Raw genomic sequence first — 55,873 nt, forward strand, 5'->3', positions numbered from 1 at the left:
CCCGCCTGAACCGAGCACCGCAGGTTGCCCGTAGCGCAGCGAAGGGACGCAGCAACCAGGGTCGCCTTTTCTTTTGCTTACTTTTCTTTTGGCGAAGCAAAAGAAAAGTGAGTAGCCGCCGGGCTACCCCCGGCCAGCAACCCTCAGCAAAGAGCACGTAGCAGGAACAAACCAAGAACCAGGCCTAGCCCTTGGGCTTGTAAGCCACCACATCAATCTCCACCCGCGCATCGACCATCAGGCGCGCTTCGGTCGTGGAGCGGGCCGGCTTGCCGTTCGCAAAGTAACTCATATAGACGCGGTTGAAGCTGCCGAAGTCGCGCGCGTCCTGCAGCCACACGGTGGTTTTGCAGACGTCGTCCAGCGTGCAGCCGGCCAGGGCCAGCGCGGCCTGGATGTTTTTCATGACCTGGCGGGTCTGCACCTCGATGCCGCCCTGCACGATTTCGCCTTTTTCGTCGCCCGGCACCTGGCCCGAGACATAAACGAAGTCACCGGCGCGCACGGCGGGCGAAAACGGGCGGGGCTGGTGGTCGGAGGCCAGCGGGGGATTTCCTAAATACTCCAGAGGCATAACAAACTCCTTTCAAAGTCTTTATTGACAGTAATTTTGAAAAATATTTTCAGAAATTCCCCCTTTATTCGGGTTTATCCTGAAAAATACCATTTATAGACCAATTAATCTTCGTTTGTGAAATTTAACTTCAATCAGGAGTTTTTTATGACCCGTGGAATTCGCATGCACCGCCGCACCGCCTTGTCTTCCCTGCTGGCCCTGGGCGCGGCCGGCGCCGGATTCGGCCCGGCCGCCGCGCAGGGCAACAAGTCGGCCTTGAACCTGGCCATGGTGGCCGAGCCGCCGACGCTGGACATCCAGTCCACGCCGGCCGACCTGGTCTGCATCATCATGCAGCACGTTTACGAGCCGCTGTTCACCTTCGACGCCAAGGCGGCGCTGGTGCCGATGCTGGCGGAGGCTATGCCCAAAATCTCGGCCGACGGCAAGCTCTACACCATCGCGCTTCGAAAAGGCGTCATGCTGCACAGCGGCCGCGAGCTCAACGCCGACGACGTGGTGGCCAGCCTCAAGCGCTGGATGGAAGTCTCGCCGCGCGGCAAGTCGGTGGCGGTGCAAGTGGCCGACCTGACGGCCAAGGGACCGCTCACGGTGGACATCACGCTGAAGAACGCCTATGCGCCGCTGCTCTCGCAGCTGGCCATGGCCTCGGGCATGGCGGCCATCATGGCCAAGGAATCGCTGGCCCAGCCGCTGCGCGAGTACGTGGGCACCGGGCCCTACAAGTTCAAGGAGCGCAAGCCCGACCAGTACGTGCTGCTCACCCGTTTTGACGGCTACGCTGCGCGCAAGGAAGCCGCCAGCGGCTACGGCGGCAAGCGGGTGGCCTCAGTGGAAGAGCTGCGCTTCGTGCCGGTGCCCAACGCCAACACGCGGGTGGAAGGCGCGCTGGCCGGCCAGTTTCACTACGCCGACCTGCTGCCGATCGAAGCCCTGCCGCGGCTGGAAAAAGCCGGCGGCAAGGTGGTGCCCATCATGACGCCGTCTTTCGGCTTTCCCTACCTGGTGTTCAACACCAAGGAAGGCTCGCTGGCGCACCAGCAGGTGCGCAAGGCGGTGCAGACCGCGCTCGGCGAAGGCGAGATGCTGGCGGCGGGTTTTGGCGACACGCGCTTTTTCATCGCCGAGGGCAACCACTTCCCCAAGGGCACGCCTTTCTATTCGACCGCCGGCACCGCCGCTTACAACGAGCGCGATGCGAAGAAGGCCAAGAGCCAGGCTGAACAGGCCGGTTACAAGGGCGAGCCGGTGCGCATCCTGACCAGCCGCCAATACGACTTTCACTACAACATGGCGCTCATCATGGCCGAGCAGCTCAAGCGTGCCGGCTTCAAGGCGGAGCTGAACGTGGTGGAATGGGCGACGCTGCTGCAGCGCCGCGCCGACCCCAAGCTGTGGGACATCTACATCACCCATTCCGGCCTGTTCCCCGAGCCCATGCTTTCGCCGCCGCAGCTGGGCGATGGTGCGCCGGGCTGGTGGAGTTCGCCGGCCAAGCTGGAGGCGCTGACCGCGCTGAACCAGGAACCCAACCCGGCCAAGCGCGGTGCGCTGTGGGGCAAGGTACAGCAAGTGGTTTACGACGAAGTGCCCTACATCCAGGTCGGAAAATTTGCCAGCCTGTCGGCGCGCGCACCGGCGCTGCAGGGCTATACGCCTTATACGTATCCGTTCTTCTGGAACACCAGCCTAAAGAGTTGAGCCCCCGCGCTCCCCCACTGCGAGCCTGCGGCGCGCTGCCCCTTTCCTCACGTATGGGGCCGCCCGCCTGCGGCCTGGCAAAGCCGGTTCCACGGCTTGACTGATTTGGTTCGCTTCGATTTTTGGCCGGGTGTAGCGGTTTCGAATGGATAAAGAGATTTCACCCTTTATGGATAGAGCAAAGTCATGACACGGTATCTATTGTCCCGGCTGGGCGGCATGCTGGTGGTCATGGCCATCGTGGCGGTGCTGGTGTTCATCCTCACGCGCGCCGCCCCGGGCGACCCGATCGCGGTGCTGCTGGGGGACCAGGCCACGGCCGAGGACATCGCCCGGGTGCAGAAGGTTTACGGGCTGGACAAGCCGCTGCCGGTGCAGTTCGCGCTGTGGATCCGCGAACTGGCGCACGGCAACCTGGGCGAATCGATCTTTTTGCAGCGACCCGTGACCCAGGCGCTCTGGGAGCGGGCCGAGCCCACCGCCTTGCTTTCGCTGATGGCGATCGCGATCGCGGCGCTGATCGGCGTGCCCTGCGGCATCGTCTCGGCGGTATTTCGCGGCAAGGCCATCGACCAGGCCTTTACCGGCTTCGCGATGCTGGGCGCCAGCATACCCAGCTTCTGGTTCGGCCTGGTGCTGATGCAGATCTTCGCGGTCTCGCTGGGCTGGTTCCCGGTTTCGGGCTATGGCGAACCGGGCGCCTCGCTGGCCGCCCGCATCCATTGTCTGGTGCTGCCTGCCGCGGTGCTGGGCGTGCTGAACTCCGCGCTCATCATCCGTTTCACGCGCGCCTCCATGCTGGACGTGCTCGGCGAGGACTACGTGCGCACCGCGCGGGCCAAGGGCTTGTCTGAGAACGTGGTGGTGCTCAAGCATGCGCTGCGCAACGCGCTGGTGCCCATCGTCACCGTCCTCGGCCTGACGGTGGCGCTGATGATAGGCGGCGCGGTGGTGACGGAGACCGTGTTCGGCTTGCCGGGCGTGGGCAACCTGGTGGTGAGCGCGGTGATACGGCGCGACTACCCGGTGATCCAGGGGGCGCTGCTGGTGGTGGCCGCGATCTATGTCGTCATCAACTTCGCCATTGACCTGCTCTACACCGTGGTCGACCCACGGGTGAAATACTGACATGCAGATGCCGCTGATTCTCCGCAAGCTGTTCCGCCGCCGCATCGTGCTGGCCGCGGCCGTCATTCTGGCGCTGGTCGTCCTGGTGTCGCTCTTCGCCGGCCCCTTGAGCGGCCTGGACCCGAACGAAACCGCCGTGAGCCAGCGGCTGTCCCAGCCGTCGCCCTCCCATTTGTTCGGCACCGACGAGCTGGGGCGCGACCTCTTTGCCCGTATCGCCTTCGGCGGCCGCTACTCGCTGACCATCGCCTTGCTGACCGCGCTGGGCTCGGTCGTGACCGGCACGCTGTTCGGCCTGGTCGCGGGCTTCTTTCGCAGGCTCGACGCGCCGGTGATGCGCGTGGTGGACGCCATGATGTCCTTTCCCGACATCCTGCTGGCGATCGCGCTGGTCGGCATCCTTGGGCCCTCGATGCTGAATGTGGTGCTGGCCCTGGTGCTGGTCTACACGCCGCGCGTGGCCCGCGTGGTGCGCGCCTCCACCCTGGTGGTGCGCGAGCTGCTGTTCGTGGAGGCCGCGCGCGCCGTCGGTGTCTCCACCGTGCGCATCCTGCTGCGCCACATCCTGCCCAACCTGATGTCGCCCATCCTGGTGCAGGCCTCCTTCATCTTTGCCTACGCCATCCTGGCCGAGGCCGCGTTGTCCTTCCTGGGCGTGGGCGTTCCGCCCGAAATTCCGACCTGGGGCACCATGGTGGCCGGCAGCCAGCAGTACGCCCACCAGGCGCTGTGGATCGTGCTGTTCCCCGGCTTGGCCATCATCCTCACCGCGCTTTCGCTGCAGCTGCTGGGCGACGGCATTCGCGACCTGCTGGATCCGCGCCTGAGGAAATCGATGTGAACCCGTCGATCAAAAAAACCACCCCATGAATTCCCCCACCCATCTTCCAACCGGCACGCGCCTTGATGTGCGCCACCTGAGCACCTTCTTCGACACCGATGAAGGCCTGATCCGCTCGGTCGCCGACGTGAGCTTCAGCATACGCCCCGGCAAGACCACCGCGCTGGTCGGCGAGTCCGGCTCCGGCAAGTCGGTGACCAGCCTCACGCTGATGCGCCTGCTGTCGCGCACGGCCTCCACGCAGGTCAGCGGCGAAGCGATATTCACCAACCGCGCCGGCCAGGCGCTGGACCTGCTGTCCTTGCCCGAAGCCGACATGCGGCGCATACGCGGCAATGAGATCGCGATGATCTTCCAGGAGCCCATGACCAGCCTGAACCCGGTCTTCACCGTGGGTGAGCAGATTGCCGAATCGGTGCGCCTGCACATGGGCCTGGACGGCAAGGCCGCACTGGCCCATGCGCTGCGCATGCTGGAGCTGGTCGAGATCCCGGCCGCCGCCCAGCGCCTGCATGAATACCCGCACCAGCTTTCGGGCGGCATGCGCCAGCGCGTGATGATCGCATTGGCCATGGCCTGCAACCCGACGCTGCTGATCGCCGACGAGCCCACCACCGCGCTCGATGTGACGATCCAGGCGCAAATCCTGGAACTCATGCGCCGGCTGCAGGCCGAGACCGGCATGAGCATTTTGTTCATCACCCACAACCTCGGCGTGGTGGCGCACCATGCCGACGACGTGGCGGTCATGTACGCCGGCCGCATTGTGGAAGCCGCACCGGTGCGTGAACTGTTTGCCCAGCCGCGCCATCCGTATACGCAAGGCCTGCTGGCCTGCCTGCCGGCGCAGCAGCGCAAGCGCGAAATCGCCACTGGCCAGAGCGGCGCCAAACGCCGGCTCTACGCGATTCGCGGCCAGGTTTCCAGCCCGCTGGCACCGCCGCCGGGATGTGCCTTCGAGCCGCGCTGCGACCTGGCGATCCCGCCTTGCCGCGACGCCATGCCCGCGCTGCTGGCCGCAGGCCCTACCCGCAGCGCGCGTTGCATACGCGTGGAAGAAACCGCCACAGCCACGGTGGAGGCCGCATGAGCGCCCCTTTGATTGAAGTCAAGAACCTGCAGCGTTATTTCGGCGCATCAACGAAACCGGTGCGTGCCGTTGACGACGTGTCCTTCAGCATCCAGCCCGGCGAAACGCTGGGCCTGGTCGGCGAGTCCGGCTCGGGCAAAAGCACGATTGGCCGCACCCTGCTGCGCCTGATCGAAGCCACCTCGGGCCAGGTGCTGTACCGCGGCGAAGACCTGGGCACAGCATCAGGAAGCCGCATGCGCGCATTGCGCAGCAAGCTGCAGATGATTTTCCAGGACCCATACGCCAGCCTGAACCCCAAGATGCGCGTCAAAGACATCCTGGGCGAGGCTTTGCAGGTGCACGGGCTGGCCAAGGGTAAGGAAGCACAGGCCAAACGCATCGCGGAACTGCTCGAACTGGTCGGCTTGCGCGCAGAACATGCCAGCCGCTACCCGCATGAGTTCTCCGGCGGCCAGCGCCAGCGCATAGGCGTGGCGCGGGCCCTGGCGGTCGAGCCCGAGTTCATCGTGGCCGACGAGCCGCTGTCGGCGCTCGACGTGTCCATCCAGGCGCAGGTGGTCAACCTGCTGTGCGACCTGCGCGACCGGTTGTCGCTGACCATGCTGTTCATCTCGCACGACCTCGACGTGGTCGAGTATTTGTGCGACCGCGTGGTCGTCCTCTACCTGGGCCGCGTGATGGAAGTCGCGCCCACGGCCCAACTGTTCGAACGCCCGCTGCATCCCTATACTCAGGCCCTGCTGGCCGCTTCGCCCAAGCCCGACCCCGAGCACAAAAGCGAACGCATCGCGCTCAAAGGCGACATCCCCAGCCCGGTCAACCCGCCTTCGGGCTGCGTGTTCCGCACGCGTTGCCCGCATGCGATAGCCGCCTGTTCGGTGGAGCGCCCCGAGCTGCGCGACATGGGCGACGGCCGCTTCAAGGCCTGCATACGCGACGACCTGGCAAACTCCGTGGCCGAGGCGCCCGCGATGGCCGCCGCCTGACCTTCAAGAAAAATCCATGAGCGCATTGCAAGACCTCCTCGACCCGCAACTCGACCGTTCCTTCAAGGGCTTCCCCCACAACAGCGGGCCGGTGCGCCGCTCCGACATGGGCAAGCAGGGCTGGAACGTGCTCAAGGGCGACCTGCCGCTGCCGCTGGCCGTCGTCAAGCAGTCGGCCATGAAACACAACCTGGGCTGGATGCAGCGCTTTGCCAAAGGCCAGGGCGTGGACATGGCGCCGCACGGCAAGACCACGATGTCGCCGCAACTGCTCAAGCGCCAGCTCGATGAAGGCGCCTGGGGCCTGACCTTCGCCACCGTCGCGCAGATGCGCGCCGGCATCACAGCGGGCGCCACGCGCCTCATCATCGCCAACCAGGTCGTGAACGCCATCGACCTGGCCGGCATCCAGGGCATGCTGCGCGAGTACCCCGGCCTGCGCATCGTCTTCCTGGTGGATTCAATCGCGCAGCTGGCGCTGATCGAAGCCTGGGCGCGCGCCAACGATGCCGCCATGGCCGCGCCCTTCGAGGTTCTGCTGGAAGTCGGCGTCATGGGCGCGCGCACCGGCGTGCGCAACGAGGCCGATGCCATGGCCCTGGCCGCCGCCATCCGCACCAGCCTGGCCTGCCGCCTGGTGGGCATCGAAACCTATGAAGGGCAGGGCGCCACCGGCGATTCGGCGGCGGACAAGGCCTATGCCGATGCGCTGATGCGGCGCACCTGCGACATCGCTCTGGCCTGCGACCAGCAAGGCCTGTTCGACAGCGACGAAATCCTGATGACGGCCGGCGGCTCGGCCATCTTCGACCTGGTCAGCGGCTGGCTCACGCCCAAGCTCTCGCGCCCGGTGCGCGGCCTGCTGCGTTCGGGCTGCTACATCACGCACGACCACGGTAACTACAAGCGCCTGGTCGGTTCTGTCAACGCCCGCCTGCACGACAGCGCCGGCAAAGATGGCCTCAGGCCGGCGATTGAAGTCTGGGCCACGGTGCAGTCCTGCCCCGAGCCGGGGCTGGCCATCCTGGCCGTGGGCCGGCGCGACCTGTCCTACGACCTGGAGATGCCGATACCGCTGTCCTCGGTCGGCGCGCCCGGCGCCGCGCCCGTGCCCGCGCCCGCGGACTGGAAGGTCACGGCCCTCAACGACCAGCACGCCTACCTGCGCGGCAGCGGCCCCGAACTGGCCGCGCTCAAGGTCGGTGACCTGGTGGCGCTGGGCATCTCCCATCCCTGCACGACTTTCGACAAATGGCGCTGGATGCCGGTTGTCGATGAGAATTACACGGTGTGCGATGCACTCGTCACCTGTTTCTAATCTGTTAGACCTCCTTGTTGTAATGGGCCGCGCAGCTTTGCGCGCGCCGCAACCAAAGTCCTCATGACCTCACAAGTTCTTGCCAAAATCGCCGACAACATCGCCAGCGCCCCCACGTCCAGGCGCAGCGTGCTGGAGTTGATCCTGCAGGACCCCCAGCGCGTGCTGGATGAAAGTTTTGAGCGGCTCGCGCAGCGCGCGGGCAGCTCGGTGCCCACCATCATGCGCACCTGCCGCGACCTGGGCTACCCGGGCCTGCGCGAGTTCAAGCTCGCGCTGGCGCAGGAAATGGCCGTGGGAGGCTCGCCGCTGAACCGGCGCGTGCGCATCGACGACGACACCCGCCAGATAATCACGAAGGTCACCCGCGGCGCCGCCATCGTGATCAACAGCGTGCAAGCCCAGCTCAGCGTGGAAGCCACACAGGCGGCGGCCGACGCCATCGTTGGCGGCAGCCGGGTGGACTGCTACGGCGTTGGCGTTACCTCCAACTTCATGGCCTCGGACTTGCAGGCGCGCTTGTTCCGCATGGGCCTGTCCGCCAGCAGCTACCTGGACCCGCACCTGCAACTGATCTCAGCCGCCACCATAGGCCCGCGCGGCGTGGTGATCGCCGTCACCCACGTCGGCGGCATGCCCTCCTTGCTGGAGGCGGTGGACGTGGCGCGCTCGCAGGGCGCCACCATCATCGCGCTGACGCAGCCCGGCTCCCAGCTGGCGGCGCTGGCCGACATCGTGCTGGGTGTGGAGGTTGCGCCCGACCCGGTGATGCCGGTGGGCCCGGAAGCCTACCTGGCGCACCTGACGGTGATTGAAATCCTCACCGTGCTCGTGGCGCAGCGGCTGGGCGACAAGGCGGTGGACCGGCTGGCGAACATCCAGCGCACGCTGGAGACGCGTGGTGTGGACATGCACCACCATCCCCGGCTGGACTGGGACGAAAGCGCCAAGCCCGCGATCGGAAAAACGCGATGACCCGCGCCACCCTTCTGGAAAACGGCCTGCTGGTGAACGGCACCGGCGCGCCCGCCCAAACCGGCGACCTGCTGCTGGTGGACGACCGCATTGCGGCCATCGGCCCGGGCCTTCGCCACCGCCTGCCGGACGGCCTGGCCATCGCCGAAGTCCAGGTGCACGACTGCACCGGCCTGGCCATCACGCCCGGCTTCATCGACGTGCACACGCACGATGACGCCATCGTGCTGAATGCGCCCGGGATGTTCCCCAAGCTGTCGCAGGGGATCACTACGGTGGTGACCGGCAACTGTGGCCTGTCGGTCGCGCCCTTCGTCGTCGACCAGCCCCAGGGCGCCCTGACCCTGCTGGGCAATTCGTTCAAGTACCCGTCGGTGGATGCGTATGCGCAGGCGGTCGCCGAGGCGCAGCCGGCCGTCAATGTGGCGCCACTGATCGGCCATACCACGCTGCGTTATGCCTGCGTCGGTGATCTCAGCCGGCCGGCCAGCGCTGATGAAGTCGCCGCCATGTGCGGCATGCTCGAGGCGTGCATGGCCCAGGGCGCGATCGGCCTGTCCTCGGGCTTGTTCTATGCCGAAGCCATGCCGGCGCCGGCGGCCGAGGTGACCGCGCTGGCGCGGGTGGTGGCTCGCTACGGCGGCATCTATGCCACCCACATGCGCTCGGAGATGGCCGACATCCTGGAGGCCATGCACGAGGCCGGCGATTGCGCCTTCGAGGCCGGCGTGCCGCTGGTGATCTCGCACCACAAATGCGCCGGCCCGGCCAATTGGGGCCGCACGCGCGAGACGCTGCCGCTGATCGACACCCTGGCGCAGCGCCAGGACATCGCGATGGACGTCTATCCCTATGTGGCCGGCTCGACCGTGCTGCGGGAAGACCTGGTGGACGGCGTGATCGATGTCCTCTTGAGCTGGTCCACGCCCCACCCCGAAATGATGGGCCGTACGCTGGCCTCGATTGCCGAGGAGTGGGGCGTTGACCAGAAGGCCGCCTGCCGCCGCCTGCAGCCCGGCGGCGCCTGTTATTTCCAGATGCACGAGGACGACGTCAAGCGCGTCATCGCGCATCCCCGGACCATGATCGGCTCCGACGGCTTGCCGCACGACCGGCATCCGCACCCGCGCCTCTGGGGTGCTTTTCCGCGCGTGCTGGCGCGCTACTGGCGCGAGCAAAACCTCTTTTCACTCGAAACCGCGATCCATAAGATGACCGGCCTGTCGGCGCGCAACTTCCGCCTGCACCAGCGCGGCCAGCTGCAGCCCGGCTGGCACGCCGACGTCGTGGTGCTGGACCCGGCCCGCGTGCGCGACGTGGCGACCTACCAGGAGCCGATCGCGGTGTCGGAAGGCATCGAGAAAGTGTTTGTGAACGGCGAGCTGGCCTATGTGGCCGGTGATGCCGACGCGGCGAACGCCAAGGTGCAGGCGAGGGCAGGGCGGCTGCTGAAACGCGGCGCGGCCTGATACCCGCTTCCATTCCCTCTCCTCTGGGAGAGGGAGTTAGGACAGGCTAGTCCAGGGAATCTACTGTGTCCGGATCAGGTACATCCCCAATCGCCTCGCGCGTCAGCGCGGCCTGGCTTTTGAGCCAGTCGCAAAAGGCCACCACCTCGGGCCTGGCCACGTTGCGCGGCCCGACGATCAGCCAGTAGCTCATGGGCGACTCCATGCGCGTCTGCGGCAGGGGCTCGACCAGGTCGCCCGAGGCCAGGCTCTCGGCGATCAGTGGCAGCCGCGCCAGCACCACGCCCTGGCCCGTCAGCGTCGCCTGCACCATCTGGTAGGCGTAATTGAAGTACAGCCAGCGCTTGGCCTCGAGCTTGGGGCTGGCGTGCTCGTCCAGCCAGCGCCGCCAGGTCAGCCATTCGAGGTGGGTCTGGTGGGCGTCGCCGGCCTCGATCAAGGTGAACTGCGCCAGGTCGTCGGGTTTTTTCAGGCGTGGCCCGCTTTTGAGCAGCCAGGGGCTGATGACGGGCGTGATCTGCTCGCCGAAAAGCCGTATCGCGTTAGGTGGCATGTGGCTGGCCGGGGCGTAGCGCAGGGCCAGGTCCAGGTCCGAAATGTCCAGGTCCACCGCGACGTCCGACGCATCAATCCGGATGTCGATGTCGGGGTTGTCGCGCTGGAATCCCTCGAGCCGCGGAATCAGCCACATCGACGCGAACGAGGCGAAGGTGGTCAGCGACACGCTCTTGCGCCCTGCTGTCTGGCGTATCTGCCGCACCGCGTTGTCGATGCGCTCCAGCGAGGGCGTGACGGCCCGCAGCAGGATGCCGCCGGCGGTGGTCAGCTCCACGGCCCGGGTGTGGCGGTGGAAGAGGCTCACGCCCACGTCCTCCTCCAGGCCCTGGATCTGCCGGCTCACGGCCGACTGGGTGAGGGCCAGTTCTTCCGATGCGGCACGGAAGTTGAGGTGGCGGGCCACCGCCTCGAAGGCCCGCAGCTGACCGGCGGAAATCGGCCGGGAACGCAGGTGTGTTTGTGAATGCAGCATGACAGTTCCAGGTAATCAGGGCAATTTGAGCCTGATTGATTGATGCGATTATGGAATGAATAGCTTACCGCGATTTCATTGGACCGCGCAAGTCCGCCGCGAGATGATTCAACCCTCATCACTCACTTTGTGCCTTTTTTGGAGAACACCATGGAACACTCAGCTTCTCACGCAGGCGACCGCTTTTTGCAACAGGCTACCGATGCCACCACCGGCCAGGTTGACGGGTTGGCGGGCTTCTGGAAGCTGGGTGCGGGACGGGCCCTGACCTTGCACGCCGCCCAGGCCGGTGTGTTGCGAATTGCGCATGGCCGGGTCTGGGCCACCTTCGATTCCGCCAGCCAGGACGCCCAGGTGCGCGCCGGCGACCATTTCCTGAGCCGGGGCGAGAGCCTGACGCTCAAGGCCGGTGAGTCGCTGGTGATGGAGTCCTTCAGTTCGGGCCACGGCGCATCGGCCTATTTCAGCTGGGAGGCCAGCGCTGCGTGCGCCGCCGTCAGGCAACCGGCTGCCGAGCCGGCCGGCTGGCGCGTTGGTGTGCTGCAGCCGCTGAGCGACCTGCGCGCCGCCTTCGGCCTGGCCACCGGTGCCCTGGGGCGCCTGGCCCGCGGCCTGGTGCTGGGTGCGGCAGCGGCGGTCGAAGCCCTGCTGACCCCTTTGGCCATGGTTTTTCTCACCGCCCGCGCCCGCCCCATGGCGGCCGGCCACGACTTTGATGCCTACAAGGACGACCAGCGCCGGCACCCGCACAACTACAACGTGCTGGCGATGTCCAACCTCGTCTAGTTCCGATTGATACCGTTCTAGTCAGTGGCTCCTTCCGCAAGGGAGCTTTGAACCCGCGGCCGCAAGGCTGCGGGTTTTTTTATGCGCGGCTTTTTTTGGCTGGCGCCGCCTTGGGTTTCGTTTTCGTTTTTGGTTTCGCTGCCGGTTTCGTTGTCGTTGTGGTTTTTGCTTTTGTTTTTGCCTTTGCCTTGGCGGGGGCTTTTGTGTTCGGTTTGGGTTTTTTGGCCGGTTTGGCCGCGCGCGCCCTGAGCGCGCATTCCAGCGCCAGCCGTGCCCAGGGCCGCATCAAGGCTTCCGACTCCATGGCCTCTTCGGGCGCGCTGTAGTAGCCGAGGCTGTGCGCGGAGCGCACGCCATTGCGGGTCATGTCGTAAGTGAAACGTCCGCAGCCTTCGGCCTCGAACAGGCCGCGCGTGCTGTCATCGGCTTTAAGCCACAGGATCTCGCCGCCGCCCAGATCGGCCACCAGCGCGAAGGTCAAGCCGCCGGTGCTGATGCCGAAGCCGCCGAACATGCGTTTGGCGGTGCAGGGGCCCACGCCCGACAAAAGCTCGCAGCAGTAGTTTGCAAAATCATTTTTGAGTGTGGCCATGCCGCGACGATAACAAAGCGCGGGCGGTCCTATCAAGCGCACTTTTGCGTCCGCTGTCACGCATGGGCGCGCCAAGCAGCCGTGCGCCGCGATAATTTGCGCATGACCGCTGCATCCCAGACCCGCTCGCTTCCCGCCTCCGCCACGCTTCCCGGTGCGCCGCCCGTGCGCGTGGTGGTGATGGGGGTGGCCGGTTGCGGCAAGTCGGCGGTCGGGCGCCTGGTGGCCGCGCAGCTGGGCTTGCCGCTGGTCGAGGGCGACGACTTCCATCCGCCCGGCAACATCCGCAAGATGCAGCAGGGCATCGCCCTTGCCGATGAAGACCGCGAAGGCTGGCTGCGGCAGCTGGGCGCCGAACTGGCGCGCCATCCCGAAGGTGTGGTGCTGACCTGTTCAGCCCTCAAGGCCGGCTACCGGGACATCCTGCGCGGCGCCGCTACCGGCCTGCGTTTTGTGCACCTGGCCATCAGCCCGGCCGAGTCGCTGCGCCGTGTGGGCCAGCGGGCCGACCATTTCTACCCACCCAGCCTGGTGGCCAGCCAGTTCGAGGCCTTGCAAGACCCCTCGGCCGAGCCTGGCGTGCTGACCCTGGCCGGCGATGCGCCGCTGGAATCACTGGCGCAAAGCGCGGTGGACTGGCTGGCCGGCGCGCGCCGCTCGGGCTGAGCCGCCGGCCCGCCCCTGGGGTCAGGGCGTGCGCGCCTTCATGGTGTCCATCACCAGGTCGTGCAGGGCCTGCGCGGCCGCCGACAGGCTGCCCTCCTGCCGGCGCACCAGGTAAATCTTGCGTGTGAGGCCGCTTGCGGCCAGCGGCCGGGTCACCAGGGCCTTGCGCTCAAAGTGGAACAGCGTCAGCGCGGGCACCACGCTGATGCCCAGCCCCGCCTCGACCATGCCCGCGGCGGTGGCCAGCTGGTCGACTTCGAGCACGGTATTGGCCTGCTGCGGATGCAGCGCCGCCTCCAGCGCCTGCCGCACGCTGCTGTTGCGCGACATGTGGATAAAAGGGTAGGGGGCCAGCTTCTTGAGCGTGGGTGAGGCCTCGGCCGCCAGCGGGTGGTCCTTGCGGCACACCAGGTAAAAGCGGTCGGTGCAGACCAGCCGCGTGCTCAGGCCCGCGTGGCTCACGCCGGTGGAGGCCAGCGCGAAGTCGGCCCTGCCGCTGCGCACCAGATCCACGCAGGCGTCCGACAGCAGGTCGCTGAGGTTGAGCTCTATGCCCGGCCAGGCCTTCCTGAATTCGGCGAACACCGCGGGCAGCCAGCCGGCCGCCAGCGAAGGCAGGGCGGCGATGTGCACGCGGCCCTTGCGGCGCTCGACATGGTCGCTCAGGTCGCTGAGGGCCGCGCCGAAATCGCCGACCAGCCGGCGCGCCGAGTCCGCGAAGAGCCGGCCCTCGGCCGTCAACTCCACGCTGCGCGTGTCGCGGTCGAACAGGCGGGTGTTGAGTTCGCTTTCCAGTGTGCGGATCAGCGCGCTGAAGGCCGGCTGCGACAGGTGGCAGGTGGCCGCGGCCTGCGTGAAACTGCGCTGCTCGGCCAGGGCCAGGAAGGCGCGCAACTGCCGCAGGGAAAGGTTGGGTTGGGCCATTTATTTGACATCCAGATCAATGGATAAGAAGTTTCGATTTTACAAATAAATGCCCAGGGCCTAAATTCAAGGCTCCCCACCGCCCGTCCATGACCTCATCCTCCCCCGCTCCTCTTTTGATCGGCTGCGCCGCCGGTTTTTCCGGCGACCGCGTGGACGCCGCCGGGCCGGTGGTCGACACGCTGGTCGCGCGCGGCGGGCCGGCTTTCCTGATTTTTGAAACCCTGGCCGAACGCACGCTGGCGCTGGCGCAATTGCGGCGCCGGGCCGACCCGGATGCCGGCTTCGAGCCGCTGCTGGACGACATGCTGCGGCCGGTGCTGGCGCGCTGCCTGGCGCACAACATCCGCATCGTGAGCAACTTCGGCGCCGCCAACCCGCTGGCGGCAGCGCGCCACATCCAGGCCATGGCCGCCGGCATGGGCCTGCCCGCGCCGCGCATCGCCGTGGTGGCGGGAGACGACCTCTCGGGTGCACAGCACGAGCCGCTACTGCGCGCCGAACTGGGCGGTGCGATGGACGGCATCCGCAAAGTGAGCGCCAACGCCTATATAGGCGCCGAAGCCATCGCCGCCGCACTAGACGCCGGCGCGCAGATCGTGGTGGCCGGGCGCGTGGCCGATCCCTCGTTGACGGTGGGGCCCGCCATGTCGCATTTTGGCTGGCGCGCCGACGACTGGGACCGGCTGGCGCGCGCGACCATGGCGGGCCACCTGCTGGAGTGCGGCGCCCAGGTCTGCGGCGGCTATTTCGCCGACCCGGGCTACAAGGACGTGCCGGACCTCCACGCCGTGGGCTACCCCATCGCCGAAATCGACAGCGAGGGCCACTGCGTCATCGGCAAGGCGGCGGGCACGGGCGGCGTGGTCAGCCTGGCCGGCGTCAAGGAGCAACTGCTGTATGAGGTCCACGACCCCGCCGCCTACCTGACACCCGACGTGGTGGCCGACATCAGCGCCGCGCAAGTCAGCCTCATCGGGCCCGACCGTGTGGCCCTCTCTGGCGTGCGCGGCCATGCGCGGCCGGCCAGCCTCAAGGTCAATGTCTGCCACGAAGGCGGCTGGCTGGCCGAAGGTGAAATCTCTTACGCCGGCCCCCGCGCCGAGGCGCGCGCCCGCCTGGCCGCCGAGGTGCTGCGCCGGCGCCTGCCGGACCTGGCGCTGCGTGTGGACCTGATAGGCGCGCTCAGTGTGATGGGCGACGACGCGGGCCATTTGCTGGCGGAGTCTCCCGCAGGCGATGCGCGCGACGTGCGCCTGCGTGTCGCCGCCACCCACGCCGACCGCGCGCAGGCAGAGCGCCTGCCGCGCGAAGTCACGGCGCTGTATTGCTGCGGCCCGGCCGGCGGCGGCGGTGTGCGAACCTCGCTGACACCGCGGCTCAACACCTTGTCCTGCCTGGTGCCGCGCGACGCCGTGCCGCTGCGTTTCGACATGCTGGACGCCCAGCAGGAGTCCGCATGAACGAAGCCCGCATCACGGTGCCGTTGTACCGCGCCGCCCATGGCCGCACCGGCGACAAAGGCAACCGCTCCAACATCAGCGTGATCGCGTGGCATGCTGATCTTTACCCCGTGCTGCTGGCACAAGTCACCGAGGCCGTGGTGGCGCAGCGCTTTGCCCATCGCCGGCCGACGAGCGTGCAGCGCTTCGAACTGCCGGGGCTGGCTGCGCTGAATTTTGTGCTCGACGAGGTCCTCGACGGCGGCGTCAACGATGCGCTGAACCTCGACACCCACGGCAAGGCCCTGTCCTTCTGGCTGCTGGACTTGCCGATAGAGATTCCCGCCGGCCTGGCGCCCCTGCTTGCGGGCCCGGCCCTGACGCATACCGACTGGTTTTTCAATTAAAAAAGGAGACAACATGACCCCCTCAACCCCAAACCCGAACTTCACAAGCCGCATACGCCCGCTGATGCTCGCCGCCGCCGCGTTCTGCGCGCTGGCGCCCGGGCTGTCGCAGGCCCAGGGCTTTCCCGACAAGCCCATCACCTTTATCGTGCCCTTTGCCGCCGGCAGCGCCACCGACCAGCTGGCGCGCGCCCTGGGCCAGGCCGTGACCAACGACAGCAAGGCCAGCGTGCTGGTCGACAACCGGCCCGGCGCCAACAGTTTTATCGGGGCCCAGGCGGCGGCGAAAGCCAAGCCCGACGGCTATACCGTCTTCATCACCACCAACACCACGCAATCGGCCAACGAGCACCTGTTCAAGAAGCTGCCCTATGACCCGGTCAAGGACTTCGCGCCGCTCACCGCCCTGGGGCGCGGCGGCCAGATCATGGTCGTCAACCCGGCCTTGCCGGTGAACAGCGTCGCCGATTTCATCAAGCTGGCCAAATCCAAACCAGGCAAGCTGTCCTTCGGCAGCGGCAGTTCCTCCAGCCGCGTCGCGGGCGAGCAGTTCAAGCAGATGACGGGCACCTACATCCTGAACATCCCCTACAAGAGCAACCCGCCGGCCGTGACCGACCTGCTGGGCGGCCAGATCGACATGATGATCACCGACATGGCCACCGGCCTGCCGCAGGTCAAGGCCGGCAAGCTCAAGGCGCTGGGCGTGTCCACGCGGCAGCGCTCGCCGCTGGCGCCGGATGTGCCCACCATCGCCGAAGCCGGCGTGAAGGGTTATGAGATGACCTACTGGTTTGCCGCCTACGCGCCGGCCGGCACACCCGCCGATGTGGTGGCAAAGCTCGCCGACATGCTCGCGCGCGCCGCGCGCAGCGCCTCGGCCGCGCCCTTCTACCAGTCCAGCGGCATCGAGATCTTCACCAGCAGCCCCGAAGAGCTGCGCAAGTTCCAGGCGGACGAGACCCTCAAATGGGGAAAAATCATCAAGGCGGCGGGCATAGAACCCGAGTAAACGCCACGGGGGAACTGGGGCTTGGGATTCAACTATTCGTAACGCATTACGTTTAAGTAAAATTCCCGGCAGAAGCGGCGGCCCCTGTTCCGCCCTCCGCCGCGCCCCCACCAGGAAACCCCATGTCCAAAGCCTTCGCTTCCCAGTCCGACCTGACCGACAAGACCATCACCTTCGAGCAGCTCAGCGCGCACTGCTGGGCCTACACCGCCGAGGGCGACCCGAATTCCGGCGTCATCATCGGCGACAAGTTCATCATGGTGAGCGACGCAACGGCCACGCCGGCGATGGCGCAGGACCTGATTGCGCGCATACGCAGCGTCAGCGACAAGCCCATCAAGTACGTGCTGCTCACGCACTACCACGCGGTGCGCGTGCTGGGCGCCAGCGCCTACGCAGCCGAGGGCGCGACCGAGATCATCGCCAGCCGGGGCACTTACGAACTCATCGTCGAGCGCGGCGCGCAGGACATGCAAAGCGAGATGGAGCGCTTCCCGCGGCTGTTCCGCAACGCCGAAAGCGTGCCCGGCCTGACCTGGCCAACACTGGTGATCGACGGCGGCAACCCCGTCAAGGGCGAGGTGCCCGGCAAGCTGGTGCTGGACCTGGGCGGCGTGAAGGTGCAGGTCTGGCATCCCGGCCCTGGCCATACGCGCGGCGACACGATTGCCTGGATTGAGGAAGAAAAAGTGCTGTTCTCCGGCGACCTGGTCGAATACGAGGCGGGTGTCTACACCGGCGACGCCCAGCTCGAGGAATGGCCCGCCACACTCGAAGCCCTGCGCGCGCTCAAGGCCGAGGCCATCGTGCCGGGCCGCGGCGAGGCCATGAAGGGCGCGGCCAATGTCAACAAGGCGCTGGATTACACCAAACGTTGGGTTGAAACCCTGTACAAAGCCGGCAAGGAAGCCGCCGCCGCCGGCATGGACCTCAAGGCCGCCATGGACCACACGCGCAAAAGCATGGACCCGGTTTTCGGCCATGTCTTCATCTATGAGCACTGCCTGCCGTTTGACGTGAGCCGCGCGTTTGACGAAGCCAGCGGCATCAAAAACCCGCGCATCTGGACCGCCGAGCGGGACCAGGAAATGTGGAAAGCGTTGCAGGGCTGAAGCCCGGCGCGTTCAGGAATCCAGGTCCAGGCTGGACAGCAGCCCGACAAAAACATCGAGCGCGGCCTGGCCGTCCAGTTGCTCCATACGTTCCAGCACATCCTCATCCTCGACCAGGCAGTAACCCAGGCTGAAGCGCCGGAACCGGCGGGCGGCCAGTTCGCCGTGGTGCACGACCTGCATATTGATATGGCGGCTGTCCTGGCGTATGCGCTCCAGCAGCGCCAGCACCTGCTTTTGCCCGCCTTCAAACTGCTGGCAAAAGCGCATGCCGTCAAAAATCAGCAGCCCCGTGATGTCGCGCTCCGCATTGGCCCGGCGGGCCTTGGCGGCGATGTCTGCGACGACGCTCAGCGGCGCTTCGGGGGCCAGGGTGCTGACGTAAAGGATTTCATACAGAGTGGTGCTTGTTTTTGTCATTGCGGCCCAATGTAGCGGCCCACACGTAGGCGCACAATGTCAAAAGACACAGGTAAATGCGCCTAAGATTATTCTTTTATGAATATCCCCACGCCAACTTCAGCGATCTGCCCGCCGGGCTGCAATGCCTGTGGTTTGCGTGAGACCCGGGCTTTTATGCCCGTCAATGCCGAAGAACTGAAGTTCCTCGAAGCCTTCCGCACCGGCACCGCGATGGTGAAGGCCGGCGCCACCATACTTCCCGAGCAGCAACCCAACGGCAAACTCTTCACGCTCTACTCGGGCTGGGCCTTTCGTTACAAGACCTTGAGCGACGGCCGCCGGCAAATCCTCAACTTTTTGCTGCCGGGCGACTTCATCGGCCTGCAGCAGAAATTCGCCGACGGCGCCATGCACGGCATCGAGGCCGTGACCGATGCCAGCCTCTGCGTGTTCCCGCGTGAGGGCCTGTGGGAGCTGTTCCGCAATTTCCCCAACCTGGGCTATGACATCACCTGGTTGGCGGCGCGAGAAGAGGGCATGGTGGACGACCACCTGCTCACGGCCGGGCGGCGCAATGCCACCGAACGCGTGGCCATGCTGCTGATGCATTTGTTCCGCCGGCTGGAGCGCGTGGGCATGGCCGCCGGCGGCATGATCGAATTTCCGATCAATCAGCAGCACATCGCCGACGCGCTGGGGCTGTCGCTGGTGCACACCAACAAGACCTTGAGGCGCCTGCGCCAGCTGGGCCTGCACGAGATCCTCGACGGCAAGTTGCGCCTGCTCAACACCCGGGCGCTGGAGCGCATCGCCGACTATTACGACACGCCCCCTCCGCAAGTCCCCTTGCTCTGATTTTGCCCTGTAGGCGGGCACCGACAGCAAGCCTCTTTGGTGGATGACACGCGCCCCCCGTTCCCGGTTCTAACGTAGCTCTCTTGCCCGTGATGTGGCGAGACCAGACACCACCCAGGAGACGCTCATGGACCACGCACAAGCCCCCGGCGCACGGCTGCAGCAGCAACCGCCCCGCTTCTCGAACCGGCAGCAGCAGCAAAGCAGCGGCTCGCGCGAGTTCCAGCCGCGCCAGTCGAAGCCCGGCGACGGCCCGTCCGGCCAGATGGGCGAGGGCAGCTATGAAGGCACGCGCAAATACCAGGAAAAAATCAAGTCCTACCTCAAGGATGCCGACGTCAAGTCCGACGCCGAGGCCGCCAGGCCCGAGTCGCCGCAGCAGGCGGAGGAGTTGAAAAAGGCCGAGGAGGAAGGGCGTTCGCATTCGAAAGCGCCCGGAAAGTAACGTCGCTCACTCTCTTGTTCAGGATGTCTGCGCATTCAGCGTCCGGAAGTCCTGTTCATAACGATGCAGGGTCTCCACCGCCTTGTGGCGCTGCGCCGGCGTCGTGCTGTTGTGCAGTTCCGCCAGCGTGGCGCAGGCGTCCTGCGTCAGCTTCTCCATATAGTCGCGGTAAGCCGCGTCGGGTGAGGTGAGCGTGCGCTCAAACAGCCCGCGCATCGCGGCCTGGGTTTTCTCGGGTGTGCCCTGGCCTGCCACCAGCGGGCGCAGCGTGTGCAGGGCGTCCTGCTGGCGCCGGATTTTTTCCGCGTAGCTGCGCGGCGCGTCGAAGTGCGAGCTGTCGATGCGCCGCTCAATCACCGCCAGCTGCTTTTTTTCCAGCCGGCCGTAGAGCATTTCAGCGCGCTTGACCGCCTCCTTGTAGCGCTTGTCGCGCTGGGCCTTGGGCGAAGCCTCCAGGAAATCCTCGCGGTACTCGTCATTGCCTTTGGCGAAGCGGCGTTCCAGGGTTTTGAGCTGGCCGGCCTGCAGCGAGCCGACAAGGGTCGCCATGGGCGGCTCCGCCTGCCGCGACAGCGCCACGAGTTTGCCGCGCACGTCGGTGTAGATCGCGCAGGCCGCCGCGGCGTCCATGTCCGAAGGCATTTGATGCTGCAGCTTTTGCAGCGCCTCGATGTAGCCGGGCAGCTGCGTCTGGCGGTGCCAGGCCTGCAGTTTGTCGAGGTCGGCCTTGACCTGCAGGCTTTGCGCATCGGTGAAGTCGAAGTGGCGGTCCAGCTGCCAGTAGGCCAGTTCGGGCGCCTGGTTGTAAGCGAGTTTCATGAGGCTGCAGCTTTGCAGCAGCCCGGCCAGCAGCAGGACGGCCAGCCCGCCGATAATCCGTGTGCAGCGTCCCGTGCCCGCCCCGGCGGCCCGGGAACGCGTCATCACCCCAAGATCCAGAGGAAATTTCATGGCAACCCCAATCGATGTCGTCATCATGGCCGCGGGCAAAGGCACGCGGATGAAAAGCAGTTTGCCTAAAGTGTTACACCGATTGGGCGGGAAAGCTTTGCTGGCGCATGTCATCGAATGCGCCGCCTCGGTGTCGGCGCGCCAGGCAGTGATCATTACCGGCCATGGCGCGGCGGAAGTCGAGGCCGCCTGCACCCGATTTACCGAGGCCGCGGGCGCCGCGGCTGCCCCGGTGGCATTGCGCTTCGCGCGCCAGGAGCCGCAGCTGGGCACCGGCCATGCGGTGCAGCAGGCGCTGCCCCTGCTGGCCGACGACGGCGTCACGCTGGTGCTCTCGGGCGACGTGCCGCTGACCCAGGCCGCCACTTTGCAGGCACTGATCGACCAGTGCGACGGCCAGCGCCTGGCGCTGCTCACGCTCAGCATGGCCGACCCCACGGGCTACGGCCGCATCGTGCGTGCCGGCACTGAAGCGTCATCGCAGGTCAGGGCCATCGTCGAGCACAAGGACGCCAGCGCCGCCCAGCGCGAGATCCGCGAAATCTACAGCGGCATCATGGCCGTGCCCACGCGCCTCCTGCGCGCCTGGCTGGCCCGGCTCGATAACAAGAACGCCCAGGGCGAGTACTACCTGACCGACATCGTGAAGTTCGCCGTGGCCGACGGCGTGGCCGTGGTGGCCCACCAGATCACCGACGCCGCCCAGGTGGCCGGCGTCAACAGCCCGGTGCAGCTGGCTGAGCTCGAGCGCGTCCACCAGGGCCGGCTGGCCGTCGCACTGATGGAGCAGGGCGTGCGCCTGGCCGACCCGGCGCGCCTCGACGTGCGTGGCACGCTGGTCTGCGGCCAGGACGTCGAGATCGACGTGAACTGCGTCTTTGAAGGCGCGGTCACCCTGGGCGAGGGCGTGCGCATAGGCGCCAACTGCGTGATCGCCAACTGCAGCATCGCCGCCGGCGCCGTCATCCACCCCTTCACCCATATCGACGGCGAAAAACTCGGCGTGAAAGTGGGCGAGGGCGCGCTGATCGGCCCCTTCGCGCGCCTGCGCCCCGGCGCGCAGCTGGGCGCCGAGGTGCACATCGGCAATTTTGTCGAGGTCAAGAATTCCACCCTCGCCAAAGGCGCCAAGGCCAACCACCTGGCCTACCTAGGCGACGCCACCGTGGGCGAGCGCGTCAACTACGGCGCCGGCAGCATCACCGCCAATTACGACGGCGCCAACAAGCACCGCACGGTGATCGAGGCCGACGTGCACATCGGCAGCAACTGTGTGCTGGTTGCGCCCGTCACCATAGGCGCGGGCGGCACGGTGGGCGGCGGCTCCACCATCACCAAAAGCACCCCGCCCGAGGCGCTCAGCGTGGCACGCGGCAAGCAGGTCAGCTTGCCGAACTGGAAACGCCCGGCCAAGGCGCCGCGCTCCTCCTGAATGCTCCTCCGGGTATTCCCGGGGTGGCCGGAATGATGGTTACATGACGTAACATTGGGTCGCTGCACCCGCAATGGGTGCCGCTCATTCCAACTAATTACAAAGAGGGGTTCCCATGTTTCAACAGTTCAGGCGTATTGCCCTGTTCACGGGTATTGCCGTGTCCGCGTTTCTGGTCGGCTGCGCCGGCCCTGCGCCCAACTACCCGCCGTCCATCGACAACGTCGAAACGCTCAAGAAGATCCAGGGTGCGCCCGCCGTGAAGACGGGCACCATCGCCGTGACGGCAGGCATGCCGGGTGCCGCCTCGATGTCCCTGCGCGCCAACACCATGACCTCGCCCGTCGGCAAGAACTACGGCGACTACATCGCCGCGGCGCTGCGCCAGGAACTGGAACTGGCCAAGCTCTACAACCCGCAGTCGGGCGTTGAAATCAGCGGCACCCTGCTCAAGAACAATATTGACGCGGGCGGCATCAGCACCAACGCCGGGCAGATCGAGGCGCGTTTTGTGGTGACCGCCAACGGCCAGGTGCGCTTTGACAAAGTCAAGCGCACAGAGCGCAAATGGGACAGCTCTTTCGCCGGCGCCGTGGCCATCCCGCTGGCGGCCAACAACTATCCGCTGATGGTGCAGTCGCTGATCGCCGCTTTGGTGACCGATCCCGATTTTGTCAAAGCCATTCGCAACTAAGCCGGGATGACCACCATGAACCGATTTGTCGGCTATGTTTTCTCGGCGCTGGCCTGCCTTGTATTGTTTGGCTGCGCGCACCCCATCACCATGAACCCCGACCTCGCGGCCGTCACCGTGCCCGCCGGCGCCAAGCCCATCGCCAAAAAGGTGGGCTACCACATCCCCGACGCCCTGCGCTCGGTGGAAGTGACCACGCCCGGCGGCGGCGGCGACAAGGTGCGCTACTTTCCCTACCGCGACATCGAGCCCGGCTTCTACAAGGCGCTGTCCGAGTCGTTCAGCAGCGTGACCAAGGTGCAGAACCCCAAAGACTTCGCAGCCCTGCAGGCCGGCGGTGTCTCCCTGCTGATCACGCCGGAAGTCACCACCAACTCGTCCTCCGACGGCGCCTTCACCTGGCCGCCCACGCAGTTCAGCGTCAAGCTGGTCTGCACCATCGTCGATGCCGCCGGCCAGCCGGTCGAGACGATACGGGTCAGTGGCGAAGGCGGCGCGACCTTCTCGGAGTTCAAGAGCAACTTCTCGCTGGCGGCAGTGCGGGCTTCGAATGACGCGCTGGCCAAGCTCGTCAAGGCGTTGGTGGCGTCGCCGGCCCTGCGTAAGTAATCGGTTCTTGCTCCGGCGGCGGGCCCTTTGCTTGGGCCTGCTGGCCGGGGGTAGCCCGGCGGCTACTCACTTTTCTTTTGCTTCGCCAAAAGAAAAGTAAGCAAAAGAAAAGGCGACCCTGGTTGCTGCGTCCCTGCGCTTCGCTACGGGCAACCTGCGGTGCTCGGTCCAGGCGGGGTCTCGCTAAACTCGCTACGCTGCGCTTCGCTCAGACAACGCGATCCCTGATCCGCCTGAACCTCCGCTCCTCGGCGCATCCACAAGGGGTGGGGAAGGAATACCAAACAGCCGAAGACAAATCCTGAATACAGAAAAACAAAAAGGACACGCCATGGCGTGTCCTTTTTTTGTATTGGCTCCCGCTTCCGATTGCCCCGTCCTGGCTGGGCCGAGGAGCGCAGACGTAGGCGGATTAGGGATCGCGCTTGTCTGAGCGAAGCGAGTTTGCGCGAGACCCCGCCGTAGTCGAGCACCGCAGGTTGCCCCGTAGCGCAGCGTAGGGGACCCAGACTGCGGGTCGCCTTTTCTTTGGTGACTTTCTTTTGGCGAAGCAAAAGAAAGTTACTTGCTGCCGGGCAATCCCCGGCCAGCAGAACTCAGCAAAGAGCACAGAGGGAGCGCGGACAGCCGGCGCAAGATCCGGCGCAAAAATCTACTTAACCCGATTCACCAAAAACACCCCAAATATCGCCAACCCCCCGCCGGCAAGCAGGCTGACGCTCAAGGGCTCACCAAGAATCAACCACCCCAACAGCACCCCAAACACCGGCACCAGGTTGTTGAACACCACGGTCCGCGCAGCCCCCAGCTGCCGCAGGCCCTCGTAGTACCAGACAAAGGCCACGGCCGTGCCGAGCACGCCGAGGAACACCAGGCCGGCCCAGACCTCGGGCGTGAACGATGCGGCATGCACGTGGGGGATGTCGCGCAGCGCCAGCAGGCCTAAAAACAGTGTGCCCCAGATCGCGGCCCACAGCGTGGCCAGTACGGGCGACAGGCCTTGCAGCAGCTTGCGGCCCACCAGGGTGTAGACGGCCCAGGCACAGACCGCGCCGAACATCGCGAGTTCGCCCTTGCCCAGCGACTGCATGATCTGCGAGAGGTCGCCGCGCGTCACCACCACCCACACGCCCAGCAGGGCCAGCGCCACGCCCAGCCAGCGTGTGGCCGACAGCCGGTCGCCCAGCAGCGCGGCGGCGATCAGCAGCGTGACCACCGGGTTGAGGGCGATGATCAGCGAGGTGCGGCCGGCCGGCAGCACCGACAGGGCCGTGAAGAACAGCAGGTTGTAGGCAAAGATGCCGGTCGCGCCCAGCGCCATGGTGCCCAGCAGCTGGCGCCGCGTGATGCGCGTGATGGCGCGCAGGCCTTCGGTGAAATGCAGGGTCGCCAGCAGCGCCAGCGTGGCGAACACAAAGCGGATAAAACCGGCCGTGGCCGGCGGCAGCTGGGCCGAGATCACGCGCCCCGCGATGAAGGTGCCGCCCCAGAGCACCGGCACGCAGGTCAGGCGCAGGTACAGGCCCCAGAGCTTGCCGCCTGTGGGGCTGGAGGGATGCGAAAGGGGCGCGGCGGAAGCCAGGGCGGCGGAGGCGGATGGGGTGGCAGTCGTCATGGAGAGCTGGGGGCGGGTGTTGGGAGAAAACCGTAAATAAGGTAGATTGGTGTATGAGATTAATTGTTAAATCACTCACTATCAAATGAGCGTTTACTCATGAACAGGCTTTCACCATGACCTTGGCCCAACTCGAAGTGCTGATCACCCTGGACGAATGCCGCAGCTTTTCGCGCGCGGCCATGCGCCTGGGCACCACCCAGTCGGCCGTCAGCCACGCGCTGCGCGCGCTGGAGACCGAGTTCGGCGTCAAGCTCGCGCTGCGCGATGCCTCGGGCGTCTCGATGACCGACGCCGGTGAGCGCTTGCTGCTGCGCGCCCGCGAAATGACGGCGCTGGCCGCCACCATGGCGCAGGAACTCGGCGACGCCCGGGAACTGAAGACCGGCACGCTGCGCATAGGCTCCTTCGGCCCCACCTCCACCGTCAACCTGCTGCCGCCCCTGCTGGCCGCCTTCAAGCAAGGCCATCCAGGCGCGCAGGTGCGCATCGAGGAGGAAAGCGACGAGGTCGTCGACGACTGGCTGCTGCAAAAACGCGTGGAGCTCGGCTTCGTCGTGGTGCCCGACGAGCGCTTCGAGGTGCTGCCGCTGGTGCAGGACGAGTTCGTCGCCATCCTGCCGGCCGGCCATGCGCTGGCCGCGCACGCCGCCGTGCCCATCAGCGCGCTCAGCGGCCTGGACTTCGTGCTGACCGAGGCTGGCTGCGGCCCGGTCATCGTGCCCATCCTGCAAAAAAACATCACGCGGCCCAAGGTGCTCTACCACTTCACGCAAATCATCTCCATCCTGCAGTTTGTGCAGCGGGGCCTGGCGGTCTCCGTCGCCGCGCGGCTGGCGCTGCCCGATGCGCCCGAAGGCGTGGTCTACCGGCCGCTGCTGCCCGCGCAGCCGCGCACCGTCGGCCTGGCCTGCCTGGACGTGGCCAAACTTTCGCCGCTGGCGCGGGCCTTCTGGGAAACCGCGCGGGACCAGGGCAGGTTAAAAACCGCGGCGGCCGGCAAGGTCCCGGCCAGGCCGCGCGCCGTGCCTGTCGTCGCCTGACACGCGCATACCGCCTTCTTCCCTCGGCCGTCGTCGCCGACCCCATCAAGTACTATCAGCCCATTCATAAAAGAGGGGGGGGCTGAAACCATGGTCATCTGGAGCATTGTGTGGGGCGCCGTCCTGGGCTGGTTCTGGCCGGGCCATGGCGATGCCGGCATTTTCCTTGGGGCCTTCCTCGGCCTCTTTGCCGGCCTGTCGCTGCGCTGGGCGGTGCGGGCCGAAGTGGAGGCCATGCGGAAAAAAGCGCCGCAACCGGTGGCGCCCGCCGCTCGCCAGGCGACGGCCGCGCCTGTCGCTGCAAGTGCGCCAAACGCCGCCGCACCCAGGGATTTCGAAGACACCAGTCCGCTGCCCGTTGCCTCAGCACCGGCCAGCGCCGCCGACAACGAAGCGGCACCGGCGCCGGCGCAAGTACCTGACCTGGCCCCCAACGGCCTGCCGCGCACGCAGCCCGCCACAATTGCCGCTACGCCCGCCAGGCCCGCCACCACCGCCCGGCCCGCCTACAAACCGGCCGAACCCAACCCGGTGGAACTGGCCCTGCTCGCCGCGAAAAACTGGTTCCTGGGCGGCAACACCATCGTGCGCGTGGGCCTGGTTATCCTGTTCATAGGTCTGTCTTTCCTCGCGCGTTATGCCGCGTCGGCCGGCCTGTTCCCGGTCGAGTTCCGGCTCGCGGCCATAGGCGCGGCGGCCATCGCGCTGCTGGCCGTGGGTTTTCGCAAGCGGGCCGACAAGCCCGGCTTCGCGCTCGCGCTGCAGGGCGCCGGCGTCGCGGTGATGTACCTCACGGTGTTCGCGGCCTTCCGTCTCTACGGCCTGCTGGATCCGCTGCCGGCCTTCGCGCTGATGATCATCGTCTGCGGCCTGAGCTGCGCACTGGCGCTGCTGCAGAATTCGCGCGCGCTGGCGGTGGCAGCCTTTGCCGGCGGCTTTGCCGTGCCGCTGCTGCTGTCGACCGGGCAGGGCAGCCACGTGGGCCTCTTCAGCTACTACACGCTGCTCAACCTGGCCATCCTGTTCATCGCCTACAAGCGTTCCTGGCGCATCCTCAACGTCGTCGGTTTCATCGCCACCTTCGGCGTGGCCACGGCCTGGGGAATTCTCAAGTACGTACCCGAGAACTACGCCAGCGCCCAGCCTTTCCTCATCGGTTTCGTATTGATCTACCTGTTCACCGCCATCCTGTATGCGCGCAACACGCCGACCCGGCTGGGCAACGCGGTCGACACCATGCTGGTCTTCGGCACGCCGCTCGTGGGCTTCGGCCTGCAGGCTGGGCTGGTGCGCGGCATGGAACTGGGCGCGGCCTTCTCGGCGCTGGGCTTTGCCGCGCTCTACCTGTTCACGGCCATGCTGCTGGCGCGGCGCGCGCTGGCCAGCTACCGCCTGCTGATTGAATGCTTTATGGCCGTGGGCGTGGGTTTTGCCACGCTGGCTGTGCCGCTGGCGCTCGATGCGCAATGGACTTCGGCCGTCTGGGCGCTCGAAGGCGCGGGCGCCTTCTGGGTCGGCATGCGCCAGGCGCGCTGGATGCCGCGCGCCTTCGGCCTGCTACTGCAGGGCGTCGCGGCCATGGCTTTCCTGGGCGGGCTGGACGGTGCCACCGGCGGCCTGGGCCACCACGTGTATGCCATTCCTTTTGGCAACCCGGCCTTCATAGGCGCCATGCTGATCGCCTTGCCGGCGCTGCAACTGGCCTGGTGGCTGCGCCGGCCCCTGCCGCACAGCGAGTCTTCCTGGGCCAAGGCCTATGCGGGCGTGGAGTCCTGGCTTTCCGTTCCCGTGTACCTCTACGGCTTTTTCTTCTGGTGCCTGGGCTGGTTGCTCGAGATCGCGCGCCGCGTGCCGGCGCTGGAAGCCGACGCCATGCCCCAGCATGTCTTCAGCGAGCGCACCACCGGCCTGCTCATGATGCTGGCGGTCGTCGCCAGCATGGCCCTGTCCATGCTGCTGGGCCTGAAGAAGCAGTGGCCGGTCGCGACCTGGCCCGCGCGCGTCAGCGTCGCCGTGCTGGCGCTGGGCTATCTCGCACAGACCGGCGCCGGCTACCGCGTGCTGGCCGCGCCGGCCTGGGCCGTGTGGCCGGTGGTACTGGTACTGCATTACTGGATGCTGCGGCAGACCGACCGCTTGGCCCAAGCCCCGGCTATGCCCGGCGGCGCGGGCCGTGTATCGCCCTTCGGCTTCCTGCATGCGGCGGGTGCCTGGCTGGTCACGGTCTTGCTGGCCGACTGCCTGTGGTCGGGCATAGGCAAGGCCGAGCTCTGGCGCACTTCCTGGGCCGGCGTGGTGCTGCTGGTCAGCGCCATCGCCGTGCTCATGCTGCTGGCCACCTGGGCCGGCAAGGCCAACCGGCAGGCGCAGCGCCAGGCTTTCGCCTGGCCGCTGAACCCGCATGCGCAGGCCTACTACTGGCTGGCGGCCCTGCCGCTGGCGGTGCTGGTTTTCTGGGGAACGCTGGCCGCGGCTATCCACTCCTCGGGCCACACCGCGCCCCTGCCTTACATCCCGCTGCTCAACCCCACCGACCTGACCCTGGCGCTCGCGCTGGGTGGGCTGGTGTTCTGGCGCCGTGTGCTGGTGACGGCCGCGCCGGCGCCTGCCGGCTCGGCCTGGGCCACCGGCCGCAATGCGCTGGTGGCGCTGGCCCTGCTGGTGTTCATCGCGGTCAACACCGTCTGGCTGCGCATCGCCCACCATTTCTTCGGTGTCCGCTGGGATGCCGAGGCGCTGTTCGCCAGCTTTGTGGTGCAGACCGGCTACGCGATCCTGTGGACGCTGCTGGCGCTGAGCCTGATGGTGCTGGCGCACCGCCGCGTGCAGCGGCCGCTGTGGCTGGTGGGCGCGGGCCTGCTGGGCCTGGTGGTCGTCAAGCTGCTGCTGATTGATTTGTCGAACGCCGGCGGCGCCGAACGCATCATCGCCTTCATCGTGGTCGGCGTGCTGATGCTGGTGGTCGGCTACTTCGCGCCGCTGCCGCCCAAGGCGCAGGCCGCCGCGGCCCCCAATGCCCCTGACCTGAAAGAAGAGGCCCTGCCATGAAGAAGTTCGAGTACGCCCGGTTCTTGATGCTCGCGCTGTCGGCCGGCCTGGCCGCGCCGCTGCCGGTGCTGGCCGCCGATGCGCCAGACGCCGCCAACGCCAAGTCCTATGCCGTGCGCATCCCCGTCACGCCCGCGCCCGACGCGCCGCTGCAGCGCCTGCTGCTGCCGGCCGAGGCGCTGGTGCGGCTGCAAAGCCCGGCCTATGCCGACCTGCGCATCTTCAACGCCGCCGGCCAGCCCGTGCCCATGGCGCTGGCCAGCGTGCCCACGCCGACCTCCACGCAGGAGCACAGCGTCAAGCTGCCCGCCTATCCCATCCTGGGCGCCGAGGGCGCCGCCGCTGCGGGGCTCGAAGGTTTGTCGCTGCGCATCGAAGAGCGCCAGGGTAAACGTGTGGTGCAACTCAACACCACTGGCACCAGCACCACCGCTTCGGCCGCCGCGCCGCAAAAAGTGCTGGGCGCGCTGCTCGATGCGCGCAAGCTCAAGGAGCCCGTGGCCAGCATGACGCTGGACGCCGACCTGCCTGTCGGCCAGCCCGTCACTTTTAATGTGCAGGCCAGCAAGGATCTCAAGAACTGGCGCCCGCTGGCTGACACCGTGCTTTACCGCGCGGATGCTTCGGCCTCGGCCGCCAGCCTGGGCGATACCCGGCTTGATCTGTCCATGGCGGACCTCAGGGACCACTACCTGCGCATCAGCTGGGGCGCCGCCGCCGTCACCGTGCGCGGCGCGACGCTGCTCACTTCCCAAAGCACGGCAGTGCGTCAGCGCGTCAGCGTGACCATGGCGACGCCCGCATTGACCAACGCGCACGAGCTGAGTTTTGCCTTGCCGTTTGCCACGCCGGTGGCCGCGCTCAGGATCACGCCGCAAGGCAGCAACGTGCTGGTGCCCATCCGCGTGCTGGGCCGCAACCATCGCGAGCAACCCTGGGCCTTGCTGGCCAGTTCGGTGGTCTACCGCCTCGGCGCGGCCGGCAAGGAGCAGGCCAGCGGCCCGGTCGATTTGCAGGGCGCTTCGGTGCGTGAAGTGAAGATAGAAGCCGACGCCAAGACACCAGGCTTTGCCGCCGCACCCGAGATCACGCTGCAGTTCGAGCCCGCGCAACTGGTGTTCCTGGCCAGCGGGCAGGGCCCTTTCACGCTGGCGGCAGGCCAGAAGGGCGCCGCGGCCGCCTTTCTGCCCATGGCCAGCCTGATTCCCAACTACCAGGCCTCACAGGAAAACGCACTGCCTCTGGCGCAGGCCGATGTGGCCAAAGCGGACGTCACCGGCGGCGGCCTGGCCGGCCCGTTGGTGGCCGGCTCGCCGCAGGGCGACGGCCTGCCCACGCGCAGCCTGGTGTTGTGGGGCATCCTGCTGCTCGGTGTGCTGGCGCTGGCCGGCATGGCATGGGGCCTGCTTAAACAAACCAAAAAAGCGGACTGATTCACCTTCGATTTGCTGGAATGACATCATGAGCACCGACGCCTTCCCCAAAGACATCTATACCGAGCCCGAGGTCGACCCGGACACCCTCGCCAACCTGGGCCCCTTGCGCGCCATGGCCGGCATCTGGGAAGGCGCGCGCGGCGCCGACGTCAAACCCGTGGTTACCGGCACCAAGACGCAGGCCTATATCGAGCGCTATGAGTTGCACCCCATAGACGCGCAAACCAATGGCCCGCAGGCGCTGTACGGTTTGCGCTACCACACCTTCATCCACAAACCCGGCTTCACCAAGACTTACCATGACCAGGTCGGCTACTGGCTGTGGGAGCCGGCCACCAGCACCATCTATCACACGCTCGCGATCCCGCGCGGCCAGGTCGCCATGGCCAGCGGCAAGGTCGCCGCCGATGCGACGCAGTTCGAGCTGATTTCTGAGCGCGGCAGCCTGACCAATGGCATCGTGTCCAACCCGTTCATCGAGCATGCTTTCACGACGCTGTCCTGGCGCATAGCGGTCACGCTCAATGCCGACGGCAGCTGGTCCTACTTCCAGACCACGATGCTGCAGATTGAGGGCCGCGACCAGCCCTTCGACCACACCGACCGCAACACGCTGGTCAAGGTCGGCGAGCCCGCACTGAATCCCAAGGCGCTAGCGCAAGCGCAAGGCGGCACTGCCTAGGGCGCCAGCAATACCCGCGGCTCAAACTTCGCGCGCCGCGTGCTGAAAAAAGCCTTTACGTTGCGCACGTTCGCATCGCTGGTAAACAGCCGCTGCGCCAGCGCCAGGTAGCGCGGCATGTCGGCCACGTGCACCACCAGCATGAAGTCCGGCCCCGGCGAGACGCGGTAGCACTGCTGCACCGCCTCATCGAGCACCACGCGCGTCTCGAACGCTTCCTGCTGCTCGGCGCCCTGGCGCTCCAGCGTGATCTCCACCAGCGCCGTCAGCCCATGGCCGGTGACGGCGGCCAGCTTGTCGACGTTGAGCAGCGCCACGTCGCGCTCCACCAGCCCAGCATCGCGCAGGCGCTTGACGCGGCGCAAACAGGTCGGCGGCGAGATGTGGACGTGCTCGGCCAGCGCCTGGTTGCTCAGCGAAGCATCGGTCTGCAGGCTGTCGAGCAGCTTGAGGTCTGTCTCGTCGAGAGATATTTGTTCCATAAATAGACTTTAAATGAAATTAAATTCAACCATCAGAAGATGGTGAAATTAAATTCCATAAATCAAGAAAAATCAATCACATAACAAAATAGCAAGCACGTAGCATCAGCTCATTGTTTTTTCAGGAGACCTCCATGTGCGGCATCGTTGCTTCCGTTTCGACCCGAAATATCGTTCCCATCCTGGTGCAGGGTTTGCAGCGCCTTGAATACCGCGGGTATGACTCCTGCGGCGTCGCCGTCTACAACGGCGGCCTCAAGCGCGCACGCAGCACCTCACGCGTGGCCGAACTGCAGGAACAGGTCGCCAGCGACAAACTCGAAGGCGCCACCGGCATCGCCCACACCCGCTGGGCCACCCATGGCGCACCCGTCGTGCACAACGCCCACCCACACTTCAGCCACGGCAGCGGCGCCGCATCGCAAGCCAAACCCGGCAAGATGGCGCTGGTGCACAACGGCATCATCGAGAACTACGAAGAGTTGCGCGCCGGCCTGAAGGCCAAAGGCTACGTCTTCGAGAGCCAGACCGACACCGAAGTCATCGTGCACCTGATGGACAGCCTGTATGACGGCGATTTGTTCGAAGCCCTCAAGGCCACCGTCGCGCAGCTGCATGGCGCGTATGCCATCGCCGCCTTCTGCAAGGACGAGCCGCACCGCGTCGTCGGCGCGCGCGCAGGTTCGCCGCTGATCCTCGGCGTCGGCAAGGACAAGACAGAGAACTTCCTGGCCAGCGACGCCATGGCCCTGGCCGGTGTGACCGATCAGATCGTCTACCTTGAAGAAGGCGACATGGTCGACATCCAGCTCGGCAAATACTGGATCGCCGGCAAGGACGGCAAGCCCGCCCAGCGCGAGGTCAAGACCGTGCAGGCCCACAGCGGCGCCGCCGAACTCGGCCCTTACCGCCACTACATGCAGAAAGAAATCTTTGAGCAGCCGCGCGCCATCGCCGACACGCTCGAAGGCGTCGAAGGCATAGTGCCCGAACTCTTCGGCGACCAGGCCTTCCGCGTCTTCAAAGAGATCGACTCCGTCCTCATCCTCGCCTGCGGCACCAGTTATTACAGCGGTTGCGCCGCCAAGTACTGGCTTGAAGCGATTGCCGGCATCCCGACGCAGGTCGAGGTCGCCAGCGAATACCGCTACCGCAGCTCGGTGCCCAATCCCAAGACGCTGGTCGTCACCATCACCCAGAGCGGCGAAACGGCAGACACGCTGGCCGCGCTGCGCCACGCGCAAAGCCTGGGCATGACGCAGACCCTGACCATCTGCAACGTCTCCACCTCGGCCATGGTGCGCGAATGCAAGCTCGCCTACATCACACGCGCCGGCGTCGAGATCGGTGTCGCCTCCACCAAGGCCTTCACCACCCAGCTCGCCGGCCTGTTTTTGCTCACACTGGCCCTGGCCCAAAGCAAAGGCAAGCTCAGCGAGGAAGAAGAAGCCGGCCACCTCAAAGCCATGCGCCACCTGCCCGCCGCCCTGCAAGCCGTGCTGGCGCTCGAGCCCCAAGTCATCAGCTGGGCCGAAGACTTCGCCAAAATGGAAAACGCGCTCTTCCTCGGCCGCGGCCTGCATTACCCCATCGCGCTGGAAGGCGCGCTCAAGCTCAAGGAAATCAGCTACATCCACGCCGAGGCCTATCCCGCCGGTGAACTCAAACACGGCCCCCTGGCCCTGGTCACCAGCGAGATGCCCGTCGTCACCGTCGCACCCAACGACGCACTGCTCGAAAAACTCAAAAGCAATATGCAGGAAGTCCGCGCCCGCGGCGGCGTCCTCTACGTGCTGGCAGACGCCGACAGCCACATCGAAAGCAGCGAAGGCCTGCACGTGATCCGCATGCCCGAACACTACGGCGCGCTGAGCCCGCTGTTGCACGTGGTGCCGCTGCAGCTGCTGGCGTATCACACGGCTGTGGCGCGCGGGACGGATGTGGACAAACCGAGAAACCTGGCCAAGTCCGTCACCGTAGAGTGACGGATTTGGGACGGCACGAAGTGCCGTCGGCGAAGCCACCAGGTTTCTTGGTTTGGGGGACACTCACTTCGCGCAGCGAAGTTACGTGGCCACACAAACCCTCCCCCTCCCCGCAACTTGGCAAAGTCTGTGACCGTCGAATGACGGTCACAGGTGCGCGTGAGCGCACTGCGGGTTTTGGGGGACGCTCACTTCGCGTAGCGAAGTTACGTGGCCACACACGCCAAGAAACTTGGCTAAATTCGTCACTGTCGAGTGACGGATTTGGGCGGCATGCAATACCGCCGGCGAAGCAGCCAGGTTTATCGGTTTGGGGTGTTGAATTTCATCGAAATCTGACCCGCCTATGAAGTGGACCCCATGGACTGGACCAGAGGGGGAGGATGAGCTGATACGCTTTGACGTCCAGCAGGTAGCTTGCCACCGCGCGAGACTAAATATTTCATGGCGGATCGCCTGTGAAGAGCTCCACAAACAGACGCCGCAGCCATTGATGAGCCGGATCGAGGTTGAACCGGCGGCTCCAGTGCAGTGATACGGTGAAGGTGCTGCGCGGCAAGGTGTTCGACAGCAAGGCGTAGCGTTCGGTATTTACGAATCTCAGCGCGATGGCGCGCGGCATCACCACCGCGAGGTCCGTGCGCTCAATGATCGCGGGCAGTGCTAGAAAGTGTTCGGACGTCAACACTAGCCTGCTGTCCAACCCGAGTTCCTGGAGGATGCGGAAAGTCTCGGCGTGCGAGCGCACGGCGACGAACTCCAGCCGGCGCAGGTCCTTCACCTTGGGTGGTTTTTGCTTCGCCGCGAGCAGCGGATGACCCGCGCGCACCAGGACTGCGTAGCGGTCGGTTAGCAATTCCATCCGCTCCGTCCCGCTGACGGAGGGCAGGAACCCCAAGGCAAAGTGGATGGCGCCGGTCTCGAGCGCATCGGCGATCTGGGCGTGGGGCAGCGGTGCTGTCTGTACGCGTATGCCCGGCGCTTCACGGTGCAGCGCGGCCACCAGCTCGGGCAGCAGCCGGGCCTCGCCGATGTCGCTCATGTGCAGGCGCAGCGTCATGGTCGAGCGGGAGGGATTGAATGCATCGTCATCCCTGAGTACGTCCTGGATAGACGCGATCGCCGGCTGGACCACGCTGGCCAGGCGTTCGGCGCGCAGCGTCGGACGCATGCTTCCGCCGGTGCGGACAAACAAGGCGTCGCCGAGCGCGAGCCGCAGTCGCGTCAAGCCCTGGCTGGCCGCGGGTTGCGAGAGGCCCAGGGCATCCGCCGCGCGGCTGACGCTGCCCAGCCGATAAACCGCTTCGAAGAGCCGAAGCAGGTTCATGTCGAGCTGGTCAATATGCATTTTGTGGATTTTACGGTATACGGTTCATTGCATTGACGCATGTAACCGCCCTTGCGAGACTTGGCTTCTTTCAAGTTGGAGACATCGATGGATCAACGTGTCGCGCCTGCTGTGCCAGGCCAGGACGAAGTGACGGAGCAGGTGACGGTTCGCGAGGCGGTGTTCCGCTTGCTGCGCTCGTTCGGCATGACGTCCATCTTCGGAAATCCCGGTTCGACTGAGCTTCCCATGTTCATGGACTTCCCGGACGACTTCCACTACGTGCTGGCGTTGCAGGAATGCGTCGTGCTGGGCATGGCCGACGGATATGCGCAGGCGACGCGCAACGCGGCCTTCGTGAACCTGCACTCGGCCGCGGGTGTAGGCCACGCGATGGGCAATATCTTCACCGCCTTTCGCAACCGCACGCCACTGGTGATCACAGCCGGCCAGCAGGCGCGTTCCATCCTGCCCTTCGATCCTTTTCTCGGGTCCATGCAGGCCGCCGAGCTTCCGAAGCCGTACGTGAAGTGGAGTGTTGAGCCTGCACGCGCAGAGGATGTGCCCTTGGCGATCGCGCGCGCTTATTACATCGCCATGACGCCGCCATGCGGGCCGGTGCTGGTGTCGGTCCCCTCGGATGACTGGGCCGTGAAGACGCTGCCGGTCGACGCGCGCGAAGTCAGCCGTTACCTGCGCCCCGAGCCCGGTCTCCTAGCCAAAATTGGCGACGCGCTGGACGCCGCCCGTGCACCGGCAATTGTGGTCGGCGCGTCGGTCGACCGCGACGGCGCCTGGAACGAGGCGGTCAAGCTGGCGGAGCGCCACAACGCGCGCGTGTATGTCGCACCCATGTCCGGGCGTTGCAGCTTCCCGGAAGATCATCCGCTGTGGGCCGGTTTCCTGCCGGCGATGCGTGAGCGAATCGTTGAGCGGCTGGCCGGCCACGACCTGGTGTTCGCCCTTGGAGCGCCGGCATTCACCTATCACATCGAGGGAGCCGGGGGCGCGCACTTGCCCGACGGAGCCCGGCTTGTGCAGTTGACCGAAGACCCCCAGGTCGCCGCCTGGGCGCCGACGGGAACCTCGGTGGTCGGCAGCATCCGGCTTGGCTTGCTGGACCTGCTGGACCGCCCCGCGCTCGCGCCCAGGGCCGCGCCACCGGTGCATGCGCGGCCCGCGCGCGTGCCCGAGCCTTCGCCGGGTGAGCGCCTGCCGGTGGCATGGGTGTTGCAGACGCTCACCGATGTGCGTCCGCGCGACAGCATCATCGTTGAAGAGGCGCCCAGTGCGCGGCCCGTCATGCACGGTCATCTGCCGATTTTCGAGTCGGAAACTTTTTACACCATGTGCAGCGGAGGATTGGGCTGGGGCTTGCCCGCGTCGGTCGGCATTGCCATGGGCAAGCCGGGCGCCCGCGTCATCGCGCTGGTGGGGGACGGCTCCGCGATGTACGCGATCCAGGCGCTGTGGAGCGCTGCGCAGCTCGGCCTGGCCATGACCATCGTGATCCTGAATAACCGCCGTTATGCTGCGCTGCACGACTTCGCGCGCATCTTCGGCTATCGATCCGATGAACCCGTTCCGGGCACCGAGCTTCCCGACCTTGACTTTGTTGGTCTGGCCGCGGCCCAGGGCGTTCGCGGGCTTCGCGTAGCGCGCGCCGACCAGCTTCGCCCGGCACTCGAACAGGCTTTGCAGTCCGGCGAGACTATGCTGGTCGAAGTCGAAATTGCCTGAGACAAACAACAAACACAATTCCAGAAACAAGGAGGCAAAAGACATGAGCAAAATATCAATGCTGATCAACGGCGAGGCGCGCCAGGCAAGCAGCGGCGCCACATTCGAGCGCCGCAATCCGCTCGACGGCACGGTGGCGACCATCGCACCCGCGGCCACGGCGGCTGACGCGACCGCGGCGGTTGACGCCGCCGCCACCGCGTTCCAGACCTGGTCGCGCACCGGCCCAGGCGAGCGCCGCGCACTGCTGCTGAAGGCGGCGCACGCGCTGGAAGCCAAAGCGCAGCAACTGACGACGGCCATGGCCGCGGAAACTGGTGCGGCCGCCCCCTGGGCAGGCTTTAACGTGCACCTGGCCGTGGGCATGCTGCAGGAAGCGGCCGGCCTCACCACGCAGATCAGCGGGGAAGTCATCCCCTCCGACGTGCCCGGCAGCCTGGCGCTGGCCGTGCGCCGCCCGGCCGGCGTGGTGCTGGGCATCGCGCCCTGGAACGCACCGGTCATCCTGGGCGTGCGCGCCATCGCGACGCCACTGGCCTGCGGTAACACGGTGGTATTCAAGGGCTCGGAACTGAGCCCCGCCACACACGGCCTGATTGTTGATGTGTTCAAGGAAGCGGGTTTTCCTCCGGGCGTCGTCAACTTCATCACCAACGCACCGGCTGATGCGCCGGCGGTGGTGGAAGCCATCATTGCCCATCCGGCCTTGCGCCGCGTGAATTTCACCGGATCGACGCGGGTCGGCAAGATGATTGCGGCGACCTGCGCCAAATACCTCAAGCCGGTGGTTCTCGAGCTGGGGGGCAAAGCCCCGCTGGTGATTCTGGACGACGCCGACCTCGATGCCGCAGTCAACGCCGCGGCCTTCGGCGCCTTTGCCAACAGCGGCCAGATCTGCATGAGCACCGAGCGCATCGTGGTCGACAAGCGCATCGCCGGTGCCTTTGTGGAACGGCTTGCCGCGAAGGCGGTGAAGCTACCGCTGGGGGATCCTCGCAAGGGGCCGGTGGTGCTGGGTTCGGTGGTCGACGCCAGCACGGTAGAACGCTGTAATGCGTTGATCGACGATGCCCTCGCGAAAGGCGCCACACTGGTCTGCGGCGGCAAGGCAGAGAACACCTTGATGCCCGCGACCCTGCTTGACCATGTGACGTCCGAGATGCGCATCTACCACGACGAGAGCTTTGGTCCGGTGAAACCCATCGTGCGTGTCGATGGCGTGGAAGAAGCCGTGCGGGTGGCCAACGACAACCACTACGGCCTGTCGGCCGCAGTGTTCGGGCGTGACATCGCGCGCGCCTGGGAGGTGGCCAACCGTATCGACTCGGGTATCTGCCACGTCAACGGGCCCACCGTGCACGACGAGGCCCAGATGCCCTTCGGTGGTGTCAAGGATTCGGGTTACGGCCGTTTTGGCGGCCGCGCCGGCATCGATGCGTTCACCGAGCTGCGTTGGATCACGGTGCAAACCACCGCCCGCCACTACCCGTTTTGATGCAGGAGACACCCACAATGAAAACACTGCTCACAACCCTCCTGCTGGCGACCGGCCTGTGTATGGGTTCGCTCGCACACGCCCAGAACTGGCCAAACAAGCCGATCAAGATCGTCGTCAACTTTGCGCCTGGCGGCGCGGCCGACCAGCTGGCCAGGCTGATCGCCCCGCCGCTGCACGAAGCGCTGGGCCAGCCGGTCCTGGTAGAGAACAAGGGCGGCGCGGGCGGCAACCTGGGCGCCGAGTCCGTCGTCAGGTCGCCGGCCGACGGCTACACCCTGCTCATGGCTTCCGGCGGCACGGTGTCCATCAATCCGCACCTGTACGCCAAGATGACCTTCGATCCGGCCAAGGACCTGGTGCCAGTGGCCTCGGTCGCCCGTGTTCCCTTCTATCTCGTGGTGCGTGCCGACAGCCCGGTCAAGGATTTCAAGGGTTTGATCGCCGATCTCAAAGCCCACCCCGGCCAACGCGCTTTCGGTTCGCCCGGCAATGGCAGCTCGCCGCACCTGGCCACCGAGATGATGAAGAGCGAGACGGGGACTTTCGCCGTGCACGTTCCCTACCGCGGCGCTGCACCGGCATTGACCGATCTCTTGGGCGGGCAGATCGACTTCCTGTTTGACCCCGGTATCGCGCTGCAGCATGTCAAGACCGGCAAGCTGCGCATGCTGGCGGTCGGCAGTCCGCAGCGCGCGCCCCAGGTGCCCGAGGTGCCCACCCTCAACGAACTGGGGCTCAAGGGTTTTGATGCAGATGCGGTGTTCGGCCTCTACGCACCCACGGGCACGCCGCAGGCCGTGATCGACCGTGTCAATACCGAAGTCAATCGTGTGCTGAACCAGGCGGCGACCAAGGAGCGCATTCTTGCCATCGGCAACGTGGCACTGCCGCTCAAGCCTGCGGAGTTCGGGCGCAAGGGCGCGGAAGACTCCAAGCGCTTCGGCAAGCTGATTCGCGACCGCAAGATACAAGGCGACTGACGGCGATGGCCGGCTGCTGATGTCATGCGACCTTCGGCCGTCGCATCGTGCGCAACCATGCATGAAATCTAGTTCCACGACGGAACACCGCTTCAATGGTTGAACTATCGTTTCTGTGAAACGTTTTAAGACTCAATGCTTTGACTCCGCAAGGCAATGTCGTATCCTGAGGAATTCCAACTTTGCAATCGTCACCATGACTCGGGAAGCCGCCCCATCCAACAGAGCCCTAAAAACCCAGAAGCCCGTCGACGTTGACGACCGCTGGCGGCACGGAAACATCGGCCGTCTTTTAAGCAACGCCTTGAGGCATTTCGAAGCACGCGTCATCGAACTGCTTGCCGAAGCTGGACATACCGAAAGCACGGCCATGCACATCAATGCAACCCGTCACCTGGATATTGAAGGTACGCGCCTTACGGATATGGCTCAGCGCGCTGCTGTAACGAAGCAGTCTATGAGTGAACTCGTCGCCCAGTTGGAGACTCTGGGAATAGTGGCTCGAAAACTCGATCCCTTGGATGGGCGTGCGCGCATTGTGTACTTCACATCTCAAGGACTGGTCTGGTTGGAAGATTTCCGCGATGCGGTTCGCCAGGCGGAAAAGGAAATGGCTCACAACATCGGAGCCGACTCCTTGCGAGCCGTCAAGGTGGCGTTGCGCTGGTACGGTCCACCTGAAGAATAGAAGATGATTCGCGCGGGCGAGTGCCCCTAGGGTAAGCACCTAAGAGTTGCTTGTTGCCTAAATAGTCAGGTTTACCTGACAATATGGCATGCACTCAAAAAACTCTGACTCCTCTGTTGTCCCGTCTCGGGCGGATGTCATCATCGTCGGCGGTGGGCCCTGCGGCCTGATGCTTGCCAACGAGCTTGGGCGCCGCGGAGTGAGCGCGGTACTTATCGACGACAAGCCCAGCACGGCATTCAATCCCCAGGCAAATGCCACTCAGGCTCGCACGATGGAGCACTTCCGTCGTCTTGGGTTTGCGGACGAAGTGCGCGCTCTTGGGCTGCCTGTGGATTTCCCCACCGACATTGCCTACTTCACTCGCTATGCCAAGCATGAATTGGCAAGATTTCGCCTCCCGTCGGCACGTGAAGCGAAAGAAAAAGTAGCCTCCATGAGCGGCTCCTGGAGCGCAGCGGAGCTTCCCCACCGCATTTCGCAGAAGTTCGTGGAGGCGGTGTTGCGGCGACACGCCGAGGTGCTGCCCGGGATCTCAGTGAACTACGGTTGGCGTCTTGTTTCGTTTCGGGATGAGGGTGGCCATGTTGAGGCCGACATCGAGCGTGTCTCGGACGGAAAGCGATGCAGCGTTCGTGCTGGATATCTCGTCGGAGCCGATGGGCCGCGCAGTACGGTTCGCCAGGGGATGGATTGGCGTTATGTCGGAGAAACGGGTGTGCAGCGCGATTTCATGGGGGGGCGGATGTATGCGATCTACGCGCGATCACTTGCCTTTTACGATGTCGTGCCTCATGCGCCGGCCTGGATGAATGTCAGTTTCAACCGTGACAGGCGGGCTTTTATGGCCGCCGTTGACGGACGAGGTGAATTTGCGTTTCATACGCAGCTCCGCCCGGGTGAGCGGGAAGAGGATGTCACCGAAGATGACGCGCGTGCAATGTTTCAGGCCGCAGTCGGCGCTGAAGTTCCTGTGGAGATTCTCTCGCGGGGTACCTGGACGGCCGGCCATTGCCTGGTTGCCGAAAAATTCCAGCAAGGCCGCGTCTTCATCGGTGGAGATGCCGCTCATCTGTTTACGCCCACAGGCGGCCTTGGCTACAACACGGCAGTTGAAGATGCTGTGAATCTGGGTTGGAAGCTGTCCGCCGTGATCCACGGATTTGCCTCGGAAACCCTGCTTTCCACTTATGAGCAGGAGCGCCGTCCTGTCGCAATTCGCAACACCAGCTACGCCAAAGGCTTTGCCGATTCGCTCGGCCTGTTCGAGCCTGAAGAGGGTATCGAGGGCGATGGCATTGAGGCGATCGAGGCGAGAACGCGCGCAGGCGAATACCTGGCCAAGCATGGTCGACTGGAGTTCAACATCCCAGGGGTTACTTTCGGCGGACGCTATGACGGTTCTGCAGCCATCTTCCCTGATGGCACCCAGCCTCCACCCGATGCCGCGAATAGCTACGTGCCGACGGCTTGCCCCGGAGGCCGCGCGCCGCACATCTGGCTGAGCGACTCGGAATCGATCTACGACCGATTTGGCTTCGAGTGGACGCTTCTGTGCCTTGGCGGCGAGCGTGATAGCGCGCTGCCCCTCGTGGACGCGGCGAAAGAGCGCTCATTACCTTTGACGGTTCTTGAACTTCGCGATGGCGTCGCAAGAGAAATCTACGGAGCAGACCTGGTTCTTGTGCGCCCTGATCAGATCGTGGCATGGCGAGGCGACAGCGCAGTAGACGCGAAAGCGATCTACATGAAATTGCTGGGAGTTCCACCAACGGCCGCTAGCCCCGACGACGCAACTCTCTGCTCGGAAGGCGCCTCGAGTGAGGCTGATGAATCGCAGTCGAAATCGATGTCGTGAGCTATTCAACGTTCCAATAACTAAGGAGACAACATGAAACCAGGAGTTTGGATAAATTTTTCGGTGGGCATTGCACTGGCGGCCTCATCTCTCGTGGCTTCGGCGCAAGAACCCATCAAGGTGGGTGTGGTCGCTCCGATGTCGGGCGTGTTCGCGGCCTACGGAAAGCAGATCGAAGCGGGCATCAATGTGTTCCTGCGCGAGAACGGCGATTCGATCTCCGGCCGAAAGCTGCAAATTATCTACAAGGACAATGCGGGGCCCAATGCAGAAGCCGCAAAACGGCTTGCTCAGGAGCTGGTGATTCGCGACAAGGTTGACATCCTTGCGGGCTTCGCATTTACCCCCGATGCGCTGGCAGCCGCCCCTGTCGCAACAGAGGCCAGGAAGCCGCTCTTCCTTCCGCTTGCTGGGACTTCCATTGTCACTACCAAGTCTCCCTACATCGTGCGAACCTCCTACACGAACGCGCAGGTGGCACTGCCTATGGGGCAGTGGGCGGCGAAGAACAAATATAAGAAGGTCTTCTCGCTCGTATCGGACTACGGACCCGGCTTGGATGCAGAAACCTGGTTCAAGAAGGGTTTCAACGCTGAATTGGCGGGTTCCGTACGCGTGCCTGTCAGCAACCGCGAGTTCGCCCCTTACCTTCAACGCATCAAGGATGCCAAGCCAGAGGCGGTGTTCATCTTCCTTCCGGCCGGCGAGCCTATGGTGTCTTTCATGAAGGGATTCGCCGAACGCGAAATGGCGAAGGCTGGCATCAAGATTTTGGCGCTCGAGGGCTGGGCGGACGACGATACGCTCGCGGCAGTGGGTGATCCTGCCATCGGCGCCATCAACACCGGTTTCTACTCGACTGACCACCAGAGCGCCGTCAATCGGCAGTTCATTTCGAACTTCGTCAATGTCACCGGCGGGAAATTTCTCCCCAACTTTCTCTCCGTCGCGTCCTACGACACGATGAAGGTGATCGCCCACGCCATACAAAAGCAAGGCGGCAAGGTTGACCCAGATGCCACTATCGAAGCGGCGAAGGGCTACACCTATGAAAGCCCTCGCGGAACGATCCTCATCGATCCTGAGACGCGCGACGTGGTCCATGACATCTACGTGCGCCGCGTCGAAAAGGTAAATGGCAAGCTCGTAAACCGTGAGTTTGATGTATTCAAGATGGTGAAGGATCCGGGGAAGTAACGCGGCAACTCGCCAGCCCGCCACCTCGCGCTTCCGAGAGCATCGGCGGCGGCGTCGCCAGCTTGTAAACGCGATGCGAAATTTCAAAGCGGCTTGCCGATGAGGCCTCGGTCGGGATCGACCAGACCGCGGCAGCCCAACCCCAAAACTTATCAGGAGAACAGACATGAACGGAAATCGTGGCGTTGCCTACATCAAGCAAGGCGTGGTCGAGGTGCAGTCCATTCCTTTTCCGAAACTCGAAGACCCCCGTGGCAAGCGTATTGACCACGGTGTCATCCTCAAAGTTGTATCTACGAACATCTGCGGGTCGGATCAACATATGGTCCGCGGCCGCACGACGGCGCCTGCCGGGCTGATCCTCGGACATGAGATCACTGGGGAAGTGATCGAGCTCGGACGCGATGTCGAGACGCTCAAAAAAGGGGATCTTGTTTCTGTCCCGTTCAATGTGGCCTGTGGTCGCTGCCGCACATGTAAAGAGCAGCATACCGGCGTCTGTCTGACAGTAAATCCCTCGCGTGCGGGGGGGGCTTACGGATATGTCGACATGGGCGGGTGGGTAGGCGGCCAGGCGGAGTACGTGATGGTTCCGTATGCCGACTTCAATCTTCTGAAGTTTCCGGACCGGGAGCAGGCGCTGGAAAAAATCGCGGATCTGACTTGCTTGTCCGATATTCTTCCTACGGGTTTTCATGGCGCGGTCACCGCCGGCGTGGGCCCTGGAAGTACTGTCTATGTCGCCGGTGCGGGGCCAGTTGGATTGGCGGCGGCGGCGTCCGCTCAACTGTTGGGCGCCGCAGCCGTCATCGTTGGCGACGTGAATCCAGCGCGTCTGGCGCATGCGCGCAGCGTGGGATTTCTGACAGCTGACCTGTCTAAGGATGCCAGTCTCGCTGAGCAGGTCGAGCAACTGTTGGGTACGACGGAGGTCGATTGTGCGATCGACGCGGTGGGCTTCGAGGCGCGAGGCCACGGACATGACGGTGCGCAGCATGAGGCGCCGGCTACCGTTCTCAACTCCCTCATGGAAATCACACGCGCAGCTGGAAAGATCGGAATTCCTGGCCTTTACGTGACCGAGGACCCGGGGGCCGTGGATCAGGCGGCGAAGCGTGGCGCACTCAGCATCCGCTTGGGGTTGGGCTGGGCGAAGTCTCACAGTTTCTTCACGGGCCAGACCCCCGTCATGAAGTACAACCGCGCGCTCATGCAAGCGATCCTGTGGGACCGCATCAAGATTGCCCACATTGTTGGGGTGCAGGTGATCTCACTGGATGATGCACCAAAGGGCTATGCCGAATTCGACGCCGGCGCGCCAAAGAAGTTTGTCATCGACCCTCATGGTCTGCTCAAGAAGGCGGCCTGACCATGCTGTACATCAACCCGCGAGAGCGGATGCGGCGGTTGCCGGGGATCGCACCGAACACCGTGCGTTCCCCATCGCTCGTGCAGAACTGGGGACGGACGGGATGCTGAATTTTTTGGGCGTACTTTTTGATGGCGCGGCATACGGAATGCTGCTGTTCCTGCTGGCGATAGGGCTGTCGGTCACGATGGGGCTCATGGGCTTTGTCAACCTGGCCCATCCCGCCTTCGCAATGATTGGAGGTTACGTGTTCGTGTCGCTGACAGGCGCACTCTCATTCCCTTTCCCAATCGCCGTTCTGGGCGCAGCCGTCGCGGCCGGAGGCGTTGGGCTGGTATTGGAGCAACTGCTTTACCGTCGCCTCTATGGAGCCAAACCACTCGCGCAGGTACTCATGACCGTTGGCCTTGTGTTCGTCGCCATGGCCGTAGCGACTTATATGTTTAGTGCCAACCAGCAGACTATCGTCATACCGGACGTTCTGCACGGGCAACTCAGCGTCGGCCCTCTTGAGCTATCGCGTTATCGGCTGCTACTCATCCTGATTGGGGGCCTGTTGGCAATGGCCGTTCACTTTTGCCTGGAACGTACCCGCCTGGGAGCACAGATTCGCGCGGCGGTCGACAACCAGCGCGTCGCAGCCAGCATGGGTGTGCCGGTGCAATCGCTGTTCCGGCTCGTCTTCACAATTGGCTGTGCATTGGCCGGTATTGGTGGGGCCATGGGAGTGGATTTGCTCGGCCTGGATCCGAGTTTTCCCATCAAATACCTGGTGTATTGCCTGCTCGTCGTCGTAGTCGGAGGGCCCGGATCGGTACTGGGAACTCTTTATGCTTCGCTTCTGGTCGGCATCGCCGACATTGCCGGGAAATACTACGTTCCCGAGGCGGGCGCATTTGTTGTTTACACGCTGATGGTCGTGCTGCTGGTAAGTTTTCCAGCCGGTCTCAAAGGAAGGGCCGCATGAGCCACCTCAACACACTGGGGGCTCTCCCTCAAAGCCCTGCCGCGGCGCCACGCCGCCGTGCGATGGTGAAAGCCGTATCTCTGCTTGTGCTGGCATCGATTGCAGTTTCTGCGCCATGGTGGCTCCGCGATTACTTGTTGCTTCTGACGCACATCCTGATCGTGGGGATTTTGGCGTTGTCGCTTGATCTGATCCTCGGCGTTGCAGGGTTGGTGTCGCTCGGTCACGCAGCGTTCTTTGGACTGGGGGCATACACCGCCGGCTTGTTCGCGAAACACCTCGTGCAGGATCCTCTGGTGGGCTTGTTGGCCGCCGGCGCCATATCCGGATTCGCCGGCCTGCTGTGTTCGCCTCTCGTGGTGCGTGGCTCCGATCTCTCCCGTCTTATGGTGACGCTCGGGCTGAGCATGCTCTTGCTGGAAGCTGCGAATCGTGCCGCTGGCCTCACCGGAGGCGCTGACGGCCTGCAAGGTATTGTCATGGGGAAGATGCTCGGTGTGTGGCGCTTCGACCTTTATGGCGTGGTGGGCTACCTTTACGTGCTGGTTGTTGCCTCCCTCATCTTTATGCTCAACCGGGTGCTGCTACGCAGCGAATGGGGGATGTCGCTTCGCGCCTTGCACGACCAGCCGCGCCGCGCGGAAGCTATTGGCATCCACGTCACTGGCCGGCTTATCAGCGTCTACACCGTGGGCGCCGCGATTGCAGGAGTGGCAGGTGCTCTGCTTTCGCAGACCACGCAATTCGTCGGCCTCGAGATACTGGGCTATGGAAAGTCAGCAGAGATACTCGTCATTCTCATCGTCGGTGGCGTTGGTCTTGGGTGGGGTGGCTTTCTGGGGGCCGCAGTCTACCTCCTGCTGCACGAAAAATTATCCGCAGCTGCCCCGGAGTACTGGAATTTCTGGCTCGGCCTCTTCCTGATTTTTTTGGTGCTTTTTTTGCCTGAAGGATTGGGTGGTGGCCTTAAGAACCTGCAGCGCAGGTTCTCACGATTTCGCGGGCGCAAGGAACAAGCACAATGAACTACGCTCTAGAAACGCGCGGCTTGTGCAAGAGCTTCGGTGGCCTTCAGGTAACCCAGTCGGTTGATCTCCGCCTAGCACAAGGTGCGCGCCATGCCCTGATCGGCCCCAACGGCGCGGGCAAGACCACACTCATCAATCTGTTGACCGGAACTCTTCAGGCCTCTTCTGGCACGGTCTGGCTCAATGGCAAAGACATCACGTCGGTTTCTCCGCATCGTCGAGTGCGGCACGGACTGTCGCGCACATTTCAAATCAGTCAGCTCTTTCCGCAGTTGACTGTCCTGCAGGCCGTCACGCTGGCGGCATGCCAGGCCGAAGACAGCAGTTGGCTGACCCGCGCCGTAGTGCCGTTGGCCAACCGCCGGCGTGCTGCTGAAAGCGCGTTTTTCACCCTTCAGGAACTGGGCCTGACACAGGCTGCGGAGACACCCATCGGGGAACTGCCTTATGGTCGCCAGCGGCTGGTGGAGATTGCACTGGCGCTCGCGGCAGGGCCGAAGGTGCTGCTGCTCGACGAACCGGCGGCCGGTATTCCCGAGGGGGAGAGCGATGAAATGATTGCGACCCTGTCGGCCCTTCCAAAGCACGTGACGGTCCTTCTTATTGAACACGATATGGACCTCGTGTTTCGTTTTGCGACCAGGATCAGTGTGTTGGTGGGCGGTGCGATGTTAATGGAAGGGACTCCCTCGCAAGTGGCGCAGGATCCGCGAGTTCGGGAAGTCTATCTGGGACGAAAGGCTGTGGCATGAGCTCACCACCGATCATTGAAATAGAGAATTTGCGCGCCGGATATGGCCATGCCGTTGTGCTCGACGGCATCTCCCTGTCGCTCGAAGCAGGACAGTCACTGGCCTTGCTGGGTCGAAACGGAGTTGGCAAGACAACGCTTATTGCCTCTTTGCTCGGGCATACACGCTGCTTTGGGGGACTGATCCGGTTCGATGGGAAAGTGCTAGACCATCGCGTACTGCATGCGTGTGCCGGGCTTGGAATCGGGTGGGTACCCCAGGAACGGGCCATCTTCCGCTCGTTGACCGTGAGAGAGAACCTGACAGCGACGGCGCGCCCGGGCGCATGGACCCTGGCGCGCGTCTACGACCTGTTTCCACGCTTGCAGGAGCGCGAGCGCAACCTTGGCAACCAGCTGTCCGGGGGTGAGCAGCAGATGCTGGCCATCGGGAGGGCGCTCATGCTCAATCCACGCCTTCTGCTGCTCGATGAGCCTTTCGAAGGGCTGGCACCTGTCATCGTCGAAGAACTGTCCCGTGTCATACAGAGGCTTCGCGAAGAAGACCGGATGACCTTAATCCTGGTCGAGCAGCACGTCGACGACGCGTTGGAGCTTTGTGATGAAGCCATCGTGCTTGACCGCGGGAGAGTGCGACACCATGGCACAGCCAAGGAATTGTTGCAGGACAGAAAGCTTCTCGAGTCGCTCGTTTCGTTAAGAGCGGTTGCAGCAGAAGCGGAAGAAGCAGCATGAAGGAGCCTCGCCAGGCACCGACAACGATCAACGAAGCCGCCAACCACACCGAAGCCAGGCCCACTTCGCGGGCGCGAGCGGGCAATGGAGCCACTTTAGGACAGAGATAGCAATGCGCAATATCGATGAAAACACCATCACGCAAGCAGTAATCGAATCGTTTGGAAACTGCAAGGATGAAAGACTGCGCACAATCCTCACAGGGCTTGTGCAACACCTCCACGCGTTCGCGCGCGACGTGCATCTCACGGAGGCCGAATGGTTCTCCGCGATCCAGTTTCTCACCGATGCCGGGCACATCACCGACGAGAAACGGCAGGAGTTCATCCTTTTATCCGACACCCTTGGGCTCTCCATGCTCGTAATGGCGCAGAACAATGCGCGTCCAGCGGGATGCACCGAATCAACGGTATTCGGCCCTTTTTACGTCGAAGGCGCGCCGCTGGTGGACAACGGCGCTGACATCGCAAACGGAGCCATAGGAGAACCGTGCTTCGTCCGCGGTACCGTTCGTGGCCTGGATGGTGTTCCCGTGGCGCAGGCGCAAATCGATGTGTGGCAATCGGATGCAGACGGGTTCTACGACGTGCAATACACCGGGCATCACGAGCACCGTGCACGTGCACGGCTTCGCTGCAGGCCGGACGGAAGCTTCGACTTCCGATCAGTATTAGCCGTTCCTTACCCCATCCCGCACGACGGTCCCGTCGGAAAGATGCTGGCTCACGTGGGGCGACATCCGTGGCGCCCAGCCCACCTGCATTTCATGGTCGAGGCCGCCGGATACGACCGCTTGATCACGCATGTGTTTCGCAGTGAGGATCCGTATCTGGATTCGGACGCCGTATTTGGCGTTCGGTCTTCATTGATCAGCGATTGGGTGAAGCACGCGCCAGGGCCGGCGCCGGACGGCTCGGTTTCCACCGTCCCGTTCTACACGCTGGAATATGACTTCGTTTTGCACCGAACCGCGGCAACCGCGGAGCAAGGCGCGAACAAGGGACTGCAGCCATGATCCGGCATATCGTCATGTGGAAGCTGCGCGGCGACACAGCCGATGAGCAGCGGATCGCCCGTGAGCGTGTCAAGACTGCCTTTGAAGGCCTGCGCGGCAGGATCCCAGGAATGAGTCGAATAGAAATAGGGTTCGATGAGAGTGCCGTCGACTATGCCTGCGATGTAGTCTTGCTTTCAGAGTTCGATTCGCGGGACGCGCTTGTAGCCTATGGAATTCACCCCGAGCACCTGCGCGTGCGTGATGCTCTTGGCGACCTGCGCACTGCACGCCACCAGGTGGATTACGTGGTGGAGCATCCCTGATGGACGATTTCATCTATACCGGAAGGCCAGCGCGGGTCATTTTCGGCGCCGGGGCTCTCCGTCATCTCGAACGCGAAGTTGCACTTCTTGGTGCAAAACGCGCCATCGTTCTTTGCACCCCGGAACAGCGCTACCAAGCCGAGGCCGTGGCTCATCGACTTGGAGCTACGGCGGCAGGCATTTTTGATGAAGCCGCCATGCATGTTCCGGTGGAAATTGCGAAGAAGGCAATTGCCGTCGCCAGGCAATTGCGTGCGGACTGCGCGATCGCTATCGGTGGTGGATCCACCATCGGCCTTGGAAAGGCGATTGCACTGGAATCGTCGCCGGAGTTTCAGATTCCCATTCTTGCAATCCCGACCACTTATGCGGGCAGTGAGGTAACACCGATTTTCGGCGTTACGGAAGGAGGCCTGAAGCGTACGGGAACTGACATGCGTGTGCTGCCCCGGACGGTGCTGTATGACGCTGAGCTCACCCTCTCGCTACCCGTCGGGATGTCTGTCACGAGTGCGTTCAACGCGATGGCGCACGCAGCCGAGGGCTTGTATGCGCAAGATCGTAATCCCGTCATGAGCCTGATGGCTCAAGAAGGCATACGCGCAATCGCCTCTGCACTACCGATCATTGTCAGGGAGCCGGCTAATCGGGAGGCGCGTGGCAATGCGCAGTATGGAGCTTGGCTCTGCGGCACGGTGCTCGGATCGGTGGGGATGGCGCTGCATCACAAGCTGTGCCACACGCTTGGAGGCAGCTTCAATCTGCCGCATGCGGAAACGCACACTGTCATGCTGCCGCATGTGCTTGCCTATAACGAAGTCGCCGCACCCGAGGCCATGCATCGTATTGCGAGCGCCTTGGGACAGTCCTCGGCTCCGCAGGGCCTGCGTGAATTGGCTGCGGAATGTGGCGCACCGGTAGCCCTGCGTCAGATCGGCATGCGTGAGGCAGACCTGGATCGCGCTGCCGATATCGCATGCGCCAACCCCTACTGGAACCCGCGACCACTGCAGCGTGATGCGATTCGTGCGCTTTTGCAAGATGCGTTCGACGGCGTCAATCCCAGGGGCTGATCGGTATGAAGTCACATGAAATCAATGCACAAGCCCATGTTCTGGCAAAGAGGGCATTTGCCTGGTGATGAATTTTTTCTGTGGTGGCTACCAGAAATGTTTCCTATATGAGTGTTAGTTCAGGTGTTGAGGCGGTTAGGTCACGCCAGAAGGATTGAAGATGAAATTTTTACGAAATGCCTGGTATGCGGGATCTTGGGCAAAGGACATCACCTCCGAGACCTTGCTTTATCGCAAGATCATCAACGAGCCATTGCTTTTCACAAGGCGGGAGGACGGAACACCGGTTGTCATGTCGAATGTGTGCCCGCACCGGTTCGCGCCATTGCACCTCGGCTGCAAGACGGGCGACCGCATTCGCTGCGGCTACCACGGCCTCGAGTTCAACACTGAGGGCCAGTGTGTGCACAATCCAAACACCCCGGGCGCTATTCCAGAGGCAATGAAAGTGCCGACCTACCCGGTTGTCGAAAAGCACACGATGCTGTGGGTCTGGATGGGCGACCAGCCGCCTGATGAGAGTCTGATCCCCGATTTCTCTGTCATGGTGGACGGCGATGGCCTGTCCCGTCACCGTGACCATTTCACGATGAACGTGAATGTCGAGTTGATCTCGAATAACGTCATGGATCTAAGTCATGCATCCTTTCTGCATGCGGGATTGCTGGCCACGCCGGAGCATGCGAATGCCGAGATCAAAGTCAGGCAGGACGGCCGAACTGTAAGTTGCGAGCGCTGGTCGCGTGATGTTCCGGTGCCGCAGGTCTTCGATCTAATGTTCCGTCGTGACAAAAAGAACGTGGACTTCTGGAACATCATGCGCTGGGATCCACCATCGTGCTTTCTGCTCGATGTTGGTTGCCATGCGCCGGGGGATACCCGGGAAGATGGGGCGGGCTACATGGGCATCCACATCCTGGCAGCCGAGACCGAAACGACCACGCACTATCACGTGGGCATCGTTCGCAAGCCGATTAGCGAAGCGGACCAGGAGTTTGAGGCCGAAATCGCCAAGCTGAGATTGCATGCGTTTCAGGGACAGGACGAACCCATGATGGAGGCGATGCAAGACATGTTGGGCATCGAGGAGCTGCTCAAACGCAAGCCGGTCCTGTTCAATGTCGACAGCGGTCCCGTCCGCATGAAGCGAGTTCTCGAGGAACTTCTTGCAAAAGAAGCCAAGTCGGCTCGTGGAGTGGATTCGGTTTCAGACTCCTCGCCATGAGTGAGCTAAATCTAACCGTGCAAGTGGCGCGCAAATGGACCGAAGCTGTTGACATCTGCGTGTTGGAGCTGGCTAGTGCGGACCCACAGCAGGCATTGCCGGCTTTCTCGGCAGGCTCACATATCGACGTCCAGATTCCGGGTGGAGTCACAAGGCAATACTCACTGTGCAACGATTCTTCCGAGCGCCATCGCTATCTAATCGGTGTTCTTAAGGACCCGAAGTCGCGGGGTGGGTCAAGGGCGATGCATGAGATCGTTCAAGAGGGAGACCTGCTGCGCATCAGCGTGCCCAAGAACCATTTCGCCCTCTCGCATGCGGCAAAGCACAGCGTTCTGTTGGCGGGCGGTATCGGTGTCACGCCCATTCTGTGTATGGCTGAGCGGTTGGCCATTGCGAGCGAAAAATTCGAGATGCATTACTGCACGCGAGAGCGCAACCGGACTGCGTTCTTGCGACGAATCCAATCGTCCCCGTTCGCGGCCCATGCGCACTTCCATTTTGACGATGGGGAACCAGAGCAAAAACTCGATATCGGGGCATTGCTCGCCACCCACCAGGTTGGGACTCATCTTTACGTATGCGGACCTAAAGGCTTTATGGACGCCGTGCTTCAGACGGCCAGAGCCAAGGGTTGGCCCGAATCACAGCTGCACTACGAGTTCTTTTCCGGTGATGTTGCGAGGTCGGACGCGGATGGCAGTTTCGAGGTAAAGCTGGCGAGCTCGGGGAAAGTCGTGAACGTGCCCAAGGATAAAACCGTCGTTGAAGCGTTGAAGGCGGCTGGAATCGAGGTGCAGACGTCGTGTGAGCAAGGAGTGTGCGGAACTTGCCTCACACGCGTACTAGAGGGTGTGCCTGAACACCGTGACATGTATCTCACAACTGAGGAGCAAGCCGCGAATGACCAGTTTATGCCGTGCTGTTCGCGCGCTGTGACGCCGATGCTCGTGCTGGATCTGTAATTCGCGTTCATTCCAGGTAGTTCGAAATCGTCCCGCTGAATGGTGAGCGCGGGAGCCGGTCTGGCGGTTTGGCACCAATGCACTCACTTTTAAAGCAAACCGAAATGAGGTGAACCATGGATCGCAGGACTTTTCTAAATCAGGCTTCGACACTTGGTGCAGGTCTGTCATTGTTTGGCATTGCTCAACATGCCATAGCCATTGATCCGCCTAATATTGTGCTTGGAATGTCGCTTCCGTTTACGGGGGTCGCCAGTATCAATGCACAACAGTTTCGAGAAGGGGCGCGAATTCTTTTCGAATCGGTGAATGCTTCTGGAGGCATTCATGGCCGGCGGATTCAGCTATTGATTTTGGACGACAAGTTTGACAAGGAACTTGTGGTCCAAAATGCCCGAAAGCTGGTTGATCAGGGCGCCCTAGCCTTGTTTGGTTTTATGGGAACACCTGGGATTATTGAGGTGTCAAAGTTCGCTAACGAAAACAAGATTCCTCTTATTGGTGCCGTTTCGGGCGCACCGATTGTGAAAGACCCAGGCAATCGCTACGTGTTTATTGTTCGATCCAGCTTCGCTCATGAGGCCTCAAGTGCCGTCGAGATCGGGACAACTACAGGCGTGCGCAGCTGGGGCGTGGTCTATCAGGACGACGGGCAAGGCCGAGCGGCGCTTAGTGGTGTGACGACGACTTTGGCGCGCCAGAAGCTCGTTCCGCTTGTAGAGGCTCCTTTTCCACCCTCGGCCAAGCCCGACTTTACTCAAACACTCCTGGGCATTGAAAAACAGCGTCCCGCCGCCCTGATTTTTGGGGGCAGCGCACCAGCTCTGGCTGCCTTCGTCACCCAGGCAAAAGAGAAGGGCATTATCTTGCCTGTCACGACAGTGCTATCAGTGGTCTCTCCTGAGATGGCCATTTCGCTGCTTGGTGACAATGCCATCGGATTGCGGTTTACCCAGCCTGTGCCGTATCCCTACAACACTCGCAGCGTTGGGTCGTCCGAGTACGTGGAGCTGGTAAAACGCTTCTCCAAGGAGTCGGCTTCGTTCTTGGGGATGGAGGGCTTTCTATCCGCCAAGCTGATGATCAAAACACTGCAATTAACGCCATCGCTACAGCGGGAAAAACTGGTTTCGACTCTGGAATCCATGACGAATTTTCCGCTGACAGAAGATTTTCGTGTTACTTATGGCCCCGGCAACCGCAGTGGCTCGTCTTTTGTCGACACAATGATTATTGGGCGGCAGCGGAGTATATTGCGGTGATTGGTGGTTCAAATTGTGTGCGGAGCTACCCACACTAGTTTCCTCATGTCGATGCAGGCGAGCGCCGAAGCTCGCGATACAAAGTTGCCCGGCTTATGTCGAGTCGGCGCGCAGCCTCGTCCTTGTCCCCCGCGGTCTCCGCGAGCGCCTTTCGTATATAGGCGTCGCGCTCGCGATCCAAATGTGCCTGCAAAGTGGTCGTTATCGAGGCTCCACCCATTTCAGCGTTATCCCCCAGTCGCCTTGCTGGCCGTCCAGCCGGCAGCTCGGTATCGCCGGAAATCAGGAAGCGCAACACGGCTGCTTCCAACTGGCGCACGTTGCCCGGCCAGTCAAAGGCCAGCCATCGCGCGCGAACCGTTGGTGGCATCCGGCGACCTGGCAGACCCTCTCGTCGCGCCATGCGATCAAGCAGTTGCTCGATCATCCATTCAAGGTCATCGCGCTCACGTAAAGCGGGCATGCGCACGCCGAGTACGTTCAGCCGGTAATACAGATCAGCTCTAAACTGGCCGGCATCTACGCGGGCCTGCAGGTCGCGATGGGTGGCGCAAACAACTCGCGTATCGATCGGAATCGGCGAAACGCCACCGACTCGAACGATCTCCTGATTCTGAACAGCATGCAGAAGACTGGCCTGCAGGCTCAGTGGCATGTCACCGATCTCATCGAGGAATAGCGTGCCCCCGCTCGCCAGTTCGAACTTGCCCGGTTTTCCGCGAGTTCGGGCTCCGGTGAAGGCGCCGCCTTCGTAGCCGAAAAGTTCTGCATCAATCAGCGACTCCGGAATCGAGGCACAGTTGACCCATACGAATGGTCGCCGAGCTCGCGGTGACAGGGCGTGGATGGCGCTGGCTGCCAGTTCTTTTCCGCTTCCAGTCTCGCCCTGCACTAGCACCGGCAACGACAGCGGGGCAGCCTGTTCAATGGCTGCCCGCACTGCATGCATTCTTGCTCCGCGTCCCAAGATGTCCGCGAGCTTGTGCCGCGCGGTCCACGGTGTGGGCGAGCTGTGAATGGCACGGTCGCCGTCCGCAGCAACGGCAACCGCCTTTTTCAGCGCAGCCATATCGGAGAACAGAGCGAGGCCCACTGCGCCGATGATCCGTTCGTCCTGGTAGACAGGCACCTGGCGCGCCAGCAGCTGGTGGCCGTGGACTTCCAGCGTCATCATGGTCACGGTTGTGTCGCCCCGCGCAACATGATGGAGCCGAGTCTTTGGCGACACGACATCGGTGATGTGCCGGCCAATGAAATCCCCGGGTGAACCGCCCAGCAGGCGGCAATACGGCGCGTTGATCAGCACGACGCGCCCTTCGGTATCCACCGCGACGAGACAGTCGGACACGTGATCCAGCACGCGGCGCAGTAGCTCAGCTTCATTCTGGCCGGAGCCAAACCATTCTGGAAAAGGCATAACTTGTATCAATAATGAGATTTAGAGACTCTATTTTGAGATTACAGCCAATATTCTGCCGCGTCAAGCAGGACTGGAAGGGGAATTTCTTCCAACAAATCAACAGCTTGCGCGTTCATGTCGACGGGAAACGCGCCTTGGCATCAGGTTTGCTGAGTAAGCCCGCCTCGCGCTTGACTACGTGGGGCGTTCGATTCCCCAACTGGAAATGCACATGGACAATAATTTTTCTATCGGAGACATGCATGTGCGGGTGGCGGGCCAAGGCCCGACGCTCGTGTTTTGTCACGGCTTCACCACAACGGGTGAGTTCTGGCGCGAGCAAATCGGCGAGTTCGCGCGGGATCACCGATTGGTGATACTGGACTTGCCTGGGCATGGTCGCTCGGCGCGTCCGCAGACTCGCCGTTACACAATTGACGCCTTCGTGGCCGATTTGGTGTTGCTGTTTGACAAGTTAGACCTCAAAGACGTGATTCTCGTGGGGCTCTCAATGGGCGGCACGATTTCCCAACGGTTCGCACTCACGCACGGAGACCGCCTGCGCGCCCTGGTGCTAGTGGGTGCAACGCCGCACGGACTCGGTCCTGACGTCCGCGTGAAGAATGTGCTGGAGGCGATTGATCGCCTCGGTATCGTCGCCGCAAGCCAGGCGGTGATCGATCGCTCGTTCGGCTCAGCCGCATCGCCCGAACTGGTGGCGTTCGCTCGCGAACAGGTCGCACAGACTCCAAA

Annotated in this window: 52 protein-coding genes (1 of these 52 cut by a window edge); 42 read left to right on the top strand and 10 right to left on the bottom strand. The window is 63.8% G+C overall.

Going from position 1 to position 55,873, the window contains the following annotated elements:
* Positions 1-184 precede the first annotated feature (184 nt).
* Positions 185-574 (bottom strand): RidA family protein, encoded by a 390-nt coding sequence (locus AC1D1F_RS14120; protein ID WP_477679330.1) that lies wholly within the window; start codon positions 572-574, stop codon positions 185-187.
* Between the two features lie 147 nt (positions 575-721).
* On the opposite strand from AC1D1F_RS14120, the gene AC1D1F_RS14125 reads away from it, so the two are divergent.
* The 8 genes from AC1D1F_RS14125 to AC1D1F_RS14160 all read left to right on the top strand — a co-directional run bounded on the left by AC1D1F_RS14125 (position 722) and on the right by AC1D1F_RS14160 (position 10,088).
* A complete protein-coding gene (locus AC1D1F_RS14125; RefSeq protein WP_477700757.1) occupies positions 722-2,278 on the top strand; it encodes an ABC transporter substrate-binding protein in 1,557 nt (518 codons plus the stop codon).
* A gap of 186 nt (positions 2,279-2,464) precedes the next feature.
* Complete coding sequence (locus AC1D1F_RS14130) at positions 2,465-3,406, top strand: ABC transporter permease (protein ID WP_477655293.1); 942 nt, start codon at positions 2,465-2,467, stop codon at positions 3,404-3,406.
* 1 nt (position 3,407) lies between these two features.
* Positions 3,408-4,247, top strand: a complete 840-nt coding sequence (locus AC1D1F_RS14135; protein WP_477675675.1) for an ABC transporter permease — start codon at positions 3,408-3,410, stop codon at positions 4,245-4,247.
* A 25-nt stretch (positions 4,248-4,272) separates the two neighbouring features.
* Positions 4,273-5,337: an ABC transporter ATP-binding protein gene (locus AC1D1F_RS14140; RefSeq protein ID WP_477675676.1), complete on the top strand. Its 1,065-nt coding sequence runs from the start codon at positions 4,273-4,275 to the stop codon at positions 5,335-5,337.
* On the top strand, positions 5,334-6,326 hold the full coding sequence (locus AC1D1F_RS14145) for an ABC transporter ATP-binding protein (protein ID WP_477696587.1): 993 nt from the start codon (positions 5,334-5,336) through the stop codon (positions 6,324-6,326). The genes AC1D1F_RS14140 and AC1D1F_RS14145 overlap by 4 nt, the downstream gene beginning before the upstream one ends.
* 16 nt (positions 6,327-6,342) lie before the next feature.
* Positions 6,343-7,644, top strand: a complete 1,302-nt coding sequence (locus tag AC1D1F_RS14150) for an alanine racemase (RefSeq protein ID WP_477675678.1) — start codon at positions 6,343-6,345, stop codon at positions 7,642-7,644.
* A gap of 63 nt (positions 7,645-7,707) precedes the next feature.
* The gene (locus AC1D1F_RS14155) at positions 7,708-8,619 is read left to right on the top strand and encodes a MurR/RpiR family transcriptional regulator (protein ID WP_477675679.1); all 912 of its coding nucleotides are present in this window, start codon (positions 7,708-7,710) and stop codon (positions 8,617-8,619) included.
* Positions 8,616-10,088 (top strand): N-acyl-D-amino-acid deacylase family protein, encoded by a 1,473-nt coding sequence (locus tag AC1D1F_RS14160; protein ID WP_477675680.1) that lies wholly within the window; start codon positions 8,616-8,618, stop codon positions 10,086-10,088. The genes AC1D1F_RS14155 and AC1D1F_RS14160 overlap by 4 nt, the downstream gene beginning before the upstream one ends.
* Positions 10,089-10,134: 46 nt before the next feature.
* Here AC1D1F_RS14160 and AC1D1F_RS14165 read toward each other — a convergent pair whose 3' ends face one another.
* Entirely contained in the window at positions 10,135-11,118 is a 984-nt protein-coding gene (locus tag AC1D1F_RS14165; RefSeq protein WP_477675681.1) for a LysR substrate-binding domain-containing protein, read from the bottom strand.
* A 150-nt stretch (positions 11,119-11,268) separates the two neighbouring features.
* Here AC1D1F_RS14165 and AC1D1F_RS14170 point away from each other — a divergent pair, with 150 nt between their 5' ends.
* Positions 11,269-11,904: a DUF2917 domain-containing protein gene (locus tag AC1D1F_RS14170; RefSeq protein WP_477675682.1), complete on the top strand. Its 636-nt coding sequence runs from the start codon at positions 11,269-11,271 to the stop codon at positions 11,902-11,904.
* A 79-nt stretch (positions 11,905-11,983) separates the two neighbouring features.
* Here the strand turns inward: AC1D1F_RS14170 and AC1D1F_RS14175 are convergent, their stop codons facing one another.
* Positions 11,984-12,496, bottom strand: a complete 513-nt coding sequence (locus AC1D1F_RS14175; protein WP_477675683.1) for a TfoX/Sxy family protein — start codon at positions 12,494-12,496, stop codon at positions 11,984-11,986.
* Between the two features lie 102 nt (positions 12,497-12,598).
* On the opposite strand from AC1D1F_RS14175, the gene AC1D1F_RS14180 reads away from it, so the two are divergent.
* A complete protein-coding gene (locus AC1D1F_RS14180; RefSeq protein ID WP_477675684.1) occupies positions 12,599-13,162 on the top strand; it encodes a gluconokinase in 564 nt (187 codons plus the stop codon).
* A gap of 21 nt (positions 13,163-13,183) precedes the next feature.
* On the opposite strand, the gene AC1D1F_RS14185 is transcribed toward AC1D1F_RS14180, so the two are convergent.
* The gene (locus tag AC1D1F_RS14185; protein ID WP_477675685.1) at positions 13,184-14,086 is read right to left on the bottom strand and encodes a LysR family transcriptional regulator; all 903 of its coding nucleotides are present in this window, start codon (positions 14,084-14,086) and stop codon (positions 13,184-13,186) included.
* An 89-nt stretch (positions 14,087-14,175) separates the two neighbouring features.
* On the opposite strand from AC1D1F_RS14185, the gene AC1D1F_RS14190 reads away from it, so the two are divergent.
* The 4 genes from AC1D1F_RS14190 (at position 14,176) to AC1D1F_RS14205 (ending at position 18,059) form a co-directional block, all read left to right on the top strand.
* Entirely contained in the window at positions 14,176-15,549 is a 1,374-nt protein-coding gene (locus AC1D1F_RS14190) for an acyclic terpene utilization AtuA family protein (RefSeq protein WP_477697198.1), read from the top strand.
* Complete coding sequence (locus AC1D1F_RS14195) at positions 15,546-15,935, top strand: AtuA-related protein (protein WP_477675687.1); 390 nt, start codon at positions 15,546-15,548, stop codon at positions 15,933-15,935. The genes AC1D1F_RS14190 and AC1D1F_RS14195 overlap by 4 nt, the downstream gene beginning before the upstream one ends.
* A 13-nt stretch (positions 15,936-15,948) precedes the next feature.
* On the top strand, positions 15,949-16,947 hold the full coding sequence (locus AC1D1F_RS14200) for a Bug family tripartite tricarboxylate transporter substrate binding protein (protein WP_477675688.1): 999 nt from the start codon (positions 15,949-15,951) through the stop codon (positions 16,945-16,947).
* Positions 16,948-17,069: 122 nt separating this feature from the next.
* Positions 17,070-18,059 carry an MBL fold metallo-hydrolase gene (locus AC1D1F_RS14205; RefSeq protein ID WP_477675689.1) on the top strand — a complete coding sequence of 330 codons (990 nt, stop codon included), beginning with the start codon at positions 17,070-17,072 and terminating at the stop codon, positions 18,057-18,059.
* A 12-nt stretch (positions 18,060-18,071) separates the two neighbouring features.
* On the opposite strand, the gene AC1D1F_RS14210 is transcribed toward AC1D1F_RS14205, so the two are convergent.
* Positions 18,072-18,479, bottom strand: a complete 408-nt coding sequence (locus AC1D1F_RS14210; RefSeq protein WP_477675690.1) for a BLUF domain-containing protein — start codon at positions 18,477-18,479, stop codon at positions 18,072-18,074.
* Between the two features lie 78 nt (positions 18,480-18,557).
* On the opposite strand from AC1D1F_RS14210, the gene AC1D1F_RS14215 reads away from it, so the two are divergent.
* The gene (locus AC1D1F_RS14215; protein ID WP_477675691.1) at positions 18,558-19,316 is read left to right on the top strand and encodes a Crp/Fnr family transcriptional regulator; all 759 of its coding nucleotides are present in this window, start codon (positions 18,558-18,560) and stop codon (positions 19,314-19,316) included.
* Between the two features lie 127 nt (positions 19,317-19,443).
* Positions 19,444-19,761 carry a hypothetical protein gene (locus tag AC1D1F_RS14220; RefSeq protein ID WP_477675692.1) on the top strand — a complete coding sequence of 106 codons (318 nt, stop codon included), beginning with the start codon at positions 19,444-19,446 and terminating at the stop codon, positions 19,759-19,761.
* Positions 19,762-19,779: 18 nt separating this feature from the next.
* On the opposite strand, the gene AC1D1F_RS14225 is transcribed toward AC1D1F_RS14220, so the two are convergent.
* Positions 19,780-20,712 carry a DUF6279 family lipoprotein gene (locus tag AC1D1F_RS14225; protein WP_477675693.1) on the bottom strand — a complete coding sequence of 311 codons (933 nt, stop codon included), beginning with the start codon at positions 20,710-20,712 and terminating at the stop codon, positions 19,780-19,782.
* Here AC1D1F_RS14225 and glmU point away from each other — a divergent pair.
* The 3 genes from glmU (at position 20,711) to AC1D1F_RS14240 (ending at position 23,447) form a co-directional block, all read left to right on the top strand.
* The gene (glmU, locus tag AC1D1F_RS14230) at positions 20,711-22,144 is read left to right on the top strand and encodes a bifunctional UDP-N-acetylglucosamine diphosphorylase/glucosamine-1-phosphate N-acetyltransferase GlmU (RefSeq protein ID WP_477697196.1); all 1,434 of its coding nucleotides are present in this window, start codon (positions 20,711-20,713) and stop codon (positions 22,142-22,144) included. The genes AC1D1F_RS14225 and glmU overlap by 2 nt on opposite strands.
* A 115-nt stretch (positions 22,145-22,259) precedes the next feature.
* The gene (locus AC1D1F_RS14235) at positions 22,260-22,838 is read left to right on the top strand and encodes a hypothetical protein (protein ID WP_477697195.1); all 579 of its coding nucleotides are present in this window, start codon (positions 22,260-22,262) and stop codon (positions 22,836-22,838) included.
* A gap of 15 nt (positions 22,839-22,853) precedes the next feature.
* Positions 22,854-23,447: a hypothetical protein gene (locus AC1D1F_RS14240; RefSeq protein ID WP_477675696.1), complete on the top strand. Its 594-nt coding sequence runs from the start codon at positions 22,854-22,856 to the stop codon at positions 23,445-23,447.
* Between the two features lie 652 nt (positions 23,448-24,099).
* Here the strand turns inward: AC1D1F_RS14240 and AC1D1F_RS14245 are convergent.
* Complete coding sequence (locus AC1D1F_RS14245) at positions 24,100-25,062, bottom strand: DMT family transporter (protein ID WP_477676431.1); 963 nt, start codon at positions 25,060-25,062, stop codon at positions 24,100-24,102.
* Positions 25,063-25,178: 116 nt separating this feature from the next.
* On the opposite strand from AC1D1F_RS14245, the gene AC1D1F_RS14250 reads away from it, so the two are divergent.
* The 4 genes from AC1D1F_RS14250 (at position 25,179) to AC1D1F_RS14265 (ending at position 31,271) form a co-directional block, all read left to right on the top strand.
* A complete protein-coding gene (locus AC1D1F_RS14250; protein WP_477696439.1) occupies positions 25,179-26,105 on the top strand; it encodes a LysR family transcriptional regulator in 927 nt (308 codons plus the stop codon).
* Between the two features lie 90 nt (positions 26,106-26,195).
* Positions 26,196-29,153, top strand: a complete 2,958-nt coding sequence (locus AC1D1F_RS14255; protein WP_477676433.1) for a DUF2339 domain-containing protein — start codon at positions 26,196-26,198, stop codon at positions 29,151-29,153.
* Complete coding sequence (locus tag AC1D1F_RS14260; RefSeq protein ID WP_477676434.1) at positions 29,150-30,586, top strand: DUF3999 domain-containing protein; 1,437 nt, start codon at positions 29,150-29,152, stop codon at positions 30,584-30,586. The genes AC1D1F_RS14255 and AC1D1F_RS14260 overlap by 4 nt, the downstream gene beginning before the upstream one ends.
* Positions 30,587-30,614: 28 nt before the next feature.
* Complete coding sequence (locus AC1D1F_RS14265; protein ID WP_477676435.1) at positions 30,615-31,271, top strand: FABP family protein; 657 nt, start codon at positions 30,615-30,617, stop codon at positions 31,269-31,271.
* On the opposite strand, the gene AC1D1F_RS14270 is transcribed toward AC1D1F_RS14265, so the two are convergent.
* The gene (locus tag AC1D1F_RS14270; RefSeq protein WP_477676436.1) at positions 31,268-31,753 is read right to left on the bottom strand and encodes an Lrp/AsnC family transcriptional regulator; all 486 of its coding nucleotides are present in this window, start codon (positions 31,751-31,753) and stop codon (positions 31,268-31,270) included. The genes AC1D1F_RS14265 and AC1D1F_RS14270 overlap by 4 nt on opposite strands.
* A gap of 134 nt (positions 31,754-31,887) precedes the next feature.
* Between AC1D1F_RS14270 and glmS the strand changes: the two genes are divergently transcribed.
* On the top strand, positions 31,888-33,738 hold the full coding sequence (gene glmS / locus AC1D1F_RS14275; RefSeq protein WP_477676437.1) for a glutamine--fructose-6-phosphate transaminase (isomerizing): 1,851 nt from the start codon (positions 31,888-31,890) through the stop codon (positions 33,736-33,738).
* 442 nt (positions 33,739-34,180) lie between these two features.
* Here the strand turns inward: glmS and AC1D1F_RS14280 are convergent, their stop codons facing one another.
* A complete protein-coding gene (locus AC1D1F_RS14280) occupies positions 34,181-35,086 on the bottom strand; it encodes a LysR family transcriptional regulator (RefSeq protein WP_477676438.1) in 906 nt (301 codons plus the stop codon).
* An 87-nt stretch (positions 35,087-35,173) separates the two neighbouring features.
* Here AC1D1F_RS14280 and mdlC point away from each other — a divergent pair, with 87 nt between their 5' ends.
* From mdlC to AC1D1F_RS14365, 17 genes are all read left to right on the top strand, one after another.
* On the top strand, positions 35,174-36,805 hold the full coding sequence (gene mdlC / locus AC1D1F_RS14285; protein ID WP_477696441.1) for a benzoylformate decarboxylase: 1,632 nt from the start codon (positions 35,174-35,176) through the stop codon (positions 36,803-36,805).
* Between the two features lie 43 nt (positions 36,806-36,848).
* Entirely contained in the window at positions 36,849-38,300 is a 1,452-nt protein-coding gene (locus AC1D1F_RS14290; RefSeq protein ID WP_477676440.1) for an aldehyde dehydrogenase, read from the top strand.
* A 17-nt stretch (positions 38,301-38,317) separates the two neighbouring features.
* Complete coding sequence (locus AC1D1F_RS14295) at positions 38,318-39,283, top strand: Bug family tripartite tricarboxylate transporter substrate binding protein (protein ID WP_477696442.1); 966 nt, start codon at positions 38,318-38,320, stop codon at positions 39,281-39,283.
* A 196-nt stretch (positions 39,284-39,479) separates the two neighbouring features.
* Positions 39,480-39,971: a MarR family winged helix-turn-helix transcriptional regulator gene (locus AC1D1F_RS14300; RefSeq protein WP_477676442.1), complete on the top strand. Its 492-nt coding sequence runs from the start codon at positions 39,480-39,482 to the stop codon at positions 39,969-39,971.
* A gap of 88 nt (positions 39,972-40,059) precedes the next feature.
* Complete coding sequence (locus AC1D1F_RS14305) at positions 40,060-41,829, top strand: FAD-dependent oxidoreductase (protein WP_477696443.1); 1,770 nt, start codon at positions 40,060-40,062, stop codon at positions 41,827-41,829.
* A gap of 33 nt (positions 41,830-41,862) precedes the next feature.
* Positions 41,863-43,026 carry an ABC transporter substrate-binding protein gene (locus tag AC1D1F_RS14310; RefSeq protein ID WP_477696444.1) on the top strand — a complete coding sequence of 388 codons (1,164 nt, stop codon included), beginning with the start codon at positions 41,863-41,865 and terminating at the stop codon, positions 43,024-43,026.
* Between the two features lie 166 nt (positions 43,027-43,192).
* Entirely contained in the window at positions 43,193-44,395 is a 1,203-nt protein-coding gene (gene fdhA, locus AC1D1F_RS14315; RefSeq protein WP_477678100.1) for a formaldehyde dehydrogenase, glutathione-independent, read from the top strand.
* A gap of 103 nt (positions 44,396-44,498) precedes the next feature.
* A complete protein-coding gene (locus tag AC1D1F_RS14320) occupies positions 44,499-45,362 on the top strand; it encodes a branched-chain amino acid ABC transporter permease (protein WP_477678099.1) in 864 nt (287 codons plus the stop codon).
* Positions 45,359-46,387 carry a branched-chain amino acid ABC transporter permease gene (locus AC1D1F_RS14325; protein WP_477678098.1) on the top strand — a complete coding sequence of 343 codons (1,029 nt, stop codon included), beginning with the start codon at positions 45,359-45,361 and terminating at the stop codon, positions 46,385-46,387. Before AC1D1F_RS14320 ends, AC1D1F_RS14325 begins: the two co-directional genes overlap by 4 nt.
* On the top strand, positions 46,384-47,142 hold the full coding sequence (locus tag AC1D1F_RS14330) for an ABC transporter ATP-binding protein (RefSeq protein ID WP_477678097.1): 759 nt from the start codon (positions 46,384-46,386) through the stop codon (positions 47,140-47,142). Before AC1D1F_RS14325 ends, AC1D1F_RS14330 begins: the two co-directional genes overlap by 4 nt.
* Entirely contained in the window at positions 47,139-47,876 is a 738-nt protein-coding gene (locus tag AC1D1F_RS14335; protein WP_477678096.1) for an ABC transporter ATP-binding protein, read from the top strand. The genes AC1D1F_RS14330 and AC1D1F_RS14335 overlap by 4 nt, the downstream gene beginning before the upstream one ends.
* A gap of 112 nt (positions 47,877-47,988) precedes the next feature.
* Positions 47,989-48,891: an intradiol ring-cleavage dioxygenase gene (locus AC1D1F_RS14340; protein ID WP_477678095.1), complete on the top strand. Its 903-nt coding sequence runs from the start codon at positions 47,989-47,991 to the stop codon at positions 48,889-48,891.
* Complete coding sequence (locus tag AC1D1F_RS14345; protein ID WP_477678094.1) at positions 48,888-49,196, top strand: Dabb family protein; 309 nt, start codon at positions 48,888-48,890, stop codon at positions 49,194-49,196. The genes AC1D1F_RS14340 and AC1D1F_RS14345 overlap by 4 nt, the downstream gene beginning before the upstream one ends.
* Positions 49,196-50,269, top strand: a complete 1,074-nt coding sequence (locus AC1D1F_RS14350; protein ID WP_477696447.1) for a maleylacetate reductase — start codon at positions 49,196-49,198, stop codon at positions 50,267-50,269. The genes AC1D1F_RS14345 and AC1D1F_RS14350 overlap by 1 nt, the downstream gene beginning before the upstream one ends.
* A gap of 160 nt (positions 50,270-50,429) precedes the next feature.
* Positions 50,430-51,494 (top strand): Rieske 2Fe-2S domain-containing protein, encoded by a 1,065-nt coding sequence (locus AC1D1F_RS14355; RefSeq protein WP_477679111.1) that lies wholly within the window; start codon positions 50,430-50,432, stop codon positions 51,492-51,494.
* The gene (locus tag AC1D1F_RS14360; RefSeq protein ID WP_477696448.1) at positions 51,491-52,459 is read left to right on the top strand and encodes a PDR/VanB family oxidoreductase; all 969 of its coding nucleotides are present in this window, start codon (positions 51,491-51,493) and stop codon (positions 52,457-52,459) included. The genes AC1D1F_RS14355 and AC1D1F_RS14360 overlap by 4 nt, the downstream gene beginning before the upstream one ends.
* Positions 52,460-52,575: 116 nt before the next feature.
* Positions 52,576-53,721 carry an ABC transporter substrate-binding protein gene (locus AC1D1F_RS14365; protein WP_477678280.1) on the top strand — a complete coding sequence of 382 codons (1,146 nt, stop codon included), beginning with the start codon at positions 52,576-52,578 and terminating at the stop codon, positions 53,719-53,721.
* 43 nt (positions 53,722-53,764) lie between these two features.
* Here the strand turns inward: AC1D1F_RS14365 and AC1D1F_RS14370 are convergent, their stop codons facing one another.
* Positions 53,765-55,138 (bottom strand): sigma-54 interaction domain-containing protein, encoded by a 1,374-nt coding sequence (locus tag AC1D1F_RS14370; protein WP_477696449.1) that lies wholly within the window; start codon positions 55,136-55,138, stop codon positions 53,765-53,767.
* 214 nt (positions 55,139-55,352) lie between these two features.
* On the opposite strand from AC1D1F_RS14370, the gene AC1D1F_RS14375 reads away from it, so the two are divergent.
* Positions 55,353-55,873, top strand: the 5' portion of a protein-coding gene (locus AC1D1F_RS14375) for an alpha/beta fold hydrolase (RefSeq protein ID WP_477678282.1). Its footprint extends 271 nt past the window's final position; the window shows 521 of its 792 coding nt (coding positions 1-521); it begins with the start codon at positions 55,353-55,355; its stop codon lies beyond the right edge, outside the window.

The organism is Polaromonas sp. P1_H6 (genome assembly GCF_056405195.1).

Excerpts from the sequence above, each read along its gene's own strand:
- AC1D1F_RS14330 (WP_477678097.1), top strand. The coding sequence starts at position 46,384 with ATGAACTACGCTCTAGAAACGCGCGGCTTGTGCAAGAGCTTCGGTGGC.
- AC1D1F_RS14220 (WP_477675692.1), top strand. The coding sequence starts at position 19,444 with ATGGACCACGCACAAGCCCCCGGCGCACGGCTGCAGCAGCAACCGCCC.
- AC1D1F_RS14295 (WP_477696442.1), top strand. The coding sequence starts at position 38,318 with ATGAAAACACTGCTCACAACCCTCCTGCTGGCGACCGGCCTGTGTATG.
- AC1D1F_RS14130 (WP_477655293.1), top strand. The coding sequence starts at position 2,465 with ATGACACGGTATCTATTGTCCCGGCTGGGCGGCATGCTGGTGGTCATG.
- AC1D1F_RS14160 (WP_477675680.1), top strand. The coding sequence starts at position 8,616 with ATGACCCGCGCCACCCTTCTGGAAAACGGCCTGCTGGTGAACGGCACC.
- AC1D1F_RS14335 (WP_477678096.1), top strand. The coding sequence starts at position 47,139 with ATGAGCTCACCACCGATCATTGAAATAGAGAATTTGCGCGCCGGATAT.
- AC1D1F_RS14210 (WP_477675690.1), bottom strand. The coding sequence starts at position 18,479 with ATGACAAAAACAAGCACCACTCTGTATGAAATCCTTTACGTCAGCACC.
- AC1D1F_RS14125 (WP_477700757.1), top strand. The coding sequence starts at position 722 with ATGACCCGTGGAATTCGCATGCACCGCCGCACCGCCTTGTCTTCCCTG.
- AC1D1F_RS14150 (WP_477675678.1), top strand. The coding sequence starts at position 6,343 with ATGAGCGCATTGCAAGACCTCCTCGACCCGCAACTCGACCGTTCCTTC.
- AC1D1F_RS14170 (WP_477675682.1), top strand. The coding sequence starts at position 11,269 with ATGGAACACTCAGCTTCTCACGCAGGCGACCGCTTTTTGCAACAGGCT.
- AC1D1F_RS14310 (WP_477696444.1), top strand. The coding sequence starts at position 41,863 with ATGAAACCAGGAGTTTGGATAAATTTTTCGGTGGGCATTGCACTGGCG.
- AC1D1F_RS14225 (WP_477675693.1), bottom strand. The coding sequence starts at position 20,712 with ATGAAATTTCCTCTGGATCTTGGGGTGATGACGCGTTCCCGGGCCGCC.
- AC1D1F_RS14175 (WP_477675683.1), bottom strand. The coding sequence starts at position 12,496 with ATGGCCACACTCAAAAATGATTTTGCAAACTACTGCTGCGAGCTTTTG.
- AC1D1F_RS14305 (WP_477696443.1), top strand. The coding sequence starts at position 40,060 with ATGCACTCAAAAAACTCTGACTCCTCTGTTGTCCCGTCTCGGGCGGAT.
- AC1D1F_RS14215 (WP_477675691.1), top strand. The coding sequence starts at position 18,558 with ATGAATATCCCCACGCCAACTTCAGCGATCTGCCCGCCGGGCTGCAAT.
- AC1D1F_RS14245 (WP_477676431.1), bottom strand. The coding sequence starts at position 25,062 with ATGACGACTGCCACCCCATCCGCCTCCGCCGCCCTGGCTTCCGCCGCG.
- AC1D1F_RS14355 (WP_477679111.1), top strand. The coding sequence starts at position 50,430 with ATGAAATTTTTACGAAATGCCTGGTATGCGGGATCTTGGGCAAAGGAC.
- AC1D1F_RS14165 (WP_477675681.1), bottom strand. The coding sequence starts at position 11,118 with ATGCTGCATTCACAAACACACCTGCGTTCCCGGCCGATTTCCGCCGGT.
- fdhA (WP_477678100.1), top strand. The coding sequence starts at position 43,193 with ATGAACGGAAATCGTGGCGTTGCCTACATCAAGCAAGGCGTGGTCGAG.
- AC1D1F_RS14200 (WP_477675688.1), top strand. The coding sequence starts at position 15,949 with ATGACCCCCTCAACCCCAAACCCGAACTTCACAAGCCGCATACGCCCG.
- AC1D1F_RS14350 (WP_477696447.1), top strand. The coding sequence starts at position 49,196 with ATGGACGATTTCATCTATACCGGAAGGCCAGCGCGGGTCATTTTCGGC.
- AC1D1F_RS14205 (WP_477675689.1), top strand. The coding sequence starts at position 17,070 with ATGTCCAAAGCCTTCGCTTCCCAGTCCGACCTGACCGACAAGACCATC.
- AC1D1F_RS14140 (WP_477675676.1), top strand. The coding sequence starts at position 4,273 with ATGAATTCCCCCACCCATCTTCCAACCGGCACGCGCCTTGATGTGCGC.
- AC1D1F_RS14325 (WP_477678098.1), top strand. The coding sequence starts at position 45,359 with ATGAGCCACCTCAACACACTGGGGGCTCTCCCTCAAAGCCCTGCCGCG.
- AC1D1F_RS14190 (WP_477697198.1), top strand. The coding sequence starts at position 14,176 with ATGACCTCATCCTCCCCCGCTCCTCTTTTGATCGGCTGCGCCGCCGGT.
- AC1D1F_RS14185 (WP_477675685.1), bottom strand. The coding sequence starts at position 14,086 with ATGGCCCAACCCAACCTTTCCCTGCGGCAGTTGCGCGCCTTCCTGGCC.
- AC1D1F_RS14320 (WP_477678099.1), top strand. The coding sequence starts at position 44,499 with ATGCTGAATTTTTTGGGCGTACTTTTTGATGGCGCGGCATACGGAATG.
- AC1D1F_RS14255 (WP_477676433.1), top strand. The coding sequence starts at position 26,196 with ATGGTCATCTGGAGCATTGTGTGGGGCGCCGTCCTGGGCTGGTTCTGG.
- AC1D1F_RS14280 (WP_477676438.1), bottom strand. The coding sequence starts at position 35,086 with ATGCATATTGACCAGCTCGACATGAACCTGCTTCGGCTCTTCGAAGCG.
- AC1D1F_RS14360 (WP_477696448.1), top strand. The coding sequence starts at position 51,491 with ATGAGTGAGCTAAATCTAACCGTGCAAGTGGCGCGCAAATGGACCGAA.
- AC1D1F_RS14135 (WP_477675675.1), top strand. The coding sequence starts at position 3,408 with ATGCAGATGCCGCTGATTCTCCGCAAGCTGTTCCGCCGCCGCATCGTG.
- AC1D1F_RS14250 (WP_477696439.1), top strand. The coding sequence starts at position 25,179 with ATGACCTTGGCCCAACTCGAAGTGCTGATCACCCTGGACGAATGCCGC.
- AC1D1F_RS14370 (WP_477696449.1), bottom strand. The coding sequence starts at position 55,138 with ATGCCTTTTCCAGAATGGTTTGGCTCCGGCCAGAATGAAGCTGAGCTA.
- AC1D1F_RS14345 (WP_477678094.1), top strand. The coding sequence starts at position 48,888 with ATGATCCGGCATATCGTCATGTGGAAGCTGCGCGGCGACACAGCCGAT.
- AC1D1F_RS14270 (WP_477676436.1), bottom strand. The coding sequence starts at position 31,753 with ATGGAACAAATATCTCTCGACGAGACAGACCTCAAGCTGCTCGACAGC.
- glmU (WP_477697196.1), top strand. The coding sequence starts at position 20,711 with ATGGCAACCCCAATCGATGTCGTCATCATGGCCGCGGGCAAAGGCACG.
- glmS (WP_477676437.1), top strand. The coding sequence starts at position 31,888 with ATGTGCGGCATCGTTGCTTCCGTTTCGACCCGAAATATCGTTCCCATC.
- AC1D1F_RS14195 (WP_477675687.1), top strand. The coding sequence starts at position 15,546 with ATGAACGAAGCCCGCATCACGGTGCCGTTGTACCGCGCCGCCCATGGC.
- mdlC (WP_477696441.1), top strand. The coding sequence starts at position 35,174 with ATGGATCAACGTGTCGCGCCTGCTGTGCCAGGCCAGGACGAAGTGACG.
- AC1D1F_RS14260 (WP_477676434.1), top strand. The coding sequence starts at position 29,150 with ATGAAGAAGTTCGAGTACGCCCGGTTCTTGATGCTCGCGCTGTCGGCC.
- AC1D1F_RS14180 (WP_477675684.1), top strand. The coding sequence starts at position 12,599 with ATGACCGCTGCATCCCAGACCCGCTCGCTTCCCGCCTCCGCCACGCTT.
- AC1D1F_RS14120 (WP_477679330.1), bottom strand. The coding sequence starts at position 574 with ATGCCTCTGGAGTATTTAGGAAATCCCCCGCTGGCCTCCGACCACCAG.
- AC1D1F_RS14145 (WP_477696587.1), top strand. The coding sequence starts at position 5,334 with ATGAGCGCCCCTTTGATTGAAGTCAAGAACCTGCAGCGTTATTTCGGC.
- AC1D1F_RS14240 (WP_477675696.1), top strand. The coding sequence starts at position 22,854 with ATGAACCGATTTGTCGGCTATGTTTTCTCGGCGCTGGCCTGCCTTGTA.
- AC1D1F_RS14155 (WP_477675679.1), top strand. The coding sequence starts at position 7,708 with ATGACCTCACAAGTTCTTGCCAAAATCGCCGACAACATCGCCAGCGCC.
- AC1D1F_RS14300 (WP_477676442.1), top strand. The coding sequence starts at position 39,480 with ATGACTCGGGAAGCCGCCCCATCCAACAGAGCCCTAAAAACCCAGAAG.
- AC1D1F_RS14340 (WP_477678095.1), top strand. The coding sequence starts at position 47,989 with ATGCGCAATATCGATGAAAACACCATCACGCAAGCAGTAATCGAATCG.
- AC1D1F_RS14235 (WP_477697195.1), top strand. The coding sequence starts at position 22,260 with ATGTTTCAACAGTTCAGGCGTATTGCCCTGTTCACGGGTATTGCCGTG.
- AC1D1F_RS14365 (WP_477678280.1), top strand. The coding sequence starts at position 52,576 with ATGGATCGCAGGACTTTTCTAAATCAGGCTTCGACACTTGGTGCAGGT.
- AC1D1F_RS14265 (WP_477676435.1), top strand. The coding sequence starts at position 30,615 with ATGAGCACCGACGCCTTCCCCAAAGACATCTATACCGAGCCCGAGGTC.
- AC1D1F_RS14290 (WP_477676440.1), top strand. The coding sequence starts at position 36,849 with ATGAGCAAAATATCAATGCTGATCAACGGCGAGGCGCGCCAGGCAAGC.